Source organism: Pantoea sp. MQR6, assembly GCF_022761075.1.
Lineage (GTDB): Bacteria > Pseudomonadota > Gammaproteobacteria > Enterobacterales > Enterobacteriaceae > Pantoea > Pantoea phytostimulans.
The window spans coordinates 1-57,671 of record NZ_JAKYXB010000005.1 but is presented as its reverse complement, the minus strand read 5'-3'; the positions used below and the strand labels follow the sequence as shown (position 1 = coordinate 57,671).

General features: G+C 50.3%; 47 protein-coding genes (1 of these 47 running past the window's edge). 18 read left to right on the top strand and 29 right to left on the bottom strand.

The genetic code is table 11. The features are described 5' to 3' along the window. From paoC to MUG06_RS17710, 5 genes are all read right to left on the bottom strand, one after another. Nucleotides 1-804 carry the beginning of an aldehyde oxidoreductase molybdenum-binding subunit PaoC gene (paoC, locus tag MUG06_RS17730; RefSeq protein WP_243079672.1) on the bottom strand. The gene continues 1,395 nt to the left of window position 1, outside the view, so only the first 804 of its 2,199 coding nucleotides appear in the window; its start codon is at nt 802-804; its stop codon lies beyond the left edge, outside the window. A 3-nt stretch (nt 805-807) separates the two neighbouring features. Beyond that, nucleotides 808-1,758 carry a xanthine dehydrogenase family protein subunit M gene (locus MUG06_RS17725; protein ID WP_215844792.1) on the bottom strand — a complete coding sequence of 317 codons (951 nt, stop codon included), beginning with the start codon at nt 1,756-1,758 and terminating at the stop codon, nt 808-810. Then, complete coding sequence (gene paoA / locus MUG06_RS17720; RefSeq protein ID WP_243079478.1) at nt 1,755-2,399, bottom strand: aldehyde dehydrogenase iron-sulfur subunit PaoA; 645 nt, start codon at nt 2,397-2,399, stop codon at nt 1,755-1,757. The genes MUG06_RS17725 and paoA overlap by 4 nt, the downstream gene beginning before the upstream one ends. A 448-nt stretch (nt 2,400-2,847) precedes the next feature. Beyond that, entirely contained in the window at nt 2,848-4,173 is a 1,326-nt protein-coding gene (locus MUG06_RS17715) for a uracil-xanthine permease family protein (RefSeq protein WP_243079477.1), read from the bottom strand. 54 nt (nt 4,174-4,227) lie between these two features. Further along, complete coding sequence (locus tag MUG06_RS17710) at nt 4,228-5,352, bottom strand: aryl-sulfate sulfotransferase (RefSeq protein ID WP_243079476.1); 1,125 nt, start codon at nt 5,350-5,352, stop codon at nt 4,228-4,230. A 196-nt stretch (nt 5,353-5,548) separates the two neighbouring features. On the opposite strand from MUG06_RS17710, the gene MUG06_RS17705 reads away from it, so the two are divergent. The 5 genes from MUG06_RS17705 to MUG06_RS17685 all read left to right on the top strand — a co-directional run bounded on the left by MUG06_RS17705 (nt 5,549) and on the right by MUG06_RS17685 (nt 16,346). Then, on the top strand, nt 5,549-6,556 hold the full coding sequence (locus MUG06_RS17705) for a substrate-binding domain-containing protein (RefSeq protein WP_243079475.1): 1,008 nt from the start codon (nt 5,549-5,551) through the stop codon (nt 6,554-6,556). A 603-nt stretch (nt 6,557-7,159) separates the two neighbouring features. Beyond that, nucleotides 7,160-9,268, top strand: a complete 2,109-nt coding sequence (locus MUG06_RS17700) for an Ig-like domain-containing protein (RefSeq protein WP_243079474.1) — start codon at nt 7,160-7,162, stop codon at nt 9,266-9,268. After that, nucleotides 9,262-10,938: an Ig-like domain-containing protein gene (locus MUG06_RS17695; RefSeq protein WP_243079473.1), complete on the top strand. Its 1,677-nt coding sequence runs from the start codon at nt 9,262-9,264 to the stop codon at nt 10,936-10,938. The genes MUG06_RS17700 and MUG06_RS17695 overlap by 7 nt, the downstream gene beginning before the upstream one ends. A gap of 933 nt (nt 10,939-11,871) precedes the next feature. Beyond that, nucleotides 11,872-13,020 carry an autotransporter strand-loop-strand O-heptosyltransferase gene (locus tag MUG06_RS17690; protein ID WP_243079671.1) on the top strand — a complete coding sequence of 383 codons (1,149 nt, stop codon included), beginning with the start codon at nt 11,872-11,874 and terminating at the stop codon, nt 13,018-13,020. A gap of 62 nt (nt 13,021-13,082) precedes the next feature. Beyond that, nucleotides 13,083-16,346, top strand: coding sequence for an AIDA repeat-containing protein (locus MUG06_RS17685; RefSeq protein ID WP_243079472.1), 3,264 nt, complete (start codon nt 13,083-13,085; stop codon nt 16,344-16,346). Nucleotides 16,347-16,555: 209 nt separating this feature from the next. Here MUG06_RS17685 and MUG06_RS17680 read toward each other — a convergent pair whose 3' ends face one another. From MUG06_RS17680 to MUG06_RS17660, 5 genes are all read right to left on the bottom strand, one after another. After that, nucleotides 16,556-18,748 carry a glycoside hydrolase gene (locus tag MUG06_RS17680; protein WP_243079471.1) on the bottom strand — a complete coding sequence of 731 codons (2,193 nt, stop codon included), beginning with the start codon at nt 18,746-18,748 and terminating at the stop codon, nt 16,556-16,558. Between the two features lie 362 nt (nt 18,749-19,110). Next, the gene (hisD, locus tag MUG06_RS17675; protein ID WP_243079470.1) at nt 19,111-20,418 is read right to left on the bottom strand and encodes a histidinol dehydrogenase; all 1,308 of its coding nucleotides are present in this window, start codon (nt 20,416-20,418) and stop codon (nt 19,111-19,113) included. Nucleotides 20,419-20,421: 3 nt separating this feature from the next. Further along, nucleotides 20,422-21,561 (bottom strand): ester cyclase, encoded by a 1,140-nt coding sequence (locus tag MUG06_RS17670; RefSeq protein ID WP_243079469.1) that lies wholly within the window; start codon nt 21,559-21,561, stop codon nt 20,422-20,424. 198 nt (nt 21,562-21,759) lie between these two features. After that, the gene (locus MUG06_RS17665; protein WP_243079468.1) at nt 21,760-22,731 is read right to left on the bottom strand and encodes a nuclear transport factor 2 family protein; all 972 of its coding nucleotides are present in this window, start codon (nt 22,729-22,731) and stop codon (nt 21,760-21,762) included. Next, on the bottom strand, nt 22,728-23,798 hold the full coding sequence (locus MUG06_RS17660; protein ID WP_243079467.1) for a LacI family DNA-binding transcriptional regulator: 1,071 nt from the start codon (nt 23,796-23,798) through the stop codon (nt 22,728-22,730). The genes MUG06_RS17665 and MUG06_RS17660 overlap by 4 nt, the downstream gene beginning before the upstream one ends. Before the next feature lie 366 nt (nt 23,799-24,164). Here MUG06_RS17660 and MUG06_RS17655 point away from each other — a divergent pair, with 366 nt between their 5' ends. From MUG06_RS17655 to MUG06_RS17620, 8 genes are all read left to right on the top strand, one after another. Then, entirely contained in the window at nt 24,165-25,409 is a 1,245-nt protein-coding gene (locus tag MUG06_RS17655) for an MFS transporter (protein WP_215844824.1), read from the top strand. Between the two features lie 100 nt (nt 25,410-25,509). Beyond that, a complete protein-coding gene (hisD, locus tag MUG06_RS17650) occupies nt 25,510-26,841 on the top strand; it encodes a histidinol dehydrogenase (protein WP_243079466.1) in 1,332 nt (443 codons plus the stop codon). Between the two features lie 2 nt (nt 26,842-26,843). Beyond that, a complete protein-coding gene (locus MUG06_RS17645) occupies nt 26,844-27,608 on the top strand; it encodes an SDR family oxidoreductase (protein WP_243079465.1) in 765 nt (254 codons plus the stop codon). Further along, nucleotides 27,605-28,336, top strand: a complete 732-nt coding sequence (locus tag MUG06_RS17640; protein ID WP_243079464.1) for an alpha/beta hydrolase — start codon at nt 27,605-27,607, stop codon at nt 28,334-28,336. The genes MUG06_RS17645 and MUG06_RS17640 overlap by 4 nt, the downstream gene beginning before the upstream one ends. Next, nucleotides 28,333-29,124 (top strand): aldolase/citrate lyase family protein, encoded by a 792-nt coding sequence (locus MUG06_RS17635; RefSeq protein WP_243079463.1) that lies wholly within the window; start codon nt 28,333-28,335, stop codon nt 29,122-29,124. Before MUG06_RS17640 ends, MUG06_RS17635 begins: the two co-directional genes overlap by 4 nt. Nucleotides 29,125-29,136: 12 nt before the next feature. Beyond that, complete coding sequence (locus MUG06_RS17630; protein WP_243079462.1) at nt 29,137-30,303, top strand: cupin; 1,167 nt, start codon at nt 29,137-29,139, stop codon at nt 30,301-30,303. Nucleotides 30,304-30,705: 402 nt separating this feature from the next. After that, entirely contained in the window at nt 30,706-31,665 is a 960-nt protein-coding gene (locus MUG06_RS17625) for a family 43 glycosylhydrolase (RefSeq protein WP_243079461.1), read from the top strand. Between the two features lie 135 nt (nt 31,666-31,800). Next, nucleotides 31,801-31,953, top strand: coding sequence for a stress-induced protein (locus MUG06_RS17620; RefSeq protein WP_243079460.1), 153 nt, complete (start codon nt 31,801-31,803; stop codon nt 31,951-31,953). A gap of 361 nt (nt 31,954-32,314) precedes the next feature. Here MUG06_RS17620 and MUG06_RS17615 read toward each other — a convergent pair whose 3' ends face one another. After that, nucleotides 32,315-32,782 (bottom strand): Ig-like domain-containing protein, encoded by a 468-nt coding sequence (locus MUG06_RS17615; RefSeq protein WP_243079459.1) that lies wholly within the window; start codon nt 32,780-32,782, stop codon nt 32,315-32,317. A gap of 468 nt (nt 32,783-33,250) precedes the next feature. Continuing rightward, a complete protein-coding gene (locus MUG06_RS17610) occupies nt 33,251-34,270 on the bottom strand; it encodes an alpha/beta hydrolase (protein ID WP_243079458.1) in 1,020 nt (339 codons plus the stop codon). 510 nt (nt 34,271-34,780) lie between these two features. Between MUG06_RS17610 and MUG06_RS17605 the strand changes: the two genes are divergently transcribed. Beyond that, nucleotides 34,781-35,353: a MerR family transcriptional regulator gene (locus MUG06_RS17605; protein WP_243079457.1), complete on the top strand. Its 573-nt coding sequence runs from the start codon at nt 34,781-34,783 to the stop codon at nt 35,351-35,353. A 393-nt stretch (nt 35,354-35,746) separates the two neighbouring features. Beyond that, nucleotides 35,747-37,282 carry a Fic family protein gene (locus tag MUG06_RS17600; RefSeq protein WP_243079456.1) on the top strand — a complete coding sequence of 512 codons (1,536 nt, stop codon included), beginning with the start codon at nt 35,747-35,749 and terminating at the stop codon, nt 37,280-37,282. A gap of 186 nt (nt 37,283-37,468) precedes the next feature. Here the strand turns inward: MUG06_RS17600 and MUG06_RS17595 are convergent, their stop codons facing one another. Together MUG06_RS17595 and MUG06_RS17590 are read right to left on the bottom strand one after the other, a co-directional pair. Next, complete coding sequence (locus tag MUG06_RS17595) at nt 37,469-38,854, bottom strand: FAD-binding oxidoreductase (RefSeq protein WP_243079455.1); 1,386 nt, start codon at nt 38,852-38,854, stop codon at nt 37,469-37,471. A gap of 240 nt (nt 38,855-39,094) precedes the next feature. Continuing rightward, a complete protein-coding gene (locus MUG06_RS17590) occupies nt 39,095-40,210 on the bottom strand; it encodes a metallophosphoesterase (RefSeq protein WP_243079454.1) in 1,116 nt (371 codons plus the stop codon). A gap of 374 nt (nt 40,211-40,584) precedes the next feature. On the opposite strand from MUG06_RS17590, the gene MUG06_RS17585 reads away from it, so the two are divergent. Continuing rightward, nucleotides 40,585-41,034, top strand: coding sequence for a HipA domain-containing protein (locus MUG06_RS17585; protein ID WP_279234051.1), 450 nt, complete (start codon nt 40,585-40,587; stop codon nt 41,032-41,034). A 120-nt stretch (nt 41,035-41,154) separates the two neighbouring features. Here MUG06_RS17585 and MUG06_RS17580 read toward each other — a convergent pair whose 3' ends face one another. From MUG06_RS17580 to MUG06_RS17555, 6 genes are all read right to left on the bottom strand, one after another. Beyond that, entirely contained in the window at nt 41,155-41,991 is an 837-nt protein-coding gene (locus MUG06_RS17580) for an alpha/beta hydrolase (protein ID WP_243079452.1), read from the bottom strand. Between the two features lie 337 nt (nt 41,992-42,328). After that, entirely contained in the window at nt 42,329-43,429 is a 1,101-nt protein-coding gene (locus MUG06_RS17575) for an NADH:flavin oxidoreductase/NADH oxidase (RefSeq protein WP_243079451.1), read from the bottom strand. Continuing rightward, nucleotides 43,430-43,579, bottom strand: coding sequence for a hypothetical protein (locus tag MUG06_RS17570; protein ID WP_243079450.1), 150 nt, complete (start codon nt 43,577-43,579; stop codon nt 43,430-43,432). 210 nt (nt 43,580-43,789) lie between these two features. After that, entirely contained in the window at nt 43,790-44,308 is a 519-nt protein-coding gene (locus MUG06_RS17565; protein WP_243079449.1) for an O-acetyl-ADP-ribose deacetylase, read from the bottom strand. Between the two features lie 63 nt (nt 44,309-44,371). Next, nucleotides 44,372-44,542 (bottom strand): DUF2256 domain-containing protein, encoded by a 171-nt coding sequence (locus tag MUG06_RS17560; RefSeq protein ID WP_243079448.1) that lies wholly within the window; start codon nt 44,540-44,542, stop codon nt 44,372-44,374. Nucleotides 44,543-44,751: 209 nt separating this feature from the next. Next, nucleotides 44,752-45,696 (bottom strand): LysR family transcriptional regulator, encoded by a 945-nt coding sequence (locus MUG06_RS17555; RefSeq protein ID WP_243079447.1) that lies wholly within the window; start codon nt 45,694-45,696, stop codon nt 44,752-44,754. A 94-nt stretch (nt 45,697-45,790) separates the two neighbouring features. On the opposite strand from MUG06_RS17555, the gene MUG06_RS17550 reads away from it, so the two are divergent. Continuing rightward, nucleotides 45,791-46,279 carry a GNAT family N-acetyltransferase gene (locus MUG06_RS17550; RefSeq protein ID WP_243079446.1) on the top strand — a complete coding sequence of 163 codons (489 nt, stop codon included), beginning with the start codon at nt 45,791-45,793 and terminating at the stop codon, nt 46,277-46,279. A 177-nt stretch (nt 46,280-46,456) separates the two neighbouring features. On the opposite strand, the gene MUG06_RS17545 is transcribed toward MUG06_RS17550, so the two are convergent. From MUG06_RS17545 to MUG06_RS17530, 4 genes are all read right to left on the bottom strand, one after another. Then, on the bottom strand, nt 46,457-47,476 hold the full coding sequence (locus MUG06_RS17545) for an alpha/beta hydrolase (RefSeq protein ID WP_243079670.1): 1,020 nt from the start codon (nt 47,474-47,476) through the stop codon (nt 46,457-46,459). A 323-nt stretch (nt 47,477-47,799) separates the two neighbouring features. Continuing rightward, entirely contained in the window at nt 47,800-48,351 is a 552-nt protein-coding gene (locus MUG06_RS17540) for an NADPH-dependent FMN reductase (protein WP_243079445.1), read from the bottom strand. Between the two features lie 45 nt (nt 48,352-48,396). Continuing rightward, nucleotides 48,397-49,518, bottom strand: coding sequence for a porin OmpC (gene ompC, locus MUG06_RS17535; RefSeq protein WP_243079444.1), 1,122 nt, complete (start codon nt 49,516-49,518; stop codon nt 48,397-48,399). A gap of 93 nt (nt 49,519-49,611) precedes the next feature. Then, nucleotides 49,612-50,076 (bottom strand): helix-turn-helix domain-containing protein, encoded by a 465-nt coding sequence (locus tag MUG06_RS17530; RefSeq protein WP_243079669.1) that lies wholly within the window; start codon nt 50,074-50,076, stop codon nt 49,612-49,614. A gap of 431 nt (nt 50,077-50,507) precedes the next feature. Here MUG06_RS17530 and MUG06_RS17525 point away from each other — a divergent pair, with 431 nt between their 5' ends. Then, entirely contained in the window at nt 50,508-50,717 is a 210-nt protein-coding gene (locus MUG06_RS17525; protein WP_215844840.1) for a DUF1471 domain-containing protein, read from the top strand. Between the two features lie 423 nt (nt 50,718-51,140). Here MUG06_RS17525 and MUG06_RS17520 read toward each other — a convergent pair whose 3' ends face one another. From MUG06_RS17520 to MUG06_RS17505, 5 genes are all read right to left on the bottom strand, one after another. Further along, nucleotides 51,141-56,327: an AAA family ATPase gene (locus MUG06_RS17520; protein WP_347568903.1), complete on the bottom strand. Its 5,187-nt coding sequence runs from the start codon at nt 56,325-56,327 to the stop codon at nt 51,141-51,143. A 119-nt stretch (nt 56,328-56,446) separates the two neighbouring features. Continuing rightward, nucleotides 56,447-56,701 carry a hypothetical protein gene (locus MUG06_RS22860; RefSeq protein ID WP_347568902.1) on the bottom strand — a complete coding sequence of 85 codons (255 nt, stop codon included), beginning with the start codon at nt 56,699-56,701 and terminating at the stop codon, nt 56,447-56,449. After that, complete coding sequence (locus tag MUG06_RS17515; protein WP_215844841.1) at nt 56,698-57,084, bottom strand: response regulator; 387 nt, start codon at nt 57,082-57,084, stop codon at nt 56,698-56,700. Before MUG06_RS17515 ends, MUG06_RS22860 begins: the two co-directional genes overlap by 4 nt. Before the next feature lie 44 nt (nt 57,085-57,128). Further along, on the bottom strand, nt 57,129-57,383 hold the full coding sequence (locus MUG06_RS17510) for a XapX domain-containing protein (protein ID WP_243079443.1): 255 nt from the start codon (nt 57,381-57,383) through the stop codon (nt 57,129-57,131). 2 nt (nt 57,384-57,385) lie between these two features. Next, on the bottom strand, nt 57,386-57,637 hold the full coding sequence (locus tag MUG06_RS17505; RefSeq protein WP_243079442.1) for a DUF1427 family protein: 252 nt from the start codon (nt 57,635-57,637) through the stop codon (nt 57,386-57,388). Nucleotides 57,638-57,671 lie beyond the last annotated feature (34 nt).

Genomic DNA, 57,671 nt, shown 5'->3' with positions numbered 1-57,671 from the left:
GACCTTAACGGGGCGATTTATCGCGCGCGCCCCCAGCGCTGCCAGTAGCGCATCGCTACGCAGAAACAGCTTGCCGCCAAATCCACCACCGATATAGGGCGAAATCACGCGTACCTTCTCTACAGGCATATTGAGTGTTTTGGCCAAATCGGTACGACACCAGTCAATCATCTGATTAGATGTCCAGACAGTAAGTTTGTCATCCTCCCAGATAGCCATAGAAGCGTGAGGTTCCATGGCCATATGACTTTGGTCAGGTGTCGTGTATTGCGCATCTAACTTGATCTCAGACGTGGCGAAAGCGCTGTCAAAATCACCGACCTTTTTATCGGTCTCGCCTTCGGGAGGCGTCGTTACGGTGGGTTTTTCATGTGCGAGATCATAGGCACCGGGCTCACGCTCGTACTGAACGTTAACCAGCGTCGCCGCTGCGCGTGCCTGTTCAAACGTCTCCGCTACCACGAGTGCAACAGCCTGGTGGTAGTGTTCAATGTTGTCGCCAGCCAGCAGTCGGGCAGCATTTCTCTCACCTTTATCCAGTGGGCCAGCATTTTCAGCAGTGACGACGGCAAGCACACCGGGTGCACGCTTCGCTGCCTGGGTATCGACAGCAGTGATTTTGCCTTTTGATATAGGGGCGCCGACAACATAACCATAAGCTGCATCGGGTGCTTCGGTATGCCATTCATAGGCATAATGCGCTAAACCGGATGTCTTCAATGGGCCATCTATACGACTTAACGGCTGACCAACCACGTTGAGCTGATCAATGGGATTATTCCCTGCGGGCTTTTCGAATTTCATCATTTATCCTCTCGCTTCCGCCAGTACCGACGCGAGCGTACGCTTCGCCAGAGTGATCTTATATTCGTTTTCAGCGGTGGGTTGCGCGCTGGCGAAGAGCCGATCGCATACCGGTTGAGCGCCATGAATAATTTCTTTATCCGCGTCCTCTAACCGCCACGGTTTATGGGCAACGCCGCCAAGCGCAACGCGGCCTGATTTATCAGGAAATATGACGGCGGCGACTGACACCAGAGCAAACGCATAAGAGGCGCGATCGCGCACTTTACGATAAATATGCGTTCCACCCAGCGGTGGGGGAAGGGTGACCGCAATAATAAGCTCCCCGGGATGCAAGACAGTTTCCAGATGAGGAGTGTTTCCCGGCGCACGATAAAAATCAGCAATGGGAATAGTGCGTTCACTCCCATCCGGGCTGACGGTTTCCACGACTGCATCCAACAGACGCATAGCGACGGCCATGTCGCTGGGATGGGTGGCGATACAATCATCGCTTGCACCTACGACAGCATGTTGACGACTGAAGCCATCAAGTGCAGCGCATCCGCTACCCGGTAATCGTTTATTGCAGGGCTGATTGGTGTCATAGAAGTAAGGACAACGGGTACGTTGAAGCAGATTACCTGCTGTTGTCGCCTGATTGCGCAACTGTCCAGAGGCGCCTGCTAACAAAGCGCGCGATAACACGCCGTAATCGCGTCGAACTCGAGAGTCTGCGGCTAAATCGGTGTTACGAACCAGCGCACCAATGCGTAGCCCACCTTCCTGAGTCGCTTCGATTTTATCCAGTTCAAGGCCGTTAACATCAATCAGATGGGATGGTGCTTCGATTTCAAGCTTCATCAGGTCGAGCAAATTGGTTCCGCCCGCAATGAATTTAGCCCCTGAATGTTGCAGCGCACTGGCAGCTGCCTCAACGGGGGTTTTTACCCGTTCATAGGTGAAAGCTTTCATGATTTTTGCCCCTCCGCAAACTCTTCAATCGCAGCAAGAATGTTGGAATAGGCACCGCAGCGGCAGATATTACCGCTCATACGCTCACGTATTTCATCGGCAGTGACTTCAGGCGTGGAAACCAGATCGTGAGTGACGTGGCTGGGAATGCCCGCTTTGATTTCTTCAAGAACCGCAACCGTTGAACAGATCTGACCGGGTGTGCAGTAGCCACACTGATAGCCGTCATGCTTGATGAACGCCGTCTGTAAAGGATGCGGCTTTCCAGGCGTGCCCAGACCTTCAATGGTGGTGATCTCAGCATCGTGCTGCATGACCGCCAGGGTGAGGCAAGCGTTGATCCGTCGCCCATTAACGATAACCGTACAGGCGCCACACTGACCGTGGTCACACCCTTTTTTCGTTCCCGTGAGTTTAAAATGTTCACGTAGTGCATCAAGCAGTGTGGTGCGGGTATCGACTTCCAGCTGTTGATGATTGCCGTTCACTTTTAGTGAGATTTTCTCTAACGAAGGCGGGGGTGTTGCTGATGATGCATTAACGCCAAAAGCAGCATCTGACGATACTGTGGCGGCGGACGCGGCCCTGAATTTTTCACCGACCGCATTGTGGTGAGGTTTTGTCTCGCGTTGGCTGCTCATGCCAAACCTCCAGTAATTAAAAAAGACAATGGACAAAAGTTGGAATAAAACGGTTTTTGAAAAATTATTGAAGGTTAAGCATAGTCGGCATCTTCAAAAGAATTATCCGTATTGTCTACATGGCTTTATGAACAGGGCTGATAACCGATATTTTGATTCATTGAAATGAGAGGCACATATTCCGGCGAACGCACTCCCCCGCGCTGCAAATGCCTTTGTGACGCGGGAGCATGGCCTGAATGAAGGTGTATTTCAGTCACTACAAGCGGCATTGTGGTGCGGGTATCGGCTGAAGGTGGAAGGCTACTGTCAGTGAGTTGTTAAAAAGGATACTTGTTAAAACTAACAAGTATCCTCAATGTGTAATAACGGGTGATAGGGTATCTACATCACTTGAGCGTTTGATATTTTAAACAACTGTTCAGCGCGTTGCAGCAGCCCTCTAAACTCACCGATTTACCCTTGCTACAGTCCGTTTTTCGCTCATTAAAAACAGCGAATTTACGATGATTGCGGTCAGGGTTCCGGCAGCCATGCCGTTACCCAGAACCATCTGTAAGGCTGAGGGTAAATTCTGATAAAGGCCAGGGACAAGGATCGGCAACATTCCCATGGCCAACCCGCTGGCTAATGCATAGGTTTTCCCCGGCATGTGCAGCGATTCACGGGAAATCATTTCGATTCCGATCACCCCAATTATGCTGAAGACAATGACAGCCGTGCCGCAAACAACCGGGCCGGGCAAGCCGGCTGCAAGGCGTACCAGAGGCGAAAACACGGCAATCAGGATCAACAGTAGGCCAGCTATCGCTGTGACGTGGCGTGATTTTACGTTGGTTGTACGCACAACGCCGATATTCTCGCCGGAAGTGATAATAAGAGAGGTTCCGAAAATCCCGCCAAGCAGCGACATGATGGCATCTCCACGAATAGTCCGTGGGATTGTTTTATGGACGTTTTGAGTAGAATTAACGATCTCAGCTGTCGCAATCGTTTGCCCGGTTGCTTCAGCCATAGAGATAACGGCATAAATAAGTAAAGGCAGCGAGGCTGAGATATTAAATACCGGCCAGCCGAACGGGAAAAACTGCGGTACGCTTAGCAGCGGGCCGTGGCTGACACCGCTAAAGTCAGTCACGCCGAGCAGGACGCCGAGCAATGTTCCCGCCAGTAGGCCAAACATCACTGAAAGCTGACGCAGAATACCGGTAAAGACAAGCGCAAAAACCAGCGTGATCAGGATAGTACCCAGCGCCAACACAATGTTGGTTGACGGTGCAAATTGAGCATTGGCTGGATGCGTAGTAATGAGCCCGCCATACAGACGTATCAAGTTAACGGAGACCAGCAGCAACATAATACCAATGATAAACGGTGGAAAATGGTGCAGGAAGCGGCGGAAAACGGGCAGGGCGATAAAGTAAAACAGCGAAGTTAATATCACTGCGCCAATTGCCGTCTGGATAGTGGTCTGCAAAGCGATCGCAATGAAAATCGCTATTGGAGCACCGCCCGGAACCATGATAAACGGCAGCCGTGCGCCGAAACTTCCGATGCCAAGGCTTTGTAAGATTGCACCCAAGCCGCACATCAGAAACGTCGCGCTCAGTACCGAGAGGGTGATCGCATCAGTGAAATGGAGTGCATTAGCAATCAGGAAAACCGCGGTGATCGGTGTGGCTGCGACAACCATTACATGCTGAATCGCCAGCAACAGCTTAGTTTGCCAGGGCAAGGCTTCATTATCCGGTGCTGCGGAATCAGGTAGCGGCATATTGCCTCCCATCAACATTTAAAATAACCGCCAGCACAAGCTGGCGGAGAAAGGTTATTTCAGCCACGGAATGGCATCTGCGCTATAGCGATGCGCGCGAAACGTGCTGTTATGCTTGCCGGGGATAACACCGTTACTGAGATGTTCCGGGTATTCATTGAAATGCGGGATGATGTATTCCCACACCGTTTCACCCTGCGGCGTCACTTCAAACAGGCGGCCAAATGCTGACTCACAGATAAACGTATTGCCATTCGCCAGTCGCTGCGCGCTTCCCATATAGGGTGAGAAAAAAGCGGGCGGAAAAATGTCGCGATACTGCCATGTGATGGCTTTAGTCTGGGGATCAAACTCCAGTATCGTCGAGTGCGGTGAGGTCACTCCGGGGCGCAGATTGCCGTTATCAAAAACCAGAATCGAGCCATTCTCCATCTCAACCGGGGTATGCTGTTGAGCGACAACGTCCGGGCCGGCGTGCCAGACAACCTTACCGCTCTCTTTCGCCACCGCAATGACGCCAGAGGTGGTGCGCAGACTCATCAGCACAAGGCCATCTCGGGTAACAGACAAACCGTTAATCATCGGCCAGTGGCGGCGGTCAAAAATGTCATGGACCGGGAAATCCTCCGGCGCCAGATGCTCCCAGGCACGCCATTCCCAGACGACTTTTCCCTCTCGAGTGACCTCTTTTACGATATCGCTCTGAATGATGCCGTCGGGTGCATCGCGACGGGGATCGCCGCCTGTCACGCGTGCCGCTATCTCTGTGGGTAATGGGGCTGCCGTGGTATACAGCAGATTACCGTTCGCCAGCCATTGCGCGTCATGATGGTGAAAAATATCTTCGTAATGCCACACCACTTCATTATCTGGAGTGACTTCATAGAAATCACCGCCGTGCCAGAGATCCCACGCCGGGTAGAGTTGCGCTGAGTTACGGTGGCTCCCGTTATAACCCAGATTGCCGTTAGGAAGCAGAACAGCATCCCGTCCGGCACGGACCGGTAATTGCCACTGATGCGCAACGTTTCCTTCGTCATCGATCAGATAGACTCGACCGTCGGCTGTTTGTGGGGCGAAAAGAGTATAACCGCCAAAGCTTTTTGCTTTATCCGCGAAAGTCAGTCCGGTTGGACGGCGTCCGAGCGTAAAAGAGGGATCCTGATTTGAGTGTGCCACGTAAGCTCCTGTAGAAACATCTGTCGCTAAATTCGTCATTAAAACGTTTTAATGGAAACAGTAGACATTAACTTCTGCTCAAGCGCTACCTCTGAACAGCCATTCAGTAATATGATTTTGTTATGAATTAGGTCTGAAATTTATACCTGAGCAAATGTGTTACCCTGACCGAAAAATGTCAGGGATTACCAACACCATGCCAGTACAAGATAAAAAACGCGCAAAGTTGATTGATGTTGCACGCCTGGCCGGCGTTTCCCCGGGTACGGTATCCAATGCGCTTCATAACACCCGTTTTGTTGAACCTGAGACAAGACAACGTATTGAACAGGCGATCCAGGCGCTGAACTACACACCGAATATTCGCGCTCGCCAGCTGCGTACCGGAAAAACCAATACGATTGCGCTGCTCTCATCGTTACCGCTGTCTATTGCTTCCGGGGCGTCAAAACTGGGCTTTATGATGGAGGTTGCACTCACCGCGGCGATTATGGCGTTGGAAAAACAGCACGCGCTGATACTTGTGCCGCCAGGCAAGAACCCGCTGGATACCGTAACTTTCGATGCCGCTATTCTGCTTGAACCCGCTGAAAACGATCCGCAGCTGCTGGCGCTGGAACAGGCGGGGATCCCTTGTGTCACCATTGGCCGTACGCCGGGAACAACCACGCCAGTGCCCTGGGTTGATCTGCATTCCGCGACGACGGCTGATTTATTGCTAACGCACCTGGCGGCGGAAGGCGCGAGTCAATGCGCGCTGTTTGTCGGCAACATACGCCGCACCTCCACGCTGGAGACGGAAGCCACCTATCGCCTCTGGTGCGAAGAACGGCAGACGCCGGTGATTTATTACCTTGATGAAGAGCAGGGCGAAACTGCCGGTTATCAGGCTACGCACCAGTTGCTGCAGGATAATCCCGAGGTGGATGGCGTACTGATTCTGGTTGATACCTTTGCCAGCGGAGCCATCCGCGCCTTTCATGAAACAGCAACGGAGATACCGCAAAGGATGCGGTTAGTGACTCGCTATGATGGCATTCGGGCACGAGAATCCCAGCCACCGCTAACGGCGTTGAACCTGCACCTTGATGAGGTCGCCCGTCAGGCCATTACGCTGCTGTTTGAGGTTTTGGCGGGGCATCACGTTCTCAGTAGTGCTGGACAGAGGCCCGAACTGATAATTAGAGCCTCAACCCGAACCTGATATCCAGGAGATTGTGCAAGGTAATGACCACGAGAGGGTGGCGCGTTTATGAAACCCCGCCTGGCATCAACTCTCGCCTCCCTTAACCGTAAAGCGCGGGCTGGCTGCCTGTCAGATCGCGGTGCCGAAAAGACGGGTTATCGCTACCAAAGAACTGTGGGGCAAAAGCCAGATTGAATGCCCTGCGGCCGACTCGGCATAGCCATCCAGCCAGGTGCGGTAAGACCCGAGGCGTGAGTAAGGTGAGATAAAGCTGTTGACCGTGCGGAATTCTGCGCAGCCTGAACATGAGCGCGAGTCCGCATCTGTCGTGCGATTGGGGCGGACGGCAGTGAACAACAACTGATATGACGTACCGGAAGACTAAATGGAGGCGATGCCGAGTTTGCTCTCTGGCTTATCCAGCAAACGAAGACTGCGTTTTGCAGCCTGAGGTCGTAACGCGTCATCATTCCTCCAAGGAATAATTTTTGAAAAGTGAGAAATCCGCCAAATTCGAGTTTCGTCTTATACATCCTCGCTCTTGTCTCTGAGAAAATTCTGTAATTCTCCAGGTCGTTCAAATTAACGGGCTGGCCTGTTACTTTTTTTTTGGACAAGAAAATGACAATCATCCCTTTGAATCTGACCTTACTCAACGACGGCATGGCGTCTCAACGCGTGACGTTGCCTCAGGGCAAGCCGTTTCATCTCAACGCTGTTGCGGGCAACCGCTATCTCATTACCCAAGGGGCAACGAAAGACGCCTCAGCTCCTGATAAGCTGAAACTGAGCCGTAAAGACAATCATCTTGAAGTCCGCATTGACGGCGATGAGCAGCCGCAACTGATTATTCTTGATTACTACGAGCAGCCAGGCGATGTGCTGGGCGTTGACGCCCACGGTGATCTGCATGAGTACGTCAGCGCCGATGCCGCCAGCGGGGAAGCAGAAGCATTCGAAGATAATTACAGTGCCGTGATGGTTATGAGCCGCAATTCCGCGGGTCCGCTCGAGGCTTTTTATCCGATAAAAGACTACGGCTTTCTTAAGGCGGCGGCCGCCTTTGCCGGTTTACTGGGCTTGGGCGGCGTCGTTCTTGCCATGCAGAACCAGCACAGCGGCCCGGCTGATAAAATCCCAGCACCGACTATTGTCCAAGGCCATGATAATTTCGGCAGCGTCACCGGTTCGTTGCAACAGGGGGCCGTAACCAACGACCCGTCGCCTGATATCAGCGGCCAAGGCAGTAAACCTGGCAACATTATCCATATTTACGCAAACGGCGAGCTGCAGGGTTCGGCCGTGGTTGGCGAGGATGGCAGTTGGATATTTACGCTGCTGTCCCTATCTGAAGGCACGTATCAGCTAACAGCAACGGAAACCAGTGTCGAGGGCAAGGTTAGCCCGGCGTCCGTTAAGTTTGAGCTGAATATTGATCTGACGCCGCCTGCGGTCTCGATTGACAGCGTGACAGATGACGTCGGTGGCCTGACCAGCAAAATCTCTTCCGGCGGGCTGACCAACGACAACCAACCGCTGTTGAGCGGCCAGTCGGAACCCGGTGCACTTATTGAAATCAGTATTGATGGTCGGGTAGTCGGCAGTGTTATCGCTGGTGCCGACGGCAGTTGGGCGTTTCAGGCACCTAGGTTAGGTGAGGGTGAGCATCGCTTCTCTGCCACCGCCACCGACACGGTCGGCAACACCAGTCTGCCGACTGTGGATTATCCCATCACTATTGATACGGTTGCGCCGGACGTCAGCATTAACACTGTGCTGGATAACGTCAGCGGTGGCATAGAGGGCGGCAATCACATCGGCAACAATGGGCTGACCAACGACAGCCGCCCGGTTATGAATGGCAGCACGGAGCCGGGCAGCCTGGTAACGATTTACGACGGCGCAAACGCAATCGCCAGCTTCGTCACCACCACGGCGAACTGGACGTGGCAGTATCCGGCGGGCGGGCGCTTCAGCGACGGTACGCACCTGCTGACGGTGAGGGCGATCGATCCGGCCGGCAACGTTTCTGCGATCTCCGAAAGCATCACCCTCAACGTCGACACACAGGCCGCGCCATCGGTGCTGAGCAGCATCACCGACGCGGTGGCGGGCGGCGTGACCGGCGCGATTGCTAACGATGGCACCGGGCTGACCAACGACAGCCGCCCGGTTATCAGCGGCAGCGCGGAGCCGGGCAGCATGTTGACGATTTACGACGGCGCAAACGCGATCGGCAGCTTCATCACCACCACGGCGAACTGGACGTGGCAGCATCCGGCGGGCGGGCGCTTCAGCGACGGTACGCACCTGCTGACGGTGAGGGCGGTCGATCCGGCCGGCAACGTTTCCGCGATCTCCGAAAACATCACCCTCAACGTCGACACGCAGACCGCGCCGACGGTGCTGAGCGGCATCACCGACGCGGTGGCGGGCGGCGTGACCGGCGCGATTGCCCTCGACGGCACCGGGCTGACCAACGACAGCCGCCCGGTTATCAGCGGCAGCGCGGAGCCGGGCAGCCTGGTAACGATTTACGACGGCGCAAACGCGATCGGCAGCTTTGTCACCACCACGGCGAACTGGACGTGGCAGCATCCGGCGGGCGCGCGCTTCAGCGACGGTACGCACCTGCTGACGGTGAGGGCGGTCGATGCGGCCGGCAACGTTCCGCGATCTCCGAAAGCATCACCCTCAACGTCGACACCCAGGCCGCAACGCCGGTGCTGAGCGGCATCACCGACGCGGTGGCGGGCGGCGTGACCGGCGCGATTGCTAACGACGGCACCGGGCTGACTAACGATGCACAGCCGATGCTACAGGGGACGGCGGAGGCGGGTAACCTGGTGACGATTTATAGTGGTGACGTTGCTGTCGGCAGCGTCCGTGCCGACGCCGTAACGGGGGCCTGGAGCTGGCAGTTCACGGGCAGTGATAAGTTTGATGAAGGAAAGCACGTGCTGACCGTGCGGGTGACCGACATGGCAGGGAACGTCTCTGCGCCGTCTGAGCGTTTTATCATCACCGTCGACACCCTACTTTCTGACCCAGTGGGTGATGTGCTATGGGACGGCGAAACGTTGACGATAAAGTTTGAAAGCACCCAATATCAAGTGGGTGATACGATGATATTGTTGATTGACGGTGTTGAACTGCAGTTCGTGCTAAGCCCTGATGTTCTGGCCGCTGGCAGCTTAAGCTTACCCTGGTCGTCAGAAACCTCGGGTAACTTTGATCAGTTGGTCATTACGGTGAGAGACTTGGCCGGAAATATTTCTCCCAGCAGAACACTGGAAAAAAACAGCGCAATTTTGCATCAAGAGGATTTTGAGACGCAGCCGTCAATCACATTCAGCGACGGCCAAGTTTTTAATTTTCCGGGCTTCGATGTTAATGTCATCAATGCTGCTTCTGGAGGATTTTTCATGGGTATCCCCAACTGGGAAACTCCTGCTCCAACAATGGCTTTGACCTTTTTTGGAGGGATGAAAATTGAACTGGCCCTGCCAACCGCTGATAGCGATTATATCTCGTTTACGGCGGGTGACTTTAATAATACAGAACAGTTTACTGTGGTGTTTTATGACCACCTCGGCCGTGAAGTCGATCGTCAGGTCTTATCGCCTTCAGGTGGTTTAATCCAGGAAATAAAGGCGACAGTGCCCTACGGTAAGACGTTTTCCAAGGTCAGCCTTGAACTGGATTCGTCTGGCGTTTGGATTGATAATATCGTTATGGGTAAAACAGACTACAAACTGGCAGCAGTCACGAGTTTTGACCTCAGCCCGCTAAGCAACAATGCTTCTGACGTAAACGATGAGTCTTATAAGGCGCTCGACTTACGTCTGCCAAGTTCTCCTGAACCTGCTGTGCAGGATATGCCGCTAAAAGTTGAAAGCACAGGGCTCTTGGCCACAGCAAGCACAGGCAATCTGGCGATCCATGACTTAGTCAATAGTGGTCGCAGCACCGATTCCTGGAGCGACGACATGGCTAATGCCTCGCATAAACCGGCAGATATAGCTCAAGCAGCGGTGAGTTCATTTAGCTTTGAATATGACTATGGCAATGAGACCGAAATTTCGCTCAATACGGGTGCTCTTATCAATCTTGAACAGCAGAATATCAACACGATCAGTTTGAACCTGGAGGACGTACTCTTCACTGGCGGCAATGATCTGTTTATTGAGGACGGCAAAACACAGTTAATGGTCACAGGGGAGCCAGGGACTGAACTGAAACTGAATGATTTGCTTCCAGATGGCAGCGACAGCGGCGAGTGGAGCAGTGTCGGGAATGTGAAAGTGGCCGGTGTAGAGTATGCCGTGTATGGACACAGCAACCAGGCGACAGAAATATTAGTGCAACTGGGCCTCAACATCACGCTGGATAATAACTAACTTTAACCCTGTAGACGCATCATCCGTGGTGCGTCTGCCAAAAAAAATGCACTAATTTTTCGCTTATCTGGCTGTAACGAGCAATTAAAACCGGCCACTGATATAAACACATTGATGTGGTCGGCCTTTACTCATCCGGCGATCTGCTTCGCAGCCGAGAATGCCATTTTTTCAGGTTATAGAAACTGTCGATATAATTAATGACGTTTACAACGTCAAATAGCACCGATAATTAAAGTGCGCATAATCAAGATTATGTTAAATAATGGATTTTCAGTTTAATACGAAGCCAGCGAATCTCATCGCCTCCCTTTCAGCATGTTAACTCAACACACCCTTTTCTTTTTTAATTATGAGGCATGATATTAGCGTTGCGGCTAATGAAACTTTAGGGCGTAACTGTGCAAAAGTTTTATTTAGCGATGGACGGCGCTACCGCTCAAATATGATTCAGACGAATTGGGAATCGCATCTTAAGTGGGCAAAGCTGAAGGTGAAATGGGCCAACTATTATGGTCGCGTTTAAATTGATTAATCGCAGCTCCCATCATCTATACAGGCAATACTTCTGCCGTTTGATAAAACAATTTTGATCATCCAAGGCGAAGAGTCTTGGTCATTCAACGACATATGAATCTTAACGTAATAACAATCAAAATTTGCGTTTTCACACTCTAAATAATTTTTCTTCGTTTCCGATAACCATGCCCAACAGAGATAGAAACAAAAACCGTTTTGTTTTTACATCAAAGGTTCTCGATGAAACAGCTATTCCCACGCTTTCCCGTTATGCCACATCCGGCCAACCGCGTTTACCTGATTCTATTCAGGGGGTAAGCCGTGACTGGATATCAATCAGGATCAACCGCTGCCCACGCCACCCTACCTCAGGGCCAGAACGTCACACAATATCCTTTCGTTTCTCCGCCAGCACTGCCGAGTATTCAGGGGCCGGCTGGCATTCTTTATGATTTTAACGACGGCGCGCGCGTGCTGCTGCCAGAGGGACGCTGGCGCGTTGCCCTATTGGACGACGATTCGGGCAATATCCTGTTTCACTGTGAATCAGGTGCCGGCTGGGTAACGTCAGCAAAAAAATATTTTATCCGCTTTCGCATTCAAGTCTGGCGCGGCGACGAAACGTCCCCACTGCTGGATGAAGTTCTTTCGCTGAAAGATCGCGATGTCCTGATTTCCTTTCCCGTCGGCACGCTGGGTGACCTGCTGGGCTGGTTTCACTACGCTGAACGCTTCCGCCTTCAGCACGGATGTCGGCTTGAGTGCAGCATGGCACAGAACATCATTACGCTGCTGGAAGAACAATATCCTGACATTCGATTCTCCGTGCCGTCCGCCGCTATGCGCTCACCCTACGCTACCTATCGAATCGGCCTGTTCTTTGGCGGCAACGATACGCACCAACCTGTGGACTTCCGTCAAACAGGTTTCCACCGCATCGCCGGACATATCCTCGGGGTCGATCATCGGGAAGAAGCGCCACGCCTGAATCTTAGCGCCACGCGAACCATTGCTGAGCCTTACGTCTGCATTGGTGTGCAATCCACCTGCCAGGCGAAGTTCTGGAATAACGGCAGAGGCTGGGCTGAGGTTGTCACGCATTTAAAAACGCTGGGCTATCGGGTCCTTTGCATTGACCGCGACCCTACTACCGGTCACGGATTTGTCTGGAACCATATCCCCTACGGTGCTGAAGACTTTACCGGAAACCTCCCGTTGCAGGCGCGAGTAGACCTGCTCAGACATGCCAGCTTTTTCATTGGGCTTGCCAGCGGGCTTTCCTGGTTGGCATGGGCAGCACAAATCCCGGTGGTGCTCATCAGTGGTTTCAGCCTGCCAGGCGCTGAATTCTATACCCCATGGAGGGTGTTCAGCAGCCACGGATGCAGCGGCTGCTGGGACAGCCTTAACGAAAAATTCGATCACCAAGACTACTTTTGGTGCCCCCGGCACAAGGGGACAGAACGACAGTTCGAGTGCACTCGGCTGATAACCGGGAAACAAGTAAACGGCGTGATTGATCGTCTCAATGCGCAGCTGCGTGAAAACGGAAACATTCACTAAATAAAACCCGTGCGTGAACAGAGCTTTCACGTATGGCAACAAAAATTTTAAGGGGCATGGGCATGAATAAGGCATACAGGATTGTTTGGAGCGCGGCGCGGCAGGCGTGGGTAGTGGCATCGGAGCGTGCCGGATGTGGCGGTTGTCCACAAATGGCTGTGAAACGGATAACCGCTACGCTCTTACTGCTGGGCGTAGCGGGTGCCGCTGCAGCGACGACATACAGTGGCACGACAGTGACAACCGGCAGTCCACTTACGCTTAACAGCGGGGACATCGCCGACGAAGTTTCGGTCACCAACGGTGGCAACCTGAACGTCAATAATGGTGGGCTGGCCAGTAGCAGCAGTGTTGGTGGTGGGAACCTCTCCAACATCATCGTCAACAGTGGTGGTCGTACGGTTTCCACTGTCGTGAACGCCTCTGGCAGGGAATATGTCAACAGTGGCGGCAGCGCCACTTCCACCACCCTCAATGGCGGAGCACAGATTGTTTACGTGGGAAGTCTTGTTTCAGGAACCACAGTGAATACAGGACAACAGGAAGTCTACGGCGACGTCACGTCCACTCTGGTTAATTCAGGCGGAAGTCTCCTGGTTCTTGGCGGTTCAACACAGTCCACGCAGGTCACTTCAGGCGGCAGGGAATACGTCTTAAGCGGATCATCAACATCAGCCTTGATCGGAGCCTGGGGCTATCAGACAGTGACTAGCGGGGCCAGTGCTGTTTCAGCGGTGGTGGAAGGCGGCACACAGCAGATTTATGGTACTGCAACCGATACTACAGTGAAGTCTGGCGGTGTCCAGTACGTCTATAACGGTGGCTCGGCTACCGGCACTCAGATCGAATCGAATGCTGCACAGGGTATTTACGGCACAGTCACTTCCACCCAGGTACATTCCGGGGGAGCGCAATATGTTTACGAAGGAGGTACTGCCGATCGCAGCACCGTAAACGATGCAGGCTATATGTCCGTCTATAGTGGTGGCTTTGCCTCTGAAGCAACCATTGAGTCTGGTGGCACCCTTTATGCGATGGATGGCGCTACCGCCACTGGATTAGTCATGAATTCTGGTGCGACTCTTATTACCAGTACCGGCGCAACGCTTAACGGATCTAATGCGCTTGACGATTTTTACATCAGCGCTGGCCAGGCTAAAAACCTGCTGCTTGAGAATAATGGTTCTCTCTATGTTGGCGCTGATGGCTCTGCAACTGGCACGATCGTTAATCAGGGCGGTGTAGAATATGTACAAGGTAACGCATCCGGTACTGTAGTTAATACTGATGGTCTGCAACAGGTCTACCAGAGTGGCACCGCTACCGGCACGCTCGTCAATGCCGGTGGTCAACAGAATGTTTACGGTACGGCTATTGCTACCACCGTTAACTCAGGCGGCGCGTTGTCTGTCTTCAACGGTGGCGTTGCCTCTCAGGCCACGATTAACAACGGCGGTTCGTTGTCGGTCAGCAGCGGCGGTACAGCTACAGATACTACCGTTCAGGCCGGTGGACTGCTTAATATTGCCGACGGCGGCATTCTGACCCTGGCCGGCAACAGTTTTGTTAACAACGGGGTCACGACTTACGATACCAGCAGTGGCGTGACATTGAACACCAACCTGTCTGGAAGCGGAGAACTTACCAAGAATGGCAGCGGTACGCTTACGCTTGGCGGAACTTTCAGTCAGTCACAGCTTAATCTGAATGCAGGCTCCCTGGTCATGGACGGCCTTCAGGCCGACACGAATATTGTGGCGCTGTCCGGCACATCGCTTTCGCTGGTCAATAGCGCCAGCCTGACCGGTATCATCGATCCGACAGATGTGAACATCGACAGCAGCAGTACCTGGAATATTACTGGCGACTCTTTGGTCGATAATCTGACCAACGCGGGCAGCATTGTTTTTGTTCCTTCACAGGGCGCTTTCACGCCACATACGCTGACCGTAACTAACCTTATTGGTAGCGGCGGAACCATTACGCTTAACACCGTAGTCGATGACAGCAGTTCGCCAACAGACAAACTGGTCATAGACGGTGGCCAGGCGACGGGCAATACCGGCCTTACGGTGCTGAACCGAGGCGGACTGGGTGCGCGGACGACCGGCAATGGTATAACCTTGGTTAGCGCTATTAATGGCGCCACGACAGATGCAAATGCATTCAGCCTGAATAGGCCGATGGTGGCAGGCGCCTATGAATATAGTCTGTATCGCAACGCTGATCAGAGCTGGTATCTCACCTCTGAGCAGACCCAGCAAGTCACTGAACCCACGCCACAACCCACAGAGGAAACGCCACAACCTGCTGAACCGACACCGCAACCCGCTGAGCAGAACGACGGCGCTTCGGCACCGGTCAGCGGCACGGTGAATTATCGTGACGGCATGTGGAGCTACGCCGCATTGCCTTCTCTTTCATTGGACTACGATCGCCTGGTCGCGGGCACAGCAGACACGCGCTTCCACTACGCACCGGACAGCCGGATATGGGGACGCTTGGTTGCCGGTCATCTGAGTCACTCTGATCATGGCAGCCTGACAAGTGGTGGCGTACCGGAAAGCAGCGGTGCATACAGCTTCCTGCAAATAGGGGGCGATCTTTGGCAGTTTGCGGGCGCGAATGCTGACTGGCAAGCCGGGGTTTACGGCGCAACCGGCCTGATGCGCAATGATGTCTGGCGTGACGGCGGACGCAGTGAAGCAGGCACGGATCGCGATACAGTGTACACAGGCGGTGCTTATCTCTCTGGCCTTAGCCATGCTGGTCTGCGCGTAGATGGCCTGCTACAGGTCAGTCATCATAGTCTGTCGACAGCGTCGAACGACGATACGCGGTTGTCTACCTCCGGTACGGGCTGGCTGGCTTCGGCGCAAGTCGGACAGGCTCTGAACGTAAGCCCTGCCTTGTCTCTTGAGCCACAGTTGCAATATACCGTGCAGGGAGTCAGCCTGGATGCTGCACAAGACGAGGCAGCATCGCTGGACTGGTCTGATAGTCGCCGTCAGTCAGTGCAGGCAGGGCTGAAGATAGGTACACCAATGAATGATAAGACAAAAATGCTCTGGTGGGTCACGCCATCAGTCACGCACTCGTTCGGCGCGCACAGCGGCATGTCAGCTTCAGTTCAGGGCGTGGCAGACTCGACAGCATCATTCCGTTCAGACCTGTCCGGTACCAGCGTTGGGCTGAATGGCGGAGTTAATGCGCAGATAAGGGAAAACGTCAAACTTGGCATACAGGGCGGTTGGTCGGAAGCGCTTCACGGTGGCGAGTCTGGCGGTTACTACGGCCTGGTCAATCTTGGTTATTCATTCCGATAACTTGCAGCACAATGCCGGGCGTAACTGCCCGGCAATCCGGTACTGGATCCTACAGTGCTTCCGTGCTGCTGGGTGCGACACCAAAATTGCTGGCACTGCTTAACGCCTTAAATATCAAGATACTCAGTACGGCTTATCTATTAAGCCGATTTGAAACCTCAAAACGTCATCAAATCCAGCCAGCCTCACTGCCTGCGGCTCCAACCTCATTACTCTTGTCTAAAATCCAGATTACGACCATCGGCCAGATTGGCCCTCAGCGTTTGCGCAGCGATACCGTTGAATGCACGATCGCCAAAATTTGCGGTAAGCATTGAGCCATCACTGAAGGTCGTTTGTTGCACCCAGCCGTCCCTGTCCAACCAGCGAAACCCCGTCAGTGCCTTATCCCACAAAACCTGATGCAAAACCCGAAAGCTGTTATCTGCTTTAATAATGTCAGGCAACCTTGCTTTTAGGGTGCTTCTGCTGAGATTGAAAAGTGGTGGAGTATTGTACAGCTGGCTAAGGAGTGCTCGGGTCGTTTTTACATCACTGAATTTGAGATTATCAAAAGTCCAGTGGTGGGTGGTTATTACTGAATCATGAAAAACGGCCTGATACAGCGGCAGACGATAGCGCGGATCGAACACGACAGAACGATAGCGTGGTTTAACTATCGCCGGGGTAAAAAAAGTAGCAGGTTGCGCGCTGGGCCACCAAGCGCCCAGATAATAGGGCGACTTTTTGTTATGCCGCATATCCTTGTCACTCCAGCCAAATCCCCAGGTTTCCATTCCGTGTGCAAACATGATGTGATGCGCGGTTACGGCGTTCCCGTCTTCAGATCCCAACGGTAATTTGAGGGTATTGCTGAACCATGCCATACGCGCGTTACGGTCTGCGGCCATTTGTGCTGCACTGGTTGGATGTGCCGGCTGATAATCATCAGAAACCATGCCCGTTCCGTCGACGTCAAGAAAAAGGCTGTTTAGCCCGGCCAACCGCGTCAACTCACGCATCCTGATTTGAGAAAAAGGCAGAACACAGCCGGGGTTAAGATAGTAACCCTGCCCCCCGAACCCCGGTTTTTTAGTGCCGTCAGCCCGTACAATCGCACATTTTTCCGTTATCTCGCTGGGTAACTGAGCCGTGAGCCAGCTGTCATTAAGGCCCTGAGGAATGCCAGTATCATAGGAGTCGTAACTGGCAACCAGATACCCTGCCCTTTTTGCCAGCTTTATTGCTTGCGGGTGCATGAAAGCAGCGGTCCAGTTATCTGTTCCCAGCCACAAGCGTGATAACCCAGCCTGATGTAATGAATTAATGACCGTTTCAGACAAGCCTGGCCCCCACTGTTCCGGTGGCACAAGAAAATTCCCCAGCAATTGCTGAGCCAGCTGATGTACCTTGACTGCCTGCTGCTGCTGTGCCACCAAAAATGACGGTTTGTCGGGGGTAGAACCCACTGGCACAAGCGCCACCAGTGCGCGGTTGATCGCTTCTGTCAGGGAATGCTTCTGCCAGCCTTCAGGTTCACGCCCCTGCAAATGCTGCACAGTGTTCCGCTCTTCCGAGTCCATACTTTGCCAGAGACTCGCACCTGCCGCTGACTGCAAAAAACCGATAAGACCTGGCCAGTTTTTTACATCTTCCTGAGCCAATAGCGTATTACCCCACAAATAGATATGTGTCGCGCCAATCAGTTTTTTGCCTTCCGGAGCCGTTGCAATTTTATCGTTAAGCGAACTGAACTGACCGCTCTGTTGTAGATATTCACGGTAACGAATGGCACCCGACAGGGGCGTGATTCCTGCATGCAATAAAACATCGAAGGAGTGGTGCTGATTAAATTGATTGAACTCATGCGAGCTTTTCATCATTAATTGATTACTCGCCTTCGTAAACGAAACCTGGTTACTGAAGGGGGACAGAAGCAGCCAACTGTAGGTCTTTCCATATTTCTCCAGCCCCCAAAATGGCAGTTTCAAATCGAAGTTGGTATCCAAACCGGAAAGTTCGCTGGTTAGATAGGTCATCCACTCTGCATTATCAAGGGGTATCCGGCTACCTTCCCCAATAGGCAATTGCAGCATGCTAAAATGGGAGGGCATACTGAACCAGTTAAGAGTTTGAGGGCGTGCACTGCTGATGGTAAGCCGGAGATCGTTACCATTAGCTGTTGCCGTTATCTGAATGCGGCGATCCGGCCATCGCCAGTTCGCCTGTGTGGGAGAATTTCGGAGTTCACTGACCTTTTGTGCCTGCTGAGGATCATTCACCACGACCTCGTCAATGCTGATTTTTAATGTGGCCGGGTCAACATTGAATAGCACCTCCCCCTGTTGCAACAGGACGGCGCTGGCAGATGAGAGCGGAAACAGAGTTGCAATAAAAATCAGGGTGGCAAGGAATATTTTCATTAGAGTTTTCTGCAGGAGAAACGGAAGAAAGAATAGGCAATAAAGTAGAGCGTAAAAATCAAACAAAAAATTAAATCCCGACTCAATGACACGCCGCGTTCAGTGCGTGAGCTCACACAATTGAAATATTACGTCCAGGGAAGATAAATTCTGTTCAATAAAAACATGATGCTTGTTGCCGACTGTCGGGAACCTTATTAATTTCTCAAACCATGATTATTGGAGCGCTTTTTGACGCATCCGAAAAGCTGATATTTTCTTATATGCACCCTGCTACCTACCGAAGCTAATATATCGGCTAAGGTAATTCACTTGGATAACCACGCCCACAGAGCGTGGTGTTAAGCAGATGATAAAATCGATTAATCGCGTTCTCCGTTCGTTATGGCATCAACGTTATGAGGGAATAACCGGATCTCTGCCGCTCGGCGATGCGCTTGCATCCCTTCAGTACGACTTTGGCGAACGGCCGGTTCGGCAACGGCGGCTATTCCATGATCATCAATCCACTGGTGAGTGCAAATCTTGACATAAGCACCGACCCATAATCCTCCGGTATATCGGGCTGCTGCCATTGTTGGAAGCGTATGGTTTGTTCCGCAGCATTTGTCAGAAAACACCACGCTGGCATTTTGCCCAATAAATAACGAACCATAATTGCGGATTTTACTGGCGGTTGCGTGTGGATCACGCGTATGCACCTGGAGATGTTCGGTAGCAATATAATCGGCCCAGGCAATGAGCTGCGCTTCATCACGGCAGATAACAATTTCCCCCTGCCGTTTCCAGGCTTCGCCTGCAGTAGCCGCTGTTGGCAAATTCCTGAGCTGACGCTCAATTTCTGCCAGCGTTTCGTGGGCAATGTGCGGGCTGGTGGTTGCCATGCCTACACGGGTGTGTACATCATGTTCAGCCTGCGCCAAAAGATCAGCGGCTAAGATGCGCGGATCGGCACTTTCGTCGGCGACCACGTATATTTCGCTTGGGCCAGCCAAAGCATCAATGCCTACTTTGCCGAATACCTGACGCTTAGCTTCGTTAACGAAGGCGTTTCCGGGTCCAACAACTTTATTTACTTCCGGGACAGATTCTGTGCCCCAGGCCATCGCTGCAATTGCCTGCGCGCCACCGACCTTAAAAATGCGATGCGCACCCGCAAGATGGCAAATAGCAATCATAGCCGGATGCGCACCCGGTGGCAGGCAGGCAATTATCTCATCGCATCCCGCCACTACTGCCGGGACAATCGACATCACGGGTGCAGATAAAATGGGATAGCGTCCGCCGGGTATATAGCAGCCCACAGTTTGGATAGGGATAATACGATGTCCCAAATGCACACCCGGCAGCGTTTCAATCTCAAGCGGTTGCAGGGTTGCCAATTGCGCTTGGGCAAAACGCTTGACCTGGGCAATAGCAAACTCGCTGTCCTTGCGGGTTTGCGGATCAAGATCTGCGAGCGCGCTCGCAATCTCGTTTGGTGATACTTCGAAATTATCTGGGGTTATTTTATCGAATTTCGCCGAGTAGTCGCGCAATGCGGCGTCGCCACGTTCACGTACTTGCTCAATAATCGTTTGTACTGTCTTGCTGAGCGTTTGGTCTGCCTGCACGTCTTGCCCCTGCGGGCGTTTGATATATTCAATATCTGCTTCAGAAATCATGCCCATTTATTACTCCTCCATTTGTCCCAGTTTGATTTGCGCCAGCATGGCCAGATGGTCATATACCACCCATTCATCAACGATTTTGCCGTTGATAATGTGATAGTGAGACATGCCCATCACGAACAGACGTTCACCGGTGGGTTTGCCTAACTCGCCGTAACCCAAGTGATGGCCTTCCATAATCCAGCGAATTGCCACTTTCGTACCGCCTTCATCGCAGGGATTGGAGCAAATGTGTTGCGGCATCCACGCACCATCAGGGATCATGCCAATCAGTGCCAGCGTCTGGTGGATCACCGCTGCCTGACCGTATAGCTCTTTCATTAATGGGCCATGCCACTGCACAGTCGGTGCGTAAACCTCTTTAATTTTACCGAGCATGCGGCGGTTATAGATTTCGTGCAGCCAGCGTAAGCACTGTTCCTCTGTGTCAGTGTGGGCAATGGAAATATCGCATTCCATTTCCGGTGGATACTGCCCCAACATACGACGATTCTCGCCAATATCTGTGACACGAAAGCCCTTATCAAATTGCTCTTTGGCCATGCCATAAGCTACCGCGTCAGTATCCAGACCGAGTTGTCGCATCATCGACATGTTGTCGCTCACTACCCACTCGCGATAGATCTTGTTCTCGTAAATCATGCAGTCCGCCACCGTGCGGGTTACATATGTACGATTAGTCGGTTTACCAAGATGGCTATACTGCGTATGGCGACCACTGCCGGTCACCAGATGCGAAGTATAAAATCCTTCAACGTCGTTGCCGTTCCAGATAACCTGCGTCGCCATCCCGCGACGTTCTGGAAAAGCAATGAGGCGTTGCAACGTATCCTGAACCACTTGCTCGCGGGTATACATGGTGCCGAGCGCGTTATATAAAACGCAGTTGTGCGTATAATGTGTATAAATTAATCCGACATCACGTTCATCCCATATTTTATGCGTGCAGCGCACAATGTAATCGACAATATCGGTATAGCAATCATCGAAACCTCTTAATGACTGAACACGGGGGCGCTTTTCTGGGACGAGATCAATAAAGTCACGTCGCTCTACTTGTAATACAGGTTCATCTCGGTTCGATTTTACAGTGCTTTTATCTGAAATTACCGGGGCTTTATTCGTGGTTTCAGTTGAAGACATATGAACTCCTGCTTTATATAAGTGCATGGTGGTTATTTACAGTGACCATTGTTTAGCGGTAAAGAAAGCCCTCACCTACCAATGGCGATAATGTTTAATTTAAATATTCAGACAGCAGGAATACCTGATAAATTAATTACCAAAATCAGATATTCTATTTTTTCGGGGAATGATATCCCCGACATTAAGTTTGCAAGATTAATTCAGGATTTGTGACCAAATAGCTAATTCATCAATACCAAGGTATTCACGAATAATTAAACCATCGCGTAACTCAAGTTGGGTGATTCCGGTAATAGAAATTGGTCGCCGTGTGGGTACGCCAAATTTACCATACCCGTCGTGCCAGGTAAGCATTGACCAACGCAGCGACAGACGTACCGGCTCATTGGCATCACGACGGACCACAAGATGATGCAGTTGCGTTTCGTTATCGGCGAATGAAGCGCGATAACCGGAAAGAAAACCGCCAATATCCTGCTCGCCGGTACGCAAAACATGGCCGGGTCCAAAAAGGGTCGCTGCGGGATGATAAAGACCCGGCACGACACCGCTATTGCCACCCGCCCACATCGATAAATAACGTTCTATCAGACCAGCCAGCGGACCTTCAACATCATCGCCTTCTGGTCCACCTGCCCAGCGGGCATCCATCTCTTCTGCAGTGATATTTTCCAGTCCAGCTTCACGGCGGCCGTTGGCGAGATGTTGGGCAAATTCACGAACATCCAGACCAATTTGCGAGACGATGGCGGCTCTGTCTTGTAGCAGCCATTCCTGTCGCACTGCGCCTTGAGCGCAAACGCGATCGGCCCAGGTACGCAACCAAACCGATTTTCCGCTTGGTTTACCAAAGAATCCCTCGCCCTGATGCTGAATACAGGCCAGCGTACGTTGGGCGGCGTAATATTCATATTGTGGTGTGTGCGTACACAAAATATCTTCGGTTAATACCGTGCGTTGCGGAAAGCTGTGCATGGCTTCCAGTGTCAGACGCATAAACTGTGAGAGGTCGTTTAGCTGCTTTTCTGGCGTATGAAAAACCACTGGCGTTGCATAAAAATCCGCCAATTGGCCAATATCTTTTTGCTCCCAAACCTGATGGGTCAGCGTCAGAATAAACTGCTGTATAGAATCAAACTGAGGGCTAAAGCCCGGCAACCTGGTCATTCAACCTCCTGCGGTTTGAAGAGAGACAGCCCGTCTTTTTCAATAATGCCAAACTGTGGACGCCTTGCAGAATGGCGCACCACCAGTACACCAGGAACAACAACCTGTTCCGGCTCAATATTTTCACTCTCAATTTGTTTCATCAACAGCGCTATGGTGGCATTGACCATGGCATTGACGGGCTGTGAGGCAGACGTCAATGCATAAGAAGGCCAACCCGAAGGACCGGTATCGTCATAGCCGATCACGGACAGATCTTCAGGAATACGCAGGCTAAATTTGAAACGGGCGACATCCATTACCGTCAACGCCATATGATCGTTTGCAGCGAAAATGGCATCCGGCGGCTGCGGCGAAGAGAATAATGCACAAGCCGCTTGTGCGGTCTTCTGCGCATCATAATCACCTTGCACGACGCGAATATCCTGAATTCCGTGGCTGTGTAAGGTATTAACAAATGCATTCTGCCGGGCCAGGTTGACCGAAGAATCCGCCAGCCCAGCAACGTAAGCGAAACGTTGATGCTGACCTGCGATCAAAAACTCGGCAATCTGCTGGGCGGCCGCCTCGTTGTCCGTATTCACGCTTGATGCAGTGGTATTTTCTTCACTGCGATTAAACATCACGACAGGAATACCGGCGGCGAGGCACTCATCAGAAAGCTCGATCGACAACGAAACTGAGGCCAGCACAATGCCGTCTACTCGATATTGCATAATTTGGTCAAAAATTCGGTCAGCATTTCCATCGCGATCACCAACAAACAGCAGCAAGTGGTAGTTCAGTTCATCTAGTTTTTGTGCCAGTGCTTCCAGTACCTGCGGATAAAACTGATTATCGAAATAGGACATCACCACACCGACAATGCGCGAACGTGCGGTATTCAGTGAACGGGCAATTGCATTTGGTCGATAACCCAGTTCGCGTGCAGCCTGCAGTACTTTTTCACGCGTGGCTGGTGAAATGCTGGCGCCTGGCGTAAATGTTCGAGATACCGCCGATTGTGATACGCCCGCGATCTGCGCCACCTGCTGTGATGTCACCGGCCCAAAAGTCTTACGTTTCATTGCTACTCTTCCTTATCTACATTCCGCAACGATAATCATCCTGTTTAAACAAAGATTTAAATGAGTGCAATGAGGTTCAGGACAATCCCCTACCCAGCATATTGCTCTTCCGTTGACGTGCCTGTTTTTTATACTTACACCATTCTTGCATGCGTATGCAAGCGGCCAAATTATTTTTTTCACATTTACATTATCAGGGTTTACAAAACTGAAACCTTTCCGTAACGTCGAGTTTTGAATACGTATGCATATGATAAAAAAACGCCGTCAGTTTTACCGGTTACGCGAAATCGCAATCAACGATTTCACCGGTTAATGCCGTACTTGATTGGTTATAACCCATTAATCTTCAAGAGGTTCACCGCCATGTTTCGTGCACTATTTAGACGACCTGAAGTCAGTTTGTTTTTTACTATTAGCGTACTTTTCTTTATCTGCATCCACAGTATTGATGCGTTCCTTGCACCGATGTTGATTACCGAAGGAATGCAACCTGAAGTGGTGGGAATGATTATGGGTGCCAGCGGATTAGCGACGCTGCTTGTTCGTTTCCCCATTGGAATATTGTCGGATGTCGTAAGAAGCCGGAAAATTTTTATTCAGTTCAGCCTACTGCTGCCACTGGTGACCTGGCCGATTGCTTACTTCGAACCCAGCGCCGTGACGCTGTATCTGGCAAAGGCCGCAGATGGTTTTACTGCGGCAACCTGGGTTCTCTATAACATTCTGTTCATTCGTTATTTTGATAAAAAAGAGGCGCCTGCGGCCGTCGCCTTGCTGGCGCTGGCTGGCCCCTTGGGTGTGTTCATCGGTAACTGTATTGGCGGGGTGTTGATTCACTATTTCGACAAAAACATCAGCTACTTCATCTCCAGTGTCTCGGCACTTCTGGCGCTGATTCTGACATTTCGTATTAAGGAGTTTCACGATGCAGCCCGTGCGCCTACGTTAAAAGCATGTTTAAGCAGTGCAAAGCGCCAGCTATCAGATTCTTCAGTATGGTTTATCGGCCTGCTGGCCACCATTGTGATATTGGTGCCCTTTGCTACCCGAGATACCTTAACCCCGATTTATGCCCAGCAACTTGGCGCGCAGGCCGTTGTCCTCACCCTGCTCAGTAATCTGCATCTTATTTTCTACGCACTGGCTATTGGATTGTGCAGTTCCGTTTTCTACAAACGCCTGGGTTTAGTGAATACCGCAGTGATTGGTATTTCCCTGCAGGTTATTTCCACTATTGGCATCCCCTTCACTACGAATATGTACATCATCTATTTGTGGCAGGCGATGGCGGGTTTCTCGTTCGGCATGGCTTTCGCCGTATTCATGTCATTGAGCGTGGTCAATACCGTTGAGTCGGAACAATCCACACGAATGGGGTTATTTCAGACGATTTACTCCTGCGGCATGTTTCTCGGACCCGTTGCGATGGGTTTTATGTTGCAGCACATTAATTTAGCCTCCGGCTATCTCATGATTGGCGCGCTTTGCGTGGTGGCTGCCCTATTGACGCCGCTAGCCGTACGAAGTGTTAATCAGCGGCAGGTAAATGTTCAAGGCGATAAAGCACCCATAATCTCAGGCGCACAGGATTATGCGAATAAGATTTAACTGCACTGTTCATATTTAACTTTCTCTTTAATTAACGCTTTTCCCTTCACCCATTTCACTGGGCGGGACAGTCACGTACTCATTAGGAGAGGACAACGTCATGGCGCACTATTTAAAAACCAGTAAATCATTATCTGAACGCCAACAGGCTAATAAACAGATCAGTATTGTTGTTGAAAATACGCTTGCAGATATAGAGCAACGCGGTAATGAAGCGATACGCGAATTATCCATTAAGTTTGATAATTATGATCGTCGCGATTACCGTTTGTCGCAGCAGGAAATTAATGCCTGTATCAAGCAATTAAGCCGTCAGGATATTAAAGATATTGAGTTTGCTCAGCAGCAGGTTTTTAATTTTGCCAGTGCGCAAAGAAATTGCCTGACCGATCTCGAAATTGAAACGCGTCCCGGCGTTATTCTCGGTCATAAAAATATCCCCATTAATGCGGTGGGCTGTTACGTGCCCGGTGGAAAATATCCACTGCTGGCTTCTGCGCATATGTCGATTATCACTGCTAACGTTGCTGGCTGTTCGCGCATTATTAGTTGCGCACCTCCGTTTAAAGGTCAACCCGCTCCGGCAATTGTGGCTGCACAGGCGATGGCGGGTGCAACTGAGATCTACGCGTTAGGTGGCATTCAAGCAATTGGTGCGATGGCGCTGGGCACTGACACCATTGCGCCTGTGGATATGCTGGTCGGCCCAGGCAATGCGTTTGTAGCCGAAGCTAAACGCCAGTTATTTGGCCGCGTCGGGATCGATCTGTTTGCTGGGCCAACGGAAACATTAATCATCGCCGATGAAAGCGTGGATGCTGAAATCTGTGCCACCGACCTGCTAGGACAAGCCGAACACGGCGTTACTACGCCTGCCATTTTACTGACGAATTCACTACAACTGGCGCAGGAAACCTTGCGTGAAGTTGAACGTTTACTGGAAAAATTGCCTACGGCTGAAATAGCCCGTCAGGCCTGGCGCGATTATGGCGAAGTGATTGTTTGCAGTAGCTATGAAGAGATGCTGCAGGAAGCTGACCGTATTGCATCGGAACATGTACAGGTAATGACCTCCCGCGACGACTGGTTTCTTACCAACATGACCAACTATGGCGCATTGTTTCTTGGCCCTCGCACCAATGTAGCGTATGGCGACAAAGTCATCGGCACTAATCATACCCTTCCAACCCAAAAAGCGGCGCGTTACACCGGCGGACTATGGGTTGGAAAATTTATGAAAACCTGCACCTGGCAAAAAGTCCTGAGTGATGAAGCAACGACAGAAATTGGCAGTTACTGTTCGCGCTTGTGCCAGTTAGAAGGTTTTTCAGGTCATGCTGAACAGGCCAATATTCGCGTACGCCGCTACGGCAAAAAAGAAGTGCCTTATGCAGGCTCGGTTCCGGCGGCAGAGAGCGAGAAAGCCTTATGAGGATGGCATTTCCTCGCACTCCGACGTTCCGTCTCGACCACTGTCGGGCGTTAGTTACCGGCGGCTCTCGAGGTATTGGCTTTGCTGCGGCGATAGCGCTGGCGAGTGCGGGTGCAGAAGTATGGATCATGGCGCGCCAGGCAGATCAACTTCACGACGCCGTAAAAAGTGTCGCAGCAGAAGGTTTGCGACTCAACAGCGTGACGCTGGATATTACCGATACAGCGCGCGTCAGCGAGGTGCTGGAAACACTCCCCGATTTCGACATTCTGGTCAACAGCGCGGGGCTTGCGCGTCATCAGCCGTTTCTTGAGGTCAGCGAAGCGAATTTTGACGCAGTGATGGCGTTGAACTTACGGGCAACTTTTTTTATCAGCCAGCAGGTTGCTCAGCGCATGAAAATGCGCCAAATCGCGGGTTCAATCATCCATATCTCCTCACAAATGGGGCATGTCGGTGGCCCAGAACGCAGCGTTTATTGTGCATCCAAATTCGCGCTAGAAGGGTTAACGAAAACCATGGCGCTGGAGCTTGGCGAGTTGGGTATTCGCGTTAACACGTTATGCCCGACATTTATTGTTACCGAGATGTCTCGCGCCAATCTGGCTGATGCCGCGTTTAATCGTTATGTGCTGGACAACATCAAGCTGAACAGAGTGGGCACGCTGGAAGATATTATGGGACCTGTGGTTTTTTTGGCGTCGCCTGCTTCAGCGCTCATTACCGGAACGTCGCTGATGGTTGACGGCGGATGGACGGCAACATGAAGACGGAACCCTTACTGGAAAATCATAACGCGCCGCTGGTGCTGCTTAGCGGAACCCTGTGCAATGATCGGTTGTGGCAGCCGGTGACAGAACAGCTCAATGTCAGTCACGTTCGCTGTTATAGCCTCAATAATGCCGACTCCGCTTATGCGCTTGCAAGTGAGCTGCTTGGCGTTCTGCCTTTGCGCTTCTGCTTAGCGGGATTCTCTCTGGGTGGCATTGTGGCATTGCACATGCTGGCTCTGGCACCAGAGCGCATTGCGAAGCTGGCGCTTTTATCCGTTAATCCGTTTCGCGACGCGCCCGATAATGCAGAGGGGCGCCGTGCTGCCGTACGCGAAGCGGCTAATCAAGGTATGACGCGCTGGCTCACTGACACATTGTGGCCGCGCTATGTTGCTCCTCATCGTCTAAATGACACATTGCTTTATCGTACCGTTGTCCAGATGGCCGAGGAGAGCGGGCTCGAAACTTTAGCGCGCCAAACAGAAGTGGCTATTTCTCGTGAAGATCACCGCCAATTACTCGCCTCATTTGCTGCACCCACCTTAATTCTTAACGGCGCGCATGACGTTATATGCACGCCACAACATCACCTGGCTATCGCCAAGGCCGTACCGCATGCACGTTGGATAACCTTACCTGAATGCGGCCATTTCTTACCCCTCGAAGCGCCTCAACAGGTGGCTAACTTCATGCGCAACTGGATACAGGAGTCACAATCTTGAGAAAAAATCCGCTGAAAGCAGCCTTTTGTCAGCAACAACCCATTATCAACGGTTGGCTGGCTATTCCTTCAGGTTACAGCGCCGAAATCGCCGGACATCAGGGCTACGATTCTGTCACCGTCGATATGCAGCATGGCATGATCGATTTTGCCAGCGCACTGTCAATGCTACAGGCAATTTCCGCCACGTCTGCAACGCCGCTGGCGCGTGTCAGTAACAATGATCCGGCACACATCATGCGCATGCTTGACGCCGGTGCCTGGGGAATTATCTGCCCGATGATATCCACCGCTCAGCAGGCGGCACAATTTGTCTCGGCATGTCGCTATCCGCCGCTGGGCAATCGATCTTTTGGCCCGGCACGCGCACTGCTCTATGGCGGCAAAGATTATCCGCAGCATGCCAATGAAGAGATCCTGACGCTGGCAATGATTGAGACGCGCGAAGCACTGGATAATTTAGATAGCATTCTCGATACCAATGGGCTGGACGGGATTTTTATCGGCCCCAATGACCTTTCTCTAACGCTGACCGGCAGTGCGAGTGCCGAGTCTCAGCATCCCGCGATGCTGGCTGCCATAGAGCACGTATTGAACCGCTGCCGTGCGCATAAAAAACTTGCTGGAATCTTTTGCACATCGGGTCAGGCTGCGGCTCATCGCCTGACGCAAGGCTTTCACTTTGTCACTCCCGCTAATGATGTGATGCAGCTCGGCGCTGCTGCCCGCACCGCCATCGCATTAACGCGAGGGGAAACACCGCCTGTCAGCGGATCATCTGGATATTAATGGGAGAGAAAAATGCAAAACGTAACTCTGACTCAACAAGAAGCACATCGCCGTTTAGTCCGCCCTGAAGATCGCGTGTCTTGCAGCGTAGCGTTTATTGACTGCAAACTGCCGGGCTCACATCTTAAGCAGAACTACTCTTTTATTGGGCCTGGCGTCACGCAGTCAGCGTCTCAGGTCGTCAACATCCCAGAACCGCATGGTTTTAACATTGGTGCCGCTGCGATGCCGAAAGGTGTGACTAACAACCTGCATCTGCATTTTACTGCTGAGGTATTCCTGATCCATGAGGGCAGTTGGCGCTTTCGCTGGGGTGCGAATGGCGAGCATGAAGCGGAATTTAGTGCGCCAGCCATTTTGTCGATCCCTACATGGATTTTCCGTGGTTTTACTAACGTGAGTCCGCAAGATACCAGCGGCATGGTATTTACCGTGCTGGGCGGTAATAACACCGGCGGCATTATTTGGCATCCGTCGATTTTAGAGGCCGCGCGCGAATATGGCTTGTACCTCAGTCGCGACAATATGCTTATTGATCTTGAGGCGGGCGATGTCCTCCCCGATAAAGCCGATCTGCTGCAACCTTTGGGCGCAGAACATATCGCTGCGCTGCGTGACTATTCTATAGAAGAGATGAGCCAACGGGCAGTCACTGGCGAGCAGCGTAAATGGTCCGAAAATGCCTTGCTGGATTCCATCTTACCGGGGCACGGTGGCGAATTGGCACCGGTTATCGGTTATGGGATGTCGCAAGACCGCAACAGTGCACCCCCCATCCACAATCCACATGGATTCACCGTTGAGTGGTTGCGCATTCAGGATCAGCATCGTGTTGGTTTGCATTGCTGCCAGGATATTCAGGTGCTGATGGTGTTCAAAGGTACGCTGGAAGTGACCTTTAATCGCCGAGGTGAGGAAGTTACGATCATGGCAGAAGAAGGATCAGTGATTTCTGTGCCTGCCGGCAGTTGGCGCCAATATCGCGCCCTTGATGGCGTAATGGAAGCGACGCTAACGACTCAAGGCGATCAGCGCAAAAGAGTCATCTGGGATCAAGAGATCATCAAGCAAGCGCTGGAGATGGATTGCTGTCTGGATCCAGATGGATACGTGGCCAAGGCCAGTTTATTGCCTGCTACAGCCCGCCGCGCCGGTGAGAAAATAGCTTATGCTGACTAGCCGAGCTGTATTCATTCTGAATTTCAGCTGAAAATGTTCGCGTAACTGCTCTGAGATAAGCAGTTACGCGGTTAATAAGAGCAAAAGCGTTAGCGGCGGCTGAAGCGCTGGGTGACAAAGTCAGGACCGATTACTACTCTACCCAAAAAAACCGGGAACGATTTCACATCAATCATCGCTGTTTCCTCACGGGTTAAGCCCGTTCTGTATGGCCTGCCCCTCACGCTTTATCCAAACCATTTGACACTAAAGCGTTGGGCAGATTGTGAGAATGCATTTTCTGCCTGATACTTTACTTCTATCCCTTTAACTGCATTTTCAATTGACTGAATACATTGATAAAAAACAAACCTTTTTTCTATACCCTTTGAGTGCTTCGGGACCTGTTCCGAGGGGACAATAATGAAAACATGGCCCAATCCTTTTATTACGCAACGCGCCGATCCTTTTATTCTGCACTGCGGGCAAGACTATTATTTCACTGCATCCGTCCCAGAATATGACGGACTTGAGATCCGCCACGCGAACACACTGGAAGGACTGCGGGAAGCCAAACCGGTTACAGTTTGGCATAAACCCGATAGCGGTCCTTTAAGTCAGCTTATCTGGGCGCCAGAAATGCATCGGGTTGATGATCGTTGGGTATTCTATTTTGCCGCTGCCCCGTCACGTGACTATGTTGATGGTCTGTTCCAGCATCGTATGTATGCCCTGCTTTGCGAAGATGCCGATCCGCTAAAGGGGCGCTGGCATTCCTGTCACCAGATTATTACCCCGCTTGATACTTTTTCGCTTGATGCTACTTACTGTCAGCATCAAGGAAGAAACTGGCTCCTATGGGCGCAAAAGAATCCCGCAGTTCCCGGTAACTCCTGTCTTTATCTGGCGGAATTGAGTAATCCCTGGACGATAAAAGGTCAGCCGCTACTGCTGTCCTGCCCTGAATATGCGTGGGAAAAGGCGGGCGCGAGTGTGAATGAAGCGCCATCAACGCTGATTCATAATAATCGTCTTTTTGTCGCCTACTCCGCAGGCGCAACCGATGAGCGTTACTGCATGGGCCTACTGTGGATTGATATTGATGCAGACCCGTTGCAGCGTAATAACTGGATAAAACTGGCTAATCCGGTATTCAGCTCGAGCTGGGAAAACAAGCAGTTTGGCCCAGGACATTGCTGCTTTACAGTGGATGAGCGAGGTCGGGATGTTTTGATTTATCACACCCGTAACCATACGGGGATGAAGGGAGATGCACTGATTGATCCGAGCCGACATACCCGTCTGAAATATTTTAACTGGCGCGCAGACGGGATGCCGGATTTTGGCTTGCCGCCAGCAGAAAACCATACCCACAAGCCGTAAGCCAGATGCCAAAATTACGTGCTGTCGTCAGTGCAACGTGTCTCTGTGCAGACCTCTTCGATAGGGGCTACGCTATCTATGTAGCTCGTCTATTTATGAGCATTTATCAGTTTGATAATCATAAAGAGGTCAATCATGTCTAAACATCGTGGTGGTAAAGATGATTTTGCAGAGCATCCGGCAAAAGCCAAAGATGAGGTGAAAAAAAGGGGTAAAAAAAGCGGAGGTAATTTCACCAATAATCACAATGTTTCAGTCAATACAGGCCAGAACGGCGGTAAACAATAACATGGCGATGAAAACGAATGCGATTGTCTGGGCAAGGGAATGCCCCTGAAATAGTCCTTTCCTGTCGTACAGCCACTCCTTTCTTCCGTACGTTGTACTTACCTGCCGAGTTAATGCCAGCCATTTAAAAATCTTACGCGTTGCGTGGGTGATGTCGGTATTCCCTATCACCAGCATGTTGTGGCGCCGACAATAGGTTTTGATACGCCATGCGGTGATGCGTTGCTTAATTATACACCATGGTAAATGTAGCTTTGGTGTTGGTCTTTCCGACAGCAATGGGGACAACCTTCTGATAATTACGCCCGCCTGAGCGACTGCAGCGCGGCTAAACCAAGAAGACTCAAAAAACACAGGTCCGTTAATAAGCGAAACATCCTTTTCCCTTCACTCTTTTATCGTTAATCCGGCAAAAAAACCCGCCGCAAGCGGCAGGAACGTCGGGCACTGGAAGCAGAGGTTCATTCTTCAACGCGTAACTTTTGTGATCTTTATTCAATTGGCGCTCAGGTAAAAGGGTAATTGTGAATGGAGCACTTGTTGCGCCTGTTTCTTTAGATGAAACAGTAAAAACTTGTTTGGCATTAACCTGCAAAGGCAATGCAAATGTCCACTGGCCTGTTTTATCTGAATTTACCTGACCAATCGGCTGTACGTTTACCTGTATATTAACAATGCTGTTTGGCTCTGCTGTTCCCGTTAACCATGGGCGTAAAAATAATTTAGTGTCACGCGCTAATATAGCGTTCTTATCGGATAGCGCCGTGAAGCTGGATAGAATTTGCGGTATAAGACCACCAGCCAGATTGTTGCTTGACTTACTGTTCATAACTTTCCTTTGATATCCAAGCCATTAAAAAAGCACCTGAATTATTACGAATAAACGCCCAAAAAAAGGCAAGACTATTCTGCAATTAGGAAAGTTCGTGCCAGATCGCTCAAAAAGGTTAGACTGGCACAATATTATTAGTGATGAAACGCTTCGAGTATATTTCTCCAGCGTCATCCTTTTCGCGATTTTTGTAGGTGTTGGTATTAAAAATACGATTTTATTTTAACGGCGCGTATTTTTTTTGACAATTTCCAGGAAATATCTCACCCATATTATGTTTATGCATTCTCACTAACATTAGTTTTGTTATTTTCATCAAGAGAAAAGTTATCAGATATGGCATTTATGAATGAATAAGGATCGAAAAAATAGCCTGAGTCGTTTTAATACCGAACTCAGGCCATGTTAACAAAAGGCTAACATTTGCAGGAAGTTACGCTCACCGCAAAGTGCAACCCCACTGATTTATTCCAGGTATTGCTTTAATTCAGAAGAGGCTTGACTGATCGCGGTGCGCACGGTTGGTTCCTTACTTAATGCATTTAATAATCCATAATCGTGAATCATGCCGTTATAACGCGTCACTGTGACGGGTACGCCAGCGGCATCAAGCTTACGGCCAAAGGCTTCACCTTCGTCACGTAATACATCCAACTCTGCTGTTTGAATCAACGTAGGCGGCAATCCTTTCAGCTGATCGGTGGTGGCACGCAACGGCGATGCCAGAATATTATTTCGATCAGTTTCTGACGTCGTGTAGCTGTCCCAAAACCATTTCATCATGTTTTTCGTTAGAAAATGGCCCTCTGCAAACTGTTCATAGGAAGCATTATCGAAGCGGGCATCAGTTACCGGCCAAAACATAACATCGTAGCGAATAGCCGGGGTTTTGAACTGCTTCGCCTGCAACGCGACAGCAGCGACCATGTTTCCACCAACGCTGTTACCGACCAGAGCCAGTCGCTTGCCATCAACTCCGATTTCAGCGCCATGCTCAGCTACCCATTTTGTTGCTTCATATGCCTGCGTAATCGCTACGGGGTAATGTGCTTCGGGTGATGGATCGTAATTCACAAACACCGCTGCTGCACCGGATTCATTCACTAAATCGCGCACCAGTCGTTCATGGGTTGGGAAATCACCCAGCACCCAACCGCCGCCGTGAAAGAACATAAATACAGGTAAGGTACTTTTGATGTTGGCAGGTTTTACAATGGTCAGTTTCAGCGGTTTACCCAGCACATTAATTGTTTTCTCGGAAATCTCTGCGGGCGGTAAAACCACCCCTTCCTGGGCACCGGTTAATACGGCACGTGCGTCTTTGGGTGACAGTTGCTCAATCGGCTTACCGTTACCGCTGTTCAGCACCTTCAGAAAGGCCGCTACGCCAGCGGTGGGTTGGGGAATATTCTCAACAGGTGCGGCCCATGCATTCACGATCTGACTTGCTAAAAGTAAAGCGCCGGCGGTCATTTTCATTTTCATTATCCTCCCTCTCATTGCTTGCTATTAAGTAGTGCGCTATTTAGTTTCTGGATGGTGACGCGCCGGATTTAAATTGTAAACTATTAAATAGTGAACTATTTAATAATAACTCATCTTCCGCATCCTCTGCTCATTGCTTCCTCTTGAGTATCTTCATGCTTTATTTTGTATAAATCATTCATATTCAGACAATTAAGTAAATCTTAGTTCTTCTCTAACGCATGTTTTAGACATGATAATGATATCGATACGTTTTACTTATATGTCGATAAAAGTCGTTTTTTATTCATACAAAGCGGCCACACGAAGTGTCAGACAGATATTTTCTTATAAATCGCCTGTATACCCTCTTCTCTCAGCATCAGCCCGGCTGAAAAATTCTAGTCATGTGATTTACGTCTAAACCCGTGGTCGGATTATTCTTAATTGCAAGCTAATAAATAACGGAAGGTAATTTATTTTGAGCAAAATCAATTTTCATCGTCAGGCACTGAGGCAGGCTGAGTAACCTTGTTTAGCCTGACGGAGATAACCGGTTTGTTTATTCCTACTTCAACTGTCTGTCGTATGACTGGCATCCTTCCTGCAACGCTCACCAGTTGGCAGACAGCTTCACTCATTAAACCTCCTTGCTCAGAAGGCTACAGTGAGTCACAGGTTGCGCAAATCAGGGTCGTCCGCGCGCTCACGTCATCCGGTGACACGCTCAGTGAAATCTCTACATTGCTTAACGAGTCATGGCATTACCGCCCCAGCGGCTGGGAATTGCGTAGACAGGAATTTATTATTCACCTTCAGTATGGAACAGATGAAACGCGGGCACGTTACCTGTGGAAAATTTATACCCGCTACAGCCCGGGCGATGTTTTAGCCTTCATGCTTACGCCATTAGTTCGATGGCTTTGTAGCGGTAACAGGGAGGAATTGCGCGCCCGTTGTGTTACCTGTCTGCTCAGTCATGCGCTGCGGTTGATCAAAGCAAAACAGGGTTTAGAACATGTTAAGCCCGTGCTGAATATGGCGGAGCTTATCAAGCATTATTCCATCAGGACGACTCGTTGCTTCCGACACCTGAATTCCTGAAGACCGGTGTTGCTACGGCTCCGCATTGCACTCTCGCCTTTACGGTCAGTCTTATTCACCTATCCATAGCCGCTTTTGAGGGTGAAGCAAGAGCAGGGACGCTCACTCGCCTGGCAAAAACCGATTGATCACTCGTTCGCTATTTCATGAACCCGCTCACTTATAAACGCCTCGGTCTGAATGCATTCTGTGCCTTAAGCCCCCCTTTTCTCTGCGAATAAATCCATCACTCGTTAAGCTCATCCATCAACGTGTTATCGCTTTCATTCATAAAACCGATTTTATTAACAAATCTACACTTTATTTATCGCTTACCCGCTCGCCCTGTTATCGTTTTCGCGGTAGATTTCTATTTCATTATCATTTTTATTCAAGTGTTAGGGAGTTTGGTCGATGCTGGTGGGTTTCAAAGCGCTTTCAAAACATTATGGGATTGAGCTGGCTCAGCCTCTGCGTGTTGAGTCATCTATTGGCACAGTACGAAGCAGCCATGACAGTAATGACCGCGTAGAAAACAAATATCCGCCAAGTTATCGCCCTAATGACGATTTCTCCGGTCACTTTGAGTTTGGACTCAAATACGAAGAGATTCATCTGGAGTTCTTTGCCAGACTTTTTACCGCAACCGGTCCTGAACCCATCGAGATGTGGTGTCGGCGCGAGCCTTTTGGGCAATATGCTCGCCGAACGGGGTTCCTGTATGAATGGCTGACAGGCGTGACATTGAATGTGCCAGATGTGACAAATGGAGGCTATGTCGATGCCATTTCACCTAAAAAATATCTCACGCGAACCGCAGTAAAAAGAGCGAAACGCTGGCGCATCAATGACAATTTGCCGGGGTCAGCCGGTTTCTGCCCACTCGTTCGTCGTACACCCGCAGTAAAGACGGCGTTATCGTTTGATGTGACAGCCGCACTGGCCGATTTAGATAACATTTTCGGCGCGGATATCCTGATGCGCACAGCCAGTTGGCTCACCTTCAAAGAGTCCCGAGCCAGTTTTCTGATAGAGAAAGAAGCCGATCAGGCAGATCGTATACAGCGGTTTGCCCATGTTATTGCTCAATATTGTGGTCAGATTGACGATCCTCTAAGCGATACCAGCCTGCATGCCCTGCAAAAAGGAATACTCGGGCATGATGCACTGGGATTGGGTTTGCGGCGTTCGCCCGTTTTTGTTGGGCAAGCAACGATGCGTGAAGACATCGTCCATTACGTTGCCCCGCAGTTTGAAGATGTCCCGGAATTCATGAATGGACTTAAAGAATTTGAGCTGGCTACACGAGGTGCTGAGCCTCTGGCCCGCGCTGGCGTTATCGCCTTTGGCTTCGTTTACATTCATCCGATGCGCGATGGGAATGACCGTATTCATCGTTTTTTAATTAACGATACCTTAATACGCGATCGCGCAGTGCCGGATGGCGTCATTCTGCCGGTCTCTGCCACCATCACCAGCTCACTGAATTTTCGCGTTGGGTATGATCGTACGCTTGAAGTTTTTTCGAAGCGATTAATGCGCAGATACGCAACCTCGTATCGTTTTGGTGAGATTATTCACTATGAAGACGGCACGCCGAGTAACTTCTATTTCACTGATTATGAGGATGCACGTTTCGCCTGGCGCTATCCCGATTTAACAGAACATGTGCTGTATACCGCCCGTGTGATTGAGCATACGGTGCGCACTGAAATGGCTGATGAAGCAAGAGTTCTGGTGATTTTCCAGAAGGCACAAGAGCGACTCAAAGACGTGCTTGAAATGCCGGATCAGGATGCCAATCGCATCATCCGTTCACTGAAAGAAAACGGCTGGCGGCTATCCGGCAAACTGAAAAAGGATTATCCACAGCTTGAGGATATAACGCGCGCGCAACGCGTTGTGGATGCCGTGAGATCCGCTTTTGAGGATGATGACATTGAGCGTTAGAAGTGGCTTTTACGGACAAGCGGCTGTTTCAAATGAGAATGAAGTTGAAACCATCTTAACCCCTAAAAAGCTGCCGCCTGGCAAAATCTGGCCAACAAAAGTGCATCGTTACTGCGCCTAACGTTTAGCATCTTCAGTATGCGTAGCGTGCGGGCTACATACTGTTGTTAGGCGCAATAGCTGGCCTCATACCGGCTTGATGTTCTGATTCATCCGAAAGAGATTGGTCGGGTCGTACTTATTCTTGAGCTCCACCAGTCGATTGTAGGTGGCTCCGTAAGCGAAAGAAATACGGTCGGTCTCCTCTTCGGTGAGGAAGTTGATGTAAGCACCACTGCTGGCAAACGGTTGTGATTTAGCGAAGAATTCGCGCGCCCAGGCGATGCAGTGTGCATCCTCGGCGGCGGTCTCCCAGCGACCGTGCACATTCATCACGTAATTGGCATCCCGGCTTGAGTAGGCCATTGCCTCGGGCGCTACGCTGGCTGTCTGGCCTCCTATTGTTGCGATAAATATCTCACACTGAGGTGACGGTAATCTGGCCGCGTATTCGATAATGGCATCGATAACACCGTCACTGATTTGCGAGAAGTTGTGAGACTTCCAGTAGTTGCGTGCTCCTTTTGACAAAAGCGGATCGAATGCCTGCTGCCAGGCGATATAAGGCTGCACGCCGATGTGCTCGCCGAGCACCGTGCCAAACCCGCGCAGCGGCTCGATAAGCTTCTCTCCCTCTTTAGGGTCGCCCACATAGCAAAGAGCGAGCGCGATCATCTCTTTCCCGTGAAATGCCTCAGGCAGGAAAGGTAGCGGAGGTGCCTTGCGCGTGACCATCCAAACATTGAGCTCATCCGGCATCGTCTCGGTGAATCGGGCGAACTGCGAGATCACTTGCTTTGCCTGATCAAACGCAAAGACGATGAGCCCACTCAGTACGTTCGGCCCAACGGGATGGAGTTGGAATTCGAAGCGAGTAATAACACCGTAATTACCGCCGCCACCTCGAAGCCCCCAAAAGAGATCCGCGTTTTCTGAATCGCTGGCGTGGAGTTGACTGCCATCTGCCGTGACGACCTCTGCGGAAAGCAGATTATCTACGGTCATACCGTACTTCCGACTCAGCCAGCCGAACCCGCCGCCGAGTGTCAGGCCGGCCACACCTGTAGTCGAATTGATGCCCAGGGGCGTGGCAAGGCCATGTTCCTGCACGACCTCATCAAACTCGTTAAGGGTACAGCCTGGCTCGACGCTGGCCCTTTTGGTGGTCAGGTCTACGTGTACTCCCTTCATCAGCGACAGGTCGATCATCAGGCCGTCGTCGCATACGGCATTACCTGCAATGTTGTGTCCACCTCCTCGGATCGAGATAAGAAGATTTTGCGTGCGCCCAAATTGGATGGCCTGAACGACATCCTCAGGTGATGTGCAGCGGGCGATCAGCGTGGGTTTGCGGTCGATCATGGCATTCCAGATCTGGCGCACTTCGTCGTAGTTTGCATCGTCAGGAAGAACCACCTCGCCCAAGAAATGCGTTTTGAATTCGTCGATATCTGCCTTTAGTAAAGCCTCCATGATTGTCTCCACCAATGTGTATTCCTACTAATTATGGCGGTTTTCCCAAATCCTGATGGTTTGAGGGGTATTAATTAGGGAGTTTATTTACGTTGGTTGTAATCAGGATCAGCACTGGACCACTTATCTGACTGAGGCTGCGCTGCGCGCGATGGGATATGACATGCAAAAGGAGGTCTGCGGTGCGAAAGCGGGTCAACCCTATCCCTGAATCAGTGATCGCCCCCCCGCTTTCGGCACTTATTTTCTTCGCTGCAATGTAATGCGGGTCAACTCTGATGGGCGCCCTAATCGCACCGCCACGCCTGGCCACAGCGCGGTTCCGTTGTTCACGTAGAGCTGCATGCCATCTACATTGTACAAACCCGAAACAAAACCCGCGTTGGGTTTAGCAAACAGCCGATCAAATCCGACAATCAAACCACCATGTGTATGGCCAGAGAGCTGTAAATCGACTTTCTGCAGCGCATTTTGCCGGGCATTACGTGGTTGGTGATCGAGCAGAATCACCGGCGCATTTTCCGGTGCACCTCTTAGCGCTTTCGTCAGGTCCGGGCCGATCGTATTTCTTCGAGATGCTGAAGCATCAGGCAGGCCGGCAATCACCAGCTCTGCGCCATCCCGTTTGATGATCGCGTGGCTGTTCAGCAACGGATGCAACCCCAGTGAAGCCAGATGATCGGTCCATCGTTCCTGCTCAAAGAAATATTCGTGATTCCCAGTGATGGCAAACACACCATCTGGCGCATTCAACCCACGCAGCGGCTCAACATCTGCTCTGCGGTTTTGCAGGGTGCCATCAATCACATCACCTGTAACAACGATTAGGTTCGCGTTAAGCGACATCGCTCTTTTCACCAGCGCCGCAGTCCATGTGGCATTAAAGAGCTTAGTGATGTGCAAATCGGTCAGCTGAAGCAACTGGTAACCTTCGAATTCAGCAGGAAGATTCTCGATTTCAATGGTCACATCTTTTACCGGGGGAACGCGTATTGCCTGATGAACGCTTATCGCGCCAAGCGCAATAGCAAATAGCGCTGCCAGGTAACGCACACCGGGCGCAATCTCCAGGGGATGTCGGAACAACAGCGACATCACCGTAACCGCATCAATCAGTAATTGCGTCATAGCGAGAAATAAAACCGCACTGAAGGCCCAGTTGAACAGAATGATCACCGTTCGGGGCATTTCAGGTGAAAAAATACCACCCGCAGTAAATCGGCTTATCAAAAGATATTGTGAAGCCAGCAACACCAGCAAGGATAAGATAACTTTTAACACCAGCGGCATGGCTAATGGCAAAACAAAACGTGCGATAACATACCAGCTCGGTATGCTGAAAATAAGATGAAACATCACTCTCTTCCCTGGTTCAAATACGCGCATTCAGCGCAAAAAAATTAACCCGCATTTTTGGAGTTTGTGGTTGAAACGTTACAGAACGGACTAGGTTAAAGACCTGGATAGGCCTTCTGTCAGGGTTGCCATCAACCGCGCCGGGCGAACCTCAGTTCGCTGATCTGACGCTGTCGTTTGTACTGCGCCGCCTGCGTGGGGGAATCACGGTATCCGTCGCAGGCACGCGCTGACGCACATCTCTTTCGCCAGCTCTGCCACTGAGCACGCTATACATTTTTCTCCACATGGCTCATCCATGTCAGGGCTCAGCATAGCCAGAAACTGTTCCTATCAGGTGGCTTTTTATGCTGCTGCATTTTTAATGCTGCTTTCTGCAACCCTGTCTTGATTACACTGACATCCTGCGGGCAACGGGAATGATCACCCGTTCAGCGGCAGAACGAGAAGTCCAGGCGCGTCGCATGGTGTTTAATGTGATCATGAACATCCAAGATGACCACGCCAAAAACTTCGCGTTTACGCTCAATCAGGCCGAAAAGTGGCAAGTTTCACCCGCCTATGATCTTACCTTTCAAATGGGGCCGGGCGGTCAACATCACTCTTCAGTAGCGGGCTACGGCAGTCAAATCGGTCGTAAGGCGCTCATTAAGGCTGCAAAAGCTGCAGATATTAGCGAAAAAACGCTGAACACAATCATTGAGGAAGTTTGCGACGTGGCGGCCTCGTTTGTGGCCACCGCCAATGCCTTGGGTGATGCGATTCCCTCGGCTGTGATTAAATCAACGGCAGCGAAAATTGAAGCCGCGATTAAGGCGCTTTAGCTAAGCTGTCACGCTGCTATCTCGACCTATATCTTCACTCGGCTTAACTGAAATAAGATGAAGAACTCTTAAAAATCAACTGAAAGGCAGGGATAAAACGCCTCTCAGTTGAGAGAGATTTTAAGACTGGATGAAGGCAAGTAAGTCAGCGTTAATCACATCTGCATGGGTAGTGTGCATGCCGTGAGGATAGCCGGGATAAATTTTAAGCGTGCCATTGGTTAACAACTCATCCTGGAGAACAGAGGCATTCTTATAAGGAACGACCTGATCGTCATCACCTTGCAGAATGAGCGTCGGAACGGTAATGGCCTTGAGATCATCAGTTTGATCGGTTTCTGAAAAGGCCTTAATCCCTTCGTAATGCGCTTTAGCACTGCCGTTCATACCCTGGCGCCACCAGTTCTGAATCGTTCCCAACGAGAGTTCTGCGCCACTTCGGTTAAACCCGTAAAAAGGTCCAGACGCAACATCGAGAAAGAACTGAGCGCGGTTAGCCGCGAGCGCACTGCGAAAGCCATCAAAAACGCCGATCGGCGTACCGCCGGGATTGTTCTCTGTCTTGACCATTAAGGGAGGAACCGCACTGATTAAAACCGCTTTCGCAACCCGACCTTGTGGCTGGCCATACTGCGCTACGTAGCGTGCAACTTCTCCGCCTCCGGTCGAGTGACCGATGTGAACCGTGTCTTTTAAATCCAGATGTTCAACAACGGCTGAAGCGTCAGCGGCGTAATGATCCATATCATGTCCATCACTCACTTGATCCGAGCGGCCATGCCCGCGACGATCAATAGCAATAACGCGGAAGCCTTTTTCCAGAAAAAATAACATCTGTGTATCCCAATCGTCTGCGCTTAACGGCCATCCATGATGAAAGACAATGGGTTTTGCATTCTTGGGGCCCCAGTCTTTAAAAAAGATATTTACACCGTCTTGGGTCGTTACGAATGACATAGTGCGAACTCCTCAGTTGAACGAAGAAAAATCTATCCGGATGCTTGGCTTTGCGTATGAGACAGGGGCGCGAGAAGTGGGGCTAAAACATGAAGTTTTCAAAGAGATAGGCAGCGAATCTAAAAAGGTGTTCATCACCTCCGTCGCTGTACGCATGAGATAAAAGGTAGTTTAGATATGAGTATCAATGATCATTGTTTGTGCGGTTTAGGACTAAAGAGCGGAGAGTCGGCGGGTTTTAGCCTGTAAAAAATAAAATATAAACAGTGAGTTAAGTATTATTAAGCCATTAGAATGATCGGGTATCGCCATAATAAAGCTGACGATACCCGACATCTTATTCACTCACGCGATAGCGATCCAACCAGTGTGCATAAGGCGCGGGTAATACCCACGATGCTTTCTCTTTTTTCAACGCGAGTGCGGCATTGTAGGCCCAATTTGGATTAGCAAGGTGCGCTCTGCCTACCATCACCAAGTCCAGTTCACCTTTTTCAATCGTTTGATTGGCGATAACCGGCGAATCAATACCCCAGGCAGAAGCAACCGGGATCTGAGCTTCTTTTCTCACACGCGCCGAGATCGGGGCGAGGAATGCGGGTCCCCACGGAATGTTTGCATCCGGTGTTGAGAATCCAATACTCACGCTGAGCAAATCCAAGCCGGCTGAACGTAATTGTTTAGTCAGCGCAATAGACTCCTCTAACGTTTCTTCGTCACGGCCATCAAATTCCAGCACACCAAAACGCGCGGTTAAGGGCAGATTTTCGGGCCAAATGTCACGTACGGCATTAAACGTTTCATTCAGAAAACGACTGCGGCCCGCAGCATCACCGCCATATTGATCGGTACGCTTATTAGCGTGAACAGAGAAGAAGCTCTGTGCCAGATAACCATGTGCAAAATGCAGCTCCAGCCATTCAAAACCAGCATCGCGCGCGCGCTTTGCAGCCAGCACAAAGTCATTACGCACTCGGGCGATATCATCCAGCGTCATCTCTGCAGGCACCTGCGGCAGGTTGTTGCCAAAAGCAACGGCCGAGGGAGCGATCGTATCCCAACCACGCCCATCTTCCGCCGCGATATGATCGTCGCCTTCCCACGGTTTGTTGGCGCTGGCTTTACGTCCTGCATGGCCAATCTGAATGCCAGGCACCGCGCCTGCTGCTTTGATTTCACGTGCGATGTGGGCCAGTTCAGCGGCCTGCGCGTCATTCCAGATGCCGAGGCAAGCTGGCGTAATCCGCCCTTCTGGGGAAACAGCCGTAGCTTCGACGATAACTAAACCCGCACCACCACGCGCAAGGCTGGTGTAGTGCACGCGATGCCAGTCATTAGCCACGCCGTCTTCGGCGCTGTACTGGCACATCGGCGGAACGGCAATTCGATTGCGTAATGTGACATCTTTCAATGAAAACGGAGAGAATAACCCTGACATTCAAACCTCTTTATTAGTATCAATTTCAATAACAACTTTGCCGCTAAAGCTGCGATATTTCAGCGCGAGCAATTGCTCTGGCAATTTTTCTAACGAGAACGTTAGCACCGTCTCACCCAGTAGTTTGCCTTGGGCCAGCGCAATAAGCATTAGCTGAGCTTGCGGTGTTAACTGTTGCCACTGTTCGGCATTCCCATGGATATGCAGGGTCGTTGATACCCTCTGGCTGATTCACCGGGCAGGATGGCCGCTTTCACGACATAGCGAAGAGGCCATTGTGTTTTTGCGTGAGCACGTTCAATGAATATTAATTTATATCGATAGTAAGCTTTAAAAACAGGCGGTGAATCTAACCCCTCTCTATTCAGCCATTAGAGCTGAGTACAGGTTGTAATTATCTGCATCAAAACAGACTAAATTAACCCTTTCTATTTTGGCATTTTCACGCAAACAACGCGTAATCACCTCCAGAGCAATATTAGCGGCCCGCTCTTTGGGAAAATGATAAATTCCGGTGCTGATGTTTGGGAAAGAGACGGTTTTAATGTCATATTCATCGATAATTTTAAAACAATTTAAGTAGGCACTTCTCAACAGTTCATCTTCGCCGTGATGCCCATCTTGCCAGCGTGGCCCTACCGTATGAATGACATAATCAGCGGGTAGGTTACCGGCTTTTGTGATGACAGCATCCCCTACCTTACAGCCGCCCTGGCGGTTCCTTATTATCTGACACTCTGCCAAAATCGCTGGCCCCCCCGCACGATGTATTGCCCCATCAACACCGCCGCCGCCCAATAACGACGAGTTAGCTGCATTCACAATAGCTTCAGCAGAGACTTTGGTTATATCGCCTTGTAACAAGGTTATTTTGTTCATTCTTTCCCCCTATTCAGACTTACAGAGTGCTTTTCCGCCTAAAGCTGCCTGCTATGACGTTTTTCATTCAACGTTGCTGACAACCTGCTGCTTTCTCTGCCGTCGGCATCGCTCGGAGCAATATTGCACGTCATCCCAACACGTTTCCCATTTCTTACGCCAGGTCATCGGTTTCTTGCAGCATTTGCAATAACGCACAGGTAACGCTTTTTTATTGCCTTTAAATTCGGTCATACCTGTCCCATCAATCTAGCGCTACGTTTTTAGTCTTTTTACGTCAACTCACTACCTCATTTTAGCTTACGGATTTGATAAGATCTGGCCGCGCAGATTAACTGAGGCAGCAAATGTACAGGGAACGCGGGCGCACCCGTCGCGGATCTGGCGGGTGCCGAAATTTGATGATTAAGGTGCGTTGAATACCTGGATTTTTTCCGAAATAGTTAACCTTCGCGACATTCTGCGGAGGTATAACAATATTCTTTCTCCGTTACCGATCTAACAATTTTTGATTTAATCCATTCCGTCGGCTCTCTTTTACCGCTTCGTTTGTGTGAGTATATTTTCACTGTGAATCTGGGTGCCTCAAAAGGGAGTTTGAAGATCCTGACCTTGGCGGTCTGTGAAATTTTGCTCGCCACATAAGAGGGAATTGCCATCAGCAGTTCGCTTTCCGCAATAATGAAGGGAGCGCCAAGCATTGACGGGGTTTTAATGACAACTTTGCGTTTTAACCCCAACCGTTCAAGGTGTGAATCAAGCAGCCCCTGCTTTTCATTCCAGGGCGTAACGACTAAATGCCCGGCAGACAGATACTCGGCCAAATCCAGGCTGGAACGCTGCTCAGTGCTGATGACGACAAACTCGTCGCTGAATAAATCCGTTTCCTCCAAATCGGGATGATTAAGTCCGCCCGGCTCGCTGAAGCTAAGCGCCATATCAATCTCACCGGCGAGTAATTCATTGAGAGCCGGATTGTGGGGTAAATGGCAGAGCTCAAAACTCAGATGTGGCGCTTCGTCTTTTAGCGTCTTCATTAGGCCGGGAAATAAGCAAAAGGCCGTGTAATCCGTAACGGCAATTTTAAAGCTGACGTCACTGGTTCGTGGGTTAAAGGGCTGAGCGGGACAAAGATGCTTATTAAGGGCCATGAGTGCTTCAGCAATGTAGGGCGCTAACTGGCAAGCATAGACGCTGGGACACATTTTATGACCGTCCCGATAAAACAGCGGATCTTTAAGAAATTCCCGCAGTCTGGAAAGTGCATGACTTAGCGCGGACGTGCTCATAGAAAGCTCTATCGCGGCCAGCCTCACTGAGTTATGCCTGAAAACGGCGTCGAAAACCGGCAGAAGGTTTAAATCAAGTCTCCTCAGCACATGATGCATGAGATTCACCTTTCGTTGATTTTATTGCACTTATTTCATCGAACAATAACGATTATGCTGGTTAGCTTCAATCTTATTGAGAAAGCGATAACTTATGGGCGTGACTATTCGACAGGCGTATCCCGAAGATGCAGACATTATCTACAACATGATCGTTGAATTATCCATTTACGAGCAGGGTCTGCAGCAACCTCTAACAAACGCAGAGGAGATCAGGAATACGTTGTTTGGTTCCAATAGTAATACTGAAGCCTTCATTTGTGAGATTGACGGGATCACTGCCGGATATGCTGTGGTATCAACCAGCTATTCAGCCTGGCTGGGACGCAGCGGTTTATACATGGAAGATCTCTATTTCTCTCCAAATTACCGCGGTTTAGGCGCAGGTAAAGCCCTGCTTCAGTTCATCGCACAGCAGGCGATAAAACGTCAGTGTGGTCGTATTGAATGGAGTGTCCTGAACTGGGATCAGTCCGCTAAAGATTTCTATCTCAGCATTGATGCCCTGCCCTTAAATGAATGGGTTCGTTATCGCCTTGATGGTGCAGCTTTACAGAAGTTTGCTGAAGCTGGCGCTAACTGAAGCCGTTGTCAGGCAAAACCCTCTTAACTGGCGTTCCGTTGCAAAGACTTACGGCAATGATGGTGTAAACGAGAGGTCGGTGAATGATAACCGGCGATAGAACGGGATAGGTTCGATGTTCACTCATAGGCATCATGAGTGAAAACATCATGCCAGCCCTGAGGCTGGCAGGGTTATTTACTTCAAATGCAAACGGATTTCTGAAGACGCCTGCTGTAGTGCCGTTCGTACCGTGGGTTCCTTACTCAACGCGTTAAGTAAGCCGTAGTCGTGGATCATCCCGTTATAGCGGGTCACGGTAACAGGGACACCCGCCGCATCAAGCTTACGTCCAAATGCTTCGCCTTCATCACGTAATACATCCAGTTCGGCTGTCTGAATCAGGGTTGGCGGTAAGCCTTTCAACTGCTCAGCGGTTGCCCGTAACGGAGAGGCAAAGATGTTATTACGATCTTTTTCGGAAGTGGTGTAGCTGTCCCAGAACCATTTCATCATATTGCGGCTAAGAAAATGTCCTTCAGCAAACTGCTGGTATGAAGCATCGTCAAAATTTGCATCAGTAACGGGCCAAAGCATAACGCTATAACGGATGGCTGGCGTGTGATATTGCTTTGCCTGCAGCGCTACTGCCGCAACCATGTTACCGCCGACACTGTTTCCGACCAACGCCAGACGTGAACCATCAACACCAATTTCAGCGCCGTGCTCAGCAACCCATTTAGTCGCTTCATACGCCTGCGTAATGGCGACAGGATAATGCGCTTCTGGAGAAGGCGTATAATTTACAAATACCGCCGCCGCACCAGACTCATTGACCAGATCGCGCACTAAACGCTCGTGCGTCTGGTAATCACCCAGAACCCAGCCACCGCCATGGAAAAACATAAACACAGGCAGCGTCCCCGACGTGTTTTCAGGTTTCACTACGGTAAGCGTTAAGGGTTTGCCCAAGACATTGATGATTTTTTCAGTTACCACAGCCGGGGGAAGTTTAACGCCTTTCTGGGCACCAATCAGCACGTCGCGCGCCGCTTTCGGTGAGAGCTGCTCAATAGGCTTACCGCCGCTGCTGTTCAGCACAGTTAGAAAACGTGCTACACCCGCAGTAGGTGCAGGTGTGTTTTCTGCCGTTGCAGCATAGGCAGCCGAGATCTGAGCAGCCAACAGCAAGGCGCCTACTTTCATTTTTATATTCATCATAATTCCCTGTCATTAATTGCAGTTAAATGTTGCGCTATATACGGTTGCCAGAAATCAGGTTATTAACTGATATATAACACACCACTCAATGCGGGGTTCTCAATTAAATTTCATTGGTATTGATAGATCACAAAAGCCTGTCGTCATAGAAGGCGTTCGGGATTCATTAATATGTTAATTACTGACATAAACGCGTGTTCATTTCCGGCATGCAGCATGGCCGGAATAAGTAAAATCCAGCGCCTGCACCAGTGAATTGCGTGTAAATAAAAGCGCAGAGAAAATACTGTAATGCTCTCTGCGCCTTATTCAGCGACAACTCACTTTGCAGCAAACTCGGTAAAAGCCGTTAACTGACGTGCCAGAAAAGCTCGCGTATTCTCATCTGTCAGCCTATTACCGCTGATTTTCTCGCTGACATCACCAATGATTGCCTCAGGTTTATTCATTATGCGGGCATCGAAATAGCCCAGAATCTGCCGCAGATGTATCTGTGCTCTGACGCCGCCTAACTTCCCGGGTGAAGCTGACTGAATCAAAACCGGTTTACCTGCAATCGGTTGAGGGGATACGCGTGACAACCAATCCAGTGCATTCTTCAACACGCCTGGTATCGAATGGTTGTATTCGGGTGTAATGATGATAAGCCCATCGGCCTGGATAATACTCTCAGCCATGGCTAGCACTTCCTCGGGAAAACCCGCCGCTTCTGTATCGGAACTGTAATGCGGAAATTCACCGGGAGAACCGAGCGGCGTAAAAGAGACGCCCTCTGGAGCCAGCTCCGGCAAAGTATTGGCAATGATTGCGTTAACCGAGCCGGTACGCAAGCTGCAGGTCAGCGTGACAAATTTAAGGTCTGGCGTGTTCATGTTTGCCCTCAGGGTTTTCATATTCATGTTATGCAGGCTGGGTTATCAGAACTGATAGACAAGGCCAACGGCCAGGATGTCATCGGTTGATACGCCTGCCGCCTCGGAAAAATCACTTTTATCAATCAGGTTCAGCTTGTAATCCACGTATGTCAGCATGTTTTTGTTGAACAGATAGGAGCCGCCAAAATCGACAAACTTCACGAGATCCTGATTGCCATACGTTCTACCGTTACCGGCCAGCCCCAGGTCTTTAGCGCGCGCCTGGTTATAAGCAATGAAGGGAACCCAGCCTGAGTCAAACGTATACTGCGCAAAGACTTCAAAGATGTCTGACTGATTGGCGTAGCCATACACGCCAGCATTTGCGCTAGAGCCAAAACGTGAGGCGTTATACGCCTGCGTGTACATCACGCCCAGATAGACATTGTTCGCATCATATTTTAGCGCTGCAGAGTAGGCTTCTGCCCTGTCACCGCGCCCCATAATGCCGCTGCTGCCATTCTGCTCACGGGTACGATCGGAATTTGTGAAAGCACCCACCGCCTTAAACCCGTCGCCAAAAGCGTAAGAAACCGACATACCATATCCGTCACCGTTCTGACGCAACACGTCGCGAGCGCCAGGCTCACCGCCGCCGTCATTTTTCCCCTGATACTGCAGTGTGATGTCCAGGCCATCGATTAAGCCGAAAAGATCGCTATTTCGGTAAGTGGCGAGGCTGTTTCCGCGGCGAAACATAAACTGATCGGTGTTATATGTCAGGGCATCAAATTCTGGCTGCATATCTGTCAGGCTCAGCGCGTCATAAAGCACGCCGGTGTTGCGGCCATAATCAAATGATCCGTAGCTGCCTACCTTAATACCGGCAAAGCCCAGACGGGTGAACATGGAGTTGCTGTCGCTCTCCGGCTGGTTAGCGTTGAACTGGCTCTGCCACTGGCCGTAGCCGGTGATCAGGTCTGAAATCTGGGTTTGGCCCTTAAATCCAATACGCATGTAGGACTGATCGCCATCCTGACTGGCGTCATCACTAAAATAATGCAACCCCGATACCAGACCATATAAGTCAAGCTTGTTACCATCTTTATTATAGATTTCGGCCGCAGAGACTTTCCCCGACAAAATGATGCAGGACGCCATAAGCGCCAAATATTTTATATCCATTAATTCCTCTTGGTGCGGCATAAACATTAAGTCTAAATATTTGCTTCGAATCTCAACTACCCCAGCGGATCTTTTAATTTCTACCTAAAAAATTTATTTTCTTAATTCATTAAAAAACATTTGCTTCGATATCTGGCAAATATGATTCTCATGCAAATTTCGCGTGATCTCCCTGAACGCGACTTCCTGGCCTGAACACTCTTTTCTGAATATCGTCGGTGCAATCAGAAGATACTTTTTAAAAATTCGGCTAAAGTTTTGTTGACTGGTAAAGCCATTTTCAAGGGCAATGTCGAGAATATCTCTATTGGTAAAGGCGACTGAAAAGGCTGCCCTGGAAATTCTTCGCAGCCGGATGTACTCAGCAAGGTTACACCCCATTTGCACTCTGAATACCCGCTGAAAATGCCAATGCCCATAGCCACTTCGTTGCGTGACCGTTTTCACCCGTATCGTTTCATCAGACAAATTATCTTCAATCCATGGAAGCAGGTCCCTGACCACGGTATCCACAATTTTACTGCGTACCGTAATCATCTTCTCGCCAGGATGAGTCATGTTCACATCGATTTCCCGTTCGGTTAACTCGATATAAAGTGCGCTTAGCGCAATGACTGAGCGAACTTAAGGTGGATAAATTATCAGGTCTGCTTTAAGCAAAAGGAAGTTATACAAAGAGATAGGTATACAAACAGATAGTTATACGAAGAGATAATTGAAAAAGCCGCTGACAGGAGAACTTAACTTTTATGCGGCCTTGTTCTTTATAAATGGCTGTGAAGTATGACATACCCTAAATATTCAACCTGGCGGTTGACTGTCTGAGCAAAACCCGTCTATCGATAAAATTTTTACTGACAATGAAGGTTCAAATATTTTGATTTACTTCACCACAAAACAGCTATTTTAACCGGAACCTTATCGACCTACTATTCATCCCATCGAGACAAATCGTCTCATAAACTGAAAATCTCAATAAGGAACCGACCATGAATATCGTCAAAAACATTGTTGCTTTAGCTGCTCTTTCTTTGTTCTCTTTCTCAGGTTTTGCGCAGAGCGTGACTGCAAGCGCCTCGACGCTTGATAGTGCTGAAGCTAAAATTGCGCTTCAGGCCAAGCAAGCGGGCACTTCATATAAGATCACCAGCGCACGCTTTACAAACGGTGCTTATATCTCAGCAGAGCTGGTTAAGTGATGAAAAGGGCCGCAGCTAAAGCGTTAAGCCTGCGGCCATTTTCAATGGAGAGAATAAGATGAATATGCTCAAAAATTGTGTTGTGCTGCTCTTTGTCGCCCTTTACTTAATCACATTAAAAAAATGCAGCCGTCCGGGCGAACAAAACCGTATTTCTGGCAGAACGGTAAACACGCTATCGAATCACTCATAAGCCCATAAGCTGTTGAGATAATTTGAAAGGAACGTCTAAAATAGATAGCGCGACGCTGACAGGATATTTATCATTATTTATCCAGACACAAATAATAATGATAAATATCATCAAGCCAAGCGTATTAACTGATTATAACGTGGTCAATTTAGTCAGATAATATTTAATTTAAATAGAATTAATTAAAAAAACCTCCCGCGAAACACGCCGGGAGGGTTACGTTAACGCGCTTACGCTATATTCAACGGAAGCGTAAACCAGAACAGACTCCCTCCGTCCTGCCGGTTTTCAGCACAAAGTACCCCGCCGTGTCGTTTGATAATTTCATTGCAGATGGTGAGCCCCATTCCCATCCCTTCCGCTTTGGTGGTATAGAAAGAGTCGAAAATTTTACCGATAACCTCTTCTGCCAGACCTGTACCGTTATCTGCGACTTCAATCTTAATAAGGTCATCAGCGGGATGGGAGGAAGCGAGTCGCAGAATACGTGCGCCCTGATTATCAGTCATTGCTTCAATAGCATTGATAACCAGGTTAAGGAGAACCTGCTGTATCTGTACGCTCTCGCAAAATATCTCATCCAGTTCCGCTTTAAAATCCAGCTCCAGCGCAACGTGTCGACGCTCAAGTTCAAGACGCGATAGGGTTAAAATATCACGTGCTAGCAGATGAAGCCTGGCGGGGGCAAATTCAGAGACGTTATTACGGGTGAGCGCCTGCAACCCACGAATGATCTCCCCCGCCCGGCGACCTTCCTTGATAATCTCTTCCAGACTCTGACTGGCATTCTCGAGTTGCGAAGGTTCACGTTTCAGCCAGCGTAGGCTGGCACCGGCATTGGCCACGATAGACATCAGCGGCTGATTGATCTCATGTGCGATAGAGGATGTTAGCTGTCCGACAGTCGTGGCGCGCGCGACGCGGGCAAGTTCAGCCTGAGCAATCCTGACAGCATCCTCAGAGTGGCGTTGCGCCGTGATGTCCGTCAGCGTGCCAAAATATTCCGCCACTTCTGGCCAGTTTTCGACGGGCTCGCCAATGCCTTTAATGTACCGGCATTCACCATCATCCCGAATGATGCGGAATTCAGCCTTCATGCTGACACCATCACGAACACTCGTTTCTATCAGCGCTTTAAGACAGTGAATATCATCTGGGTGAACACGACTCTGGAATTCAACCATTGACGTGCTGCTCTGTTCGGGGGGCAGGCCCATAATGCGTTTATATTCATCTGAAATCAGCTGTATGTCTGGATCCAGAAGCCAATGCCACGTGCCGGTATTACTTATTTTTTCACCGAGCATCAGCGAGGTCTGGCTGGCGCGAAGCTGTTTTTCAATTTTCCGACGCTGGATGTTTTCATCCACCAGCTCAGCGTACAGACGAGCAGTCTCAAGTGAAACAGCGGCCTGCGCGCCCAGCATCGACACTATCCTTGAATGTTCGGCGGTAAACACGTCCGGCATCAAACGATTCTCCAGATAAAGCACCCCGACCATTTGTGCTTGCCTGAACATCGGCACGCACATGACCGCAGCACCAGATGCGACCAGATAGTTGTCCTGACTGAACGGGCTGAACACTTCCGGTTTGCCCGTGCGGATTTCCTGCCCGGTGCGAATGACTGCAGATAATATTGAAAGCGGAAGATCCGTAGAGACCGGAAGCTCTTTGACGATTTTCACCCGAATCCCGTCAACAGTCGTGGTGGCCCTGGCCTGAATTTCTGGTACATCACCGTCAGTCAGGCGGATAAGCAAGCAGTGCTGCGCCCCGGCTCTTTCAACCAGCATCACCATAAGGATATGAATCAGGCGATCCAGATTGATCTCTTCTGTCAGCGCACGCATAGCCGTTACCATGCTCTGCAAATCGCTGATAACCGCGCTTTGCTCAAAGGTCACCGTGTTGAGCGCCGTCTGTGGGTTCGGATTAGCCAGATTAGGATATAAGCTTTCAAGCTGGCGCACCTTCGCGCCAGCCCCCCAGCGTTCCCATGCTGACAGCGCACCCTTAATGTAGGCATCTCCAGCAAACACCAGGTTTCTGTCATAAGCAAAGCGAGCCGCCAGCTCGCAGGCCAGACCATTGATGTGATGAAATTGCTCTTTACGCGACAGTTCAATGGCCTTTTCATACTGCTCCATCGCCTGCGCTGTCTTTTCCTCAAGCCTCAGCAGCTCGGCACGCAGCAGCGCTTCCTTGTCTGAAAATGTTTTTTCATTCTCATTTGACCAAGTAACGATCTTATCCAGATGGCGCATCAACTGCTGACGCTTCTCTTCGTCAAAAGTGTTGGGCTTAAGCGGTACGGAGAGAGCCAGCGCACTGTATAAATGGAAATCCAACATATGCACATGACCCGGGATAAATTCAGTCAGCGGCGCCGCGTTCGCAAAACATTGACTGGCCGAGTCATACTCATGAGCGAAAAAATGCGCCATTCCTTTGTAAAGGCGTGACCAAAACTGCATGAGCAACACGGGTTCGATAGCATTTTCCGGCTTCAACACGTTTAAAACGGGTGTCATAAAATGGTCGCCTGAAAACGTATCGCCTCTTGGCTTACGTAAGAACATAACGTAGTCAAGCTGCATGCCCAGAATCACTTCCACATCAGGGTATTGCGCCTTACGCACATAAGTTATCCCGCGCGTGATGGAGGTGTGAACACCATCCAAATGATCCCCGCGTGCGAGATAATTCATAACGACATGACGCAACGCCAGGCACGCGGATGTCCGATCTCCCCCTTCAACAGCAACATCAAACGTCGCTTTAGCGCACTCAATGGCGTAAGTCAGGGGCATCGTCCATACGCTGACTTGGTCAAGGGGCAGCAGTGTTCGGGCTTTATAACTGACAAAGTCGTGTTTATAGACCAACTCGCGCGCAAGCAGTGTACTGGCGAATCCACGGCTGTATTCATCGTATTGATCGCCACAGACAACGCCATACCAAGAGAGCGCAAGGGTCGAAGCGCCGCTGATGCCGCGGGCCATGGTCAGATGAAGCAGTTTGCACAGGATCATGAATTGAAGACGCGGACTGATGAAGGCAGCGAAAGTGCTGGCACTGGCCATCAGATTCATCACAGCTTCTGTCTTTTCACAGGTCAGCCGCGGCAGTGAACGGAACCGGGTATAGGGGTTTTTACCCACATCTTCTTTCAGCAATATCCTGGCTGCATCGCACTCTTGCTTATCGGGATAACGGTTCAGCTGTATGCCAAAAACTGCCAGCCAGGCGAGTGCTGTTTCCAGCGCCAACTGACTGTCCGATTGGCGCATATGAATCTCTGCAATCAGGCTGGCAGCCTCCGCTTTATTCGTCACATCACCGGGTGTCGTGAGGATTTTTGAGCTTATCACCAGCGCAGCGGTTAAATTGCCGTTTAAGAATTCGCATTCGGCCTCTTCAAGCATAAACATGCCGCTATCTTTGGTGCCTGAAAGGGTGTTGAGCGCGCGCGATGTATGTAAAAAACGCAGCGCAGAAACGTAATCGCCGGTAATTTTAGCCCGCTTACTCGCGTCAAAAATCAGCTGTGCAAACGTCTCGGCCTCGGCGGCTAACAGTGCGGTATTTTGAATAGTGATTAAATGATGCGCAGCCCTGAAGAGGGTGGCGCTGGTGATATCCCGGTTGGATTCATAGCTGTAATACAGCGCGGCTGCGTAATGAAAGTTATCTTTCTCTTCAACCGTCATGAGATTAAGCGCGCCTTCATGCATGCTGGCATGCATAAAAGAGTAACCCGTATCGGTCAGTGAAATGAGTCTGGCTGTCGCTGCTTGCAGCAGCATGGCTTTGATTTCTGCGACAGGTATACAAAGAATATTACTGATTATGTTCAGATCACCCGCGCTTCCTGTGCAGGCTAATTTTCCCAGCAGGCTGCGAAGCGGCGGCGGAAGCGTTTCCAGATGCTGTAATACCCCCGCAGCTACATTAGCGGTGTAATGACTGTTTCTAAGCACCTGAGAATCAAACGTCCATTTAGACGGGGCTTTGTGCGTTATATGATTATCCTGCACGGCTTGCCTGAAAAACTCACGCGCTGCAAGCGGGTTACCCGCCGTTTTTTCATGAATGATTTGCGCAAGCTCTATGGTTGCTGCACTTCGGGTGTGAAAAAGCCCTGCCAGCCAGTGTGCAATATTTTTTATCGATAGCGGCTCTGGCGTGATATCAACAATGCGGTTTGCGGCTGCCCGGATACGGGTAAGGTTAGCGGCTACGGCCGGACAGGGTAACGAAGCGTCGTCCCGATAGGTTACCACCAGTAACAACGGGATATCATCGCTTGAGTTCAGAAGATTCTGCAGCAAATGCAGGGTCGCTTGATCAGCCCAGTGAACGTCATCAATAAGTATGACCAGTGGCCTTCCCGGTGTTGTGAATGCCTTAGCCAGGCTGCATGCGACAAGGTTTACGCGCTTTCGTGCATCAAGCGAGCCGGCGTCTGTCTGGAAGGCTGCTTTCTGGTTTAGCAGTATGCCCAGATCGGGGATCAGGTTCACCGCAAGGCCGGCATAATCTCCCAGTACGCGTGTGATATGCGCTTTCCAGCGCGCCATCTCTTCAGCGGGAAGGCCCAGCAGATGTAAGGTCAGCTGTTTGAAGGCAGAGGTGAAAATTGCGTAGGGTAATATCGGAGAATGCTGGTCTGCTTTCACCATCGTCAGCAATGTTTTTTTGCTACGCAGTATTTTTAACGACGAAGCAATCACAGATGATTTGCCTGAACCCGGCGCTCCGCAGACTGCCACCAGGCTATGTTTTCCGCTGCTGCAGACTTCATCAAATGCCGCCAGGATGTCGCTTGCCTGAGTGTGATCGGAATAGAGTGAATCAGTGGATAACGTCGAAGGCTGCATATCCTGCAAACCCAATGCAAAGGATTCAATAATCCCATCAGGCATCAGATTTGACTCACAGCGCTTGAGATCGGCCAGTAACCCCTCCACCGTTTGATATCGGTATTCAGGTGACTTAGCCAGTAGCCGCAGAATAATGGAAGAGAGCACGACCGGAACGTCTTTACGCAGCTTATGCGGCGGCAGCGCTTCTGATGCAATGTGGTGGTGAACCCATTCTGCCAATCCGCCCTCGGCATTGCCGTAAGGAAGCTTGCCCGTCAGTAATTCATAAAGAACGATGCCCAGGCTGTATAAATCACTCACCCGGCTGACACGGTGTGCTGTCCGTGAAGTATGCTCTGGCGACATGTAGGCAAGCGTTCCGCCTGACACTGGCAACAGGGCTTGCTGCAGGAGATCCCTCTCCATTGATGCTAGCCCGAAGCCACCAAGCTGAACGGTGCCCTCGTCGGTAAAGAAAAAGTTAGAGGGCTTAATGTCGCCGTGAACCAGCCCTTGCTGATGCATCTTACCGAGGGCGTCACATAGCATCGCTGCGCTGTTGAAAAAGGTCCTGATGGTGTCAGGCGGCACGCATAAAGAGTCGGCCAGCGTTCTGTAAACAAAAGAGGAATAAATGAGAGAATAACGTCCCTGGTAGAAAGCCTGTCTTAAAGGCTTAAGCGCCCAGCTTTCAGATATAACGTATTGCGTAATGAAAACTCATTTTTCAACCGTTGTGTTACCTGAAAGAGCGCTTCCTCATTCGCTGCAGTTGCCAAAACAAATGTTTCACCAGAACTGGCATGACGACAGAGAAACCAATTTACGCTGCCTTCCTGAGCCAGAGGCGTGAAAACAATTTCGTCACTGATAGCGAAGTCTGTTTCATCGGCGCTATGTAAAGACAATAAAATTGAACTCATAGGCGCGAAGACCGGATAGAAAACTCCAGCCGGATATGATCGAATAAAGCATCAATATCAATTGGCTTTCGCATAAAAGTAATGGCGCCTAAATTGATTGCGTACCAGAGCATTTTGTCATCACCGTTACCGGAGATAATAATGCCTGGGGGATTTTGCAGTCTCTTGATGAGCTCTCTGAATAAATCAAAACCAGACATACCTTTCAACTGGACATCAATAATGAACAGCGCAGCGTCCGTAAGCGCTGTTTCATTACATAAAAGATCTTCTGCCGATTCAAATGACTGCGTCGAGTAACCTTCCGACTGAAGCAGGTTTGTCAGGGCACTGCGAACAGAACGTTCATCATCAACAATGACAATGCGCTGCGACAGCTGCATGCTGTTTTCCTTAAATATTTTTCACAACTCCCTGAGGCGCTTCCTTAGGAGGGTTTGTCAGCAGAGGGCGGAGGCGTACCGCTAATTTTCGGCACACACTCATGACGAAACCAAGCCAGAGTTACCGGCTGACGATTAATCAGTCGCTTACACAGCGGAATAATCTGTTCGCCGACCAGCATACCAAACAGTCCCAGCAACGCAATGACTGGCGGAGCCGGTGAGTTGACGTCCATAAAGGCGTAAATAACACCGACCAGCACGCCCATCACCAAAGAAATAACGTAGGTTTTCAGCATGATTAGCTCACCTGCTGCGTATTTGATAGTTCGAGTGCTGGACGTTTATCAACAACATGCAGCCTGTGATCATGAGCAGGAACCCAGGCAGTGGCATCATGATGCAGCAGCTTTATACCTAACGTACTACCAAAAATCATTCCCAGCAGACCGACAAGCGCCACTGCCGGCGGAGCCGGAGATCGTACATTGAGTAGCGCATAAATAAGACCAATAAACACGCCCGCTCCCAGAGATATTAATAAAGGACTCATAGGCCCTCCTTTTTATAATGGCTGGCCAGCCGCG

Coding starts and splice junctions, on each gene's coding strand:
- MUG06_RS17725 (WP_215844792.1), bottom strand. CDS start 1,758: ATGAAAGCTTTCACCTATGAACGGGTAAAAACCCCCGTTGAGGCAGCT.
- paoA (WP_243079478.1), bottom strand. CDS start 2,399: ATGAGCAGCCAACGCGAGACAAAACCTCACCACAATGCGGTCGGTGAA.
- MUG06_RS17715 (WP_243079477.1), bottom strand. CDS start 4,173: ATGCCGCTACCTGATTCCGCAGCACCGGATAATGAAGCCTTGCCCTGG.
- MUG06_RS17705 (WP_243079475.1), top strand. CDS start 5,549: ATGCCAGTACAAGATAAAAAACGCGCAAAGTTGATTGATGTTGCACGC.
- MUG06_RS17700 (WP_243079474.1), top strand. CDS start 7,160: ATGACAATCATCCCTTTGAATCTGACCTTACTCAACGACGGCATGGCG.
- MUG06_RS17685 (WP_243079472.1), top strand. CDS start 13,083: ATGAATAAGGCATACAGGATTGTTTGGAGCGCGGCGCGGCAGGCGTGG.
- MUG06_RS17680 (WP_243079471.1), bottom strand. CDS start 18,748: ATGAAAATATTCCTTGCCACCCTGATTTTTATTGCAACTCTGTTTCCG.
- hisD (WP_243079470.1), bottom strand. CDS start 20,418: ATGGGCATGATTTCTGAAGCAGATATTGAATATATCAAACGCCCGCAG.
- MUG06_RS17670 (WP_243079469.1), bottom strand. CDS start 21,561: ATGTCTTCAACTGAAACCACGAATAAAGCCCCGGTAATTTCAGATAAA.
- MUG06_RS17665 (WP_243079468.1), bottom strand. CDS start 22,731: ATGACCAGGTTGCCGGGCTTTAGCCCTCAGTTTGATTCTATACAGCAG.
- MUG06_RS17660 (WP_243079467.1), bottom strand. CDS start 23,798: ATGAAACGTAAGACTTTTGGGCCGGTGACATCACAGCAGGTGGCGCAG.
- MUG06_RS17655 (WP_215844824.1), top strand. CDS start 24,165: ATGTTTCGTGCACTATTTAGACGACCTGAAGTCAGTTTGTTTTTTACT.
- hisD (WP_243079466.1), top strand. CDS start 25,510: ATGGCGCACTATTTAAAAACCAGTAAATCATTATCTGAACGCCAACAG.
- MUG06_RS17645 (WP_243079465.1), top strand. CDS start 26,844: ATGGCATTTCCTCGCACTCCGACGTTCCGTCTCGACCACTGTCGGGCG.
- MUG06_RS17640 (WP_243079464.1), top strand. CDS start 27,605: ATGAAGACGGAACCCTTACTGGAAAATCATAACGCGCCGCTGGTGCTG.
- MUG06_RS17630 (WP_243079462.1), top strand. CDS start 29,137: ATGCAAAACGTAACTCTGACTCAACAAGAAGCACATCGCCGTTTAGTC.
- MUG06_RS17625 (WP_243079461.1), top strand. CDS start 30,706: ATGAAAACATGGCCCAATCCTTTTATTACGCAACGCGCCGATCCTTTT.
- MUG06_RS17620 (WP_243079460.1), top strand. CDS start 31,801: ATGTCTAAACATCGTGGTGGTAAAGATGATTTTGCAGAGCATCCGGCA.
- MUG06_RS17615 (WP_243079459.1), bottom strand. CDS start 32,782: ATGAACAGTAAGTCAAGCAACAATCTGGCTGGTGGTCTTATACCGCAA.
- MUG06_RS17610 (WP_243079458.1), bottom strand. CDS start 34,270: ATGAAAATGAAAATGACCGCCGGCGCTTTACTTTTAGCAAGTCAGATC.
- MUG06_RS17600 (WP_243079456.1), top strand. CDS start 35,747: ATGCTGGTGGGTTTCAAAGCGCTTTCAAAACATTATGGGATTGAGCTG.
- MUG06_RS17595 (WP_243079455.1), bottom strand. CDS start 38,854: ATGGAGGCTTTACTAAAGGCAGATATCGACGAATTCAAAACGCATTTC.
- MUG06_RS17590 (WP_243079454.1), bottom strand. CDS start 40,210: ATGTTTCATCTTATTTTCAGCATACCGAGCTGGTATGTTATCGCACGT.
- MUG06_RS17580 (WP_243079452.1), bottom strand. CDS start 41,991: ATGTCATTCGTAACGACCCAAGACGGTGTAAATATCTTTTTTAAAGAC.
- MUG06_RS17575 (WP_243079451.1), bottom strand. CDS start 43,429: ATGTCAGGGTTATTCTCTCCGTTTTCATTGAAAGATGTCACATTACGC.
- MUG06_RS17570 (WP_243079450.1), bottom strand. CDS start 43,579: ATGCTTATTGCGCTGGCCCAAGGCAAACTACTGGGTGAGACGGTGCTA.
- MUG06_RS17565 (WP_243079449.1), bottom strand. CDS start 44,308: ATGAACAAAATAACCTTGTTACAAGGCGATATAACCAAAGTCTCTGCT.
- MUG06_RS17560 (WP_243079448.1), bottom strand. CDS start 44,542: ATGACCGAATTTAAAGGCAATAAAAAAGCGTTACCTGTGCGTTATTGC.
- MUG06_RS17555 (WP_243079447.1), bottom strand. CDS start 45,696: ATGCATCATGTGCTGAGGAGACTTGATTTAAACCTTCTGCCGGTTTTC.
- MUG06_RS17550 (WP_243079446.1), top strand. CDS start 45,791: ATGGGCGTGACTATTCGACAGGCGTATCCCGAAGATGCAGACATTATC.
- MUG06_RS17545 (WP_243079670.1), bottom strand. CDS start 47,476: ATGAATATAAAAATGAAAGTAGGCGCCTTGCTGTTGGCTGCTCAGATC.
- MUG06_RS17540 (WP_243079445.1), bottom strand. CDS start 48,351: ATGAACACGCCAGACCTTAAATTTGTCACGCTGACCTGCAGCTTGCGT.
- ompC (WP_243079444.1), bottom strand. CDS start 49,518: ATGGATATAAAATATTTGGCGCTTATGGCGTCCTGCATCATTTTGTCG.
- MUG06_RS17530 (WP_243079669.1), bottom strand. CDS start 50,076: ATGACTCATCCTGGCGAGAAGATGATTACGGTACGCAGTAAAATTGTG.
- MUG06_RS17525 (WP_215844840.1), top strand. CDS start 50,508: ATGAATATCGTCAAAAACATTGTTGCTTTAGCTGCTCTTTCTTTGTTC.
- MUG06_RS17520 (WP_347568903.1), bottom strand. CDS start 56,327: ATGCTATGTGACGCCCTCGGTAAGATGCATCAGCAAGGGCTGGTTCAC.
- MUG06_RS22860 (WP_347568902.1), bottom strand. CDS start 56,701: ATGAGTTCAATTTTATTGTCTTTACATAGCGCCGATGAAACAGACTTC.
- MUG06_RS17515 (WP_215844841.1), bottom strand. CDS start 57,084: ATGCAGCTGTCGCAGCGCATTGTCATTGTTGATGATGAACGTTCTGTT.
- MUG06_RS17510 (WP_243079443.1), bottom strand. CDS start 57,383: ATGCTGAAAACCTACGTTATTTCTTTGGTGATGGGCGTGCTGGTCGGT.
- MUG06_RS17505 (WP_243079442.1), bottom strand. CDS start 57,637: ATGAGTCCTTTATTAATATCTCTGGGAGCGGGCGTGTTTATTGGTCTT.